A 56,878-nucleotide genomic window follows, 5' to 3' on the forward strand; every position below is an offset into this window, starting at 1 on the left:
TTTCCTGGGTTCGGTTGACCAGCATCTCCGAGATGTGTTCCGTCGCCGCGGCGCCGGGTGAGGTGTCACCCGGTATCCGCATCGGCAAGGTGTCGAACATAGGTTCGATAATACGCGCACAAACGCTGCAACACAACGGAATTCAGTGTCAAATCTGATGATCACGCCTACAATGCGAGCGCTCCGATAACACGCCCGATCGCATGGCGCTGACAAGGACTTTCAGCGAAATCACAGGCGCATCGTGATGGGATGCCTTGTTTGCTGAACAGGGGAGAACGTGTGAACATCGCTCAGGCAGTGATTTTGGGAATTGCGGAAGGGCTGACCGAGTTTCTCCCCGTTTCCAGTACCGGGCATTTGACCATCGCGGAGAAGCTGATGGGACTGTCGCTGGACGACGCATCTGTCACCGCATTCACCGCGATCATTCAGGTGGGTGCGATCGTGGCGGTGATCGTCTACTTCCGTCGCGATATCGTCGCGCTTGTACTGGCCTGGGTGCGCGGATTGGCATTGCCGACTGCACGATCCAACCCCGAGTACCGACTCGCGTGGGCCGTGATCGTCGGCTCGATCCCGATCGGCATCATCGGTTTCCTCGGCAAGGACCTGGTGTCCGGACCGCTTCGCAGCCTGTGGGTGGTTGCCGGTGCGCTCATCACGTGGAGCGCCGTGATGTTCTACGCGGAAAAGGTTGCGACGCAACGTCGTACCGAGCAAGAGGTGACGCTGCGAGACGCAATCGTGGTCGGGCTCTTGCAATGTGTGGCGTTGATACCAGGTGTGTCGAGGTCCGGCGCCACGATCAGCGCCGGGTTGTTCGTGGGGCTCGATCGTGTTGCGGCAACGCGGTTGTCGTTCTTCCTGTCGATTCCAGCGTTGGTCGCGGCAGGCGGATACGAGGCCGCGACCAACGCAACCGACATCGGGAACGGTGTGGGTTGGCTCGCAACGGGTGTTGCGACACTGGTCAGTCTGATCGTCGCGTACGCGTCCATTGCGTGGTTGCTGCGCTTCGTATCCGGCCACCCCATCACGTATTTCGTCGGCTACCGGGTCGCATTGGGCATTGGCCTGATTGCGCTTCTCAGCGCCGGTGTCCTGTCAGCCACGTGACCAAGGAAGTCTCACCCGATGCCGCACAAGCGCGGATCTTCATCGCCCTACTCGAAGCGGAATTGGCCATCGCGACGACGGCGATAGCCGCGACCGATGCCTGGCTCGCGAGGCTGCCCGAGGACGCGTTGGCCGACGTGGAGCATCGACTGTGGCTGCAGGCGCGGAAGTTACGACTGGACGTGGACGAGCTGCAGCGGCAGGTCGATTCGCTCGCCAAACGCTTCCTGAAAGCGCGCTGAAGGTGATTCGGCCGTTGTCGGATCAGGCGAAATACTCTCCAGCGTGACCACCGACAGAATCCGGATTGCCCCGAGCTCGGCTGCCGTACGGGTACCGACGATCACCGCGATGTTCTGGCTCGCGAAGGCAGCCACCACCGCGATGGGCGAATCCAGCTCCGACTTCTTGGTGCGCACGCTGCCGCCTCCGGTCGCGGTGCTCCTCGGCGCCGTTGCGCTGGCAATCGCTCTCGCCCTCCAGCTGACGGCCCGCCGCTACGTGCCGTGGCGATATTGGCTCGCTGTCGCGATGGTCGGTGTGTTCGGAACGATGGCGGCCGACGTGCTGCACGTGGGACTCGGCATTCCGTACATCGTGTCGACGGTGTTCTTCGCGTTGGCGCTCGCGGCCGTGTTCGTTGTCTGGTTCCGACTGGAAGGCACCTTGTCCATCCACAGCATCGACACTGCGCGTCGGGAATGGTGCTACTGGGCGGCCGTGATGACGACGTTCGCATTCGGAACTGCCGCAGGCGATCTCACTGCGGTGTCATTGCATCTCGGCTACCTCGCGTCCGGCGTGTTGTTCGCGTTGGTGATCGCAGTGCCAGCGGTCGGCTACTTCAAGTTCGCGCTGAATCCGATCGTCGCGTTCTGGTTCGCCTACATCGTGACCCGACCCCTCGGTGCATCGCTGGCGGACTGGGCTGGTGTTTCGCCCGATCGCGGTGGACTCGATCTGGGGCCGGGTACCGTCAGTCTTGCGCTCATCGGCGTGATCGTGGCGTTGGTCGTCGCAATGACAAGGCAGCGCCGTTTGTCGGTTGACCGGCTGTGACATGGGCATCGGAGACGACGTGCGAGTTCTGGTTGTCGAGGACGAGGTGCGCCTCGCCGAGGTGATCCGCCGCGGGCTGGTTGCCGAAGGTTTCGTGGTGGATGTGGAGCGCGACGGCGACCGCGGATTCGATACAGCGCTGAGCGAAGCTTTCGACGCGATAGTTCTCGACATCATGCTGCCGGGCAAGCACGGTTACGACATCGTTCGTGATCTTCGCGCGGCCCAGGTGTGGACGCCCATTTTGATGCTCTCGGCGAAGGACGGCGAATACGACCTTGCCGACGCCTTCGATCTCGGAGCAGACGACTACCTGGTCAAACCGTTCTCGTTCGTAGTCCTGATCGCGCGACTTCGGGCGTTGATTCGTCGAGGCGCACCCGAGCGCCCCGCCATTCTGCGAGCGGGGAGTCTGGAACTGGACCCGTCTCGGCATCGGGTCACTCGCGAGGGGCGTGAGCTCGCTCTGACACCTCGCGAGCACAGCGTGCTCGAATTTCTGATGCGGCACGCAGGCACTGTCGTCACGAAGGCCGAGATCGTCAAAGCCGTGTGGGACACCAACTACGAGGGCGACGAGAACATCGTCGAGGTCTACATCGGCTACCTGCGCCGCAAGGTGGACCAACCGTTCTCGACGCCGTGCATCGAGACCGTCCGCGGAATCGGCTACCGGTTGTCCGAATAAGCCGGATTGTCGTATAAGTTGCCTTCAGCTATGGCCGGGGAACGCGCCGTCGGCACCCATATCGACGCCCCTGCGCACAAATCGTGGGCGGTGCCACCGTCGACATGATTGCGGCTGGTGACCTGGTTGCGCCGCTCGTCGTGATCGATATCGCCGCGAAGGCGGAGCGCGATGCCCACATCGCGTGTCTCGGCGTAGGTCGCTACGGCGTCGAGGCGTTGGCCAACCTGTCGACGGTGCCCGCGGTGGGCGCAACCGTTGTCGTCGGGGCACCCACTCACGGCGGGTCGGGCGGGCCGTGTCGCGTGTTGGCGCTCTCCTGACGCTTGCTCAGGCCCGCTGATCGGCGAGCAGCTGGGCGAACGGAATCGGGTCGTCGAACGGATCGACCGGTCGCACAGCGGGACGACGATCGAGGATGTCGGCGAGTTCTGTTGCCGCACGGTCGATTCGGTCGACCAAGCCAGGCCCGCCTGCCCCGCTCGAACCCCAGTCCTCGGTGGCCGCGTACACCGACGTCGGGACGACGCTCGCGTGGAGGTATGCGAACATCGGGCGCAGTGCGTGCTCCAAAGCCAGTGAGTGCCTGGCACTTCCGCCGGTGGCGCCGATCAGCACAGGGATACCTGCGAGCGAGTCCTTCTCCAGCACATCGAAGAAGGTCTTGAACAGGCCGCTGTACGACGCGTTGAAGATCGGCGTCACCGCGATCAGCGCGTCGGCACCCGTGACCTTCTCGATGGCCGCACGCAGCGACCCTGCCGGAAATCCGGTGATCAGGTTGTTCGCCAAATCCTGTGCGTGTTCACGGAGATCGACGAATTCGAGTCGAGCGGTGGAGCCGTTCGCCTGCAGTGCCTTCTCGGTTGCGGTGGCGAGGCGCTCGCCAAGCAGTCGGGTCGACGACGGCTGGCTCAGGCCTGCGGTCACGACTGCGATACGCAAGGTCGTCATCGCGTCACCGCTGTCCTCGGGTGGATCGGGCCGTCGGGGACGTGCGCCGGTCGGAGGGTGTCGAACTCCTTGCGCAGCACCGGGATCACGTGCTCGCCGAGCAGATCCAGCTGTTCGAGAACGGTGGACAACGGCAGGCCCGCGTGATCGACAAGGAACAGCTGGCGTTGGTAGTCGCCGAAATGGTCGCGGAAGGTGAGCGTCTTGTCGATGACTTCCTGCGGACTGCCGACCGTCAGTGGCGTGTCGGCCGTGAACTCTTCGAGCGACGGTCCATGGCCATAGACCGGAGCGTTGTCGAAGTAGGGCCGGAACTTCCTGACTGCGTCCTGAGAGTTCTTGCTCATGAACACCTGGCCCCCGAGCCCGACGATCGCCTGGTCCGCGGAGCCGTGACCGTAGTGCTCGTAGCGCCGACGGTAGAGATCGATCAGACGCTGGAAGTGATCCTTCGGCCAGAAGATGTGGTTGGCGAAGAACCCGTCGCCGTAATACGCGGCCTGCTCGGCGATCTGAGGGCTGCGGATGGAGCCGTGCCAGACGAAGGGCGGAACGTCGTCGAGCGGTCGCGGCGTCGAGGTGAACGACTGCAGCGGCGTGCGGAACTTGCCTTCCCAGTCGACTACGTCCTCGCGCCAAAGCCGGTGCAGCAGATCGTAGTTCTCGATGGCGAGCGGGATGCCGTCGCGAATGTCCTTGCCGAACCACGGGTAGACGGGGCCGGTGTTGCCTCGGCCGAGCATCAGGTCGACGCGACCGTCGGCGAGGTGCTGCAGCATGGCGAAGTCTTCGGCGATCTTGACCGGGTCGTTGGTCGTGATCAGCGTGGTCGCCGTGGACAGCAGGATTCGATCGGTCCGTGCGGCGACGTAGCCGAGCATGGTGGTCGGGGAGGACGGGACGAACGGCGGGTTGTGGTGCTCGCCGGTTGCGAACACGTCGAGGCCGATCTCTTCGGCCTTCTGCGCGATCGCGACCATGGCCTTGATCCGCTCGGCCTCGGTGGGTGTGTGGCCCGTCGTCGGATCCGTCGTGACGTCGCCGACCGTGAAGATTCCGAACTGCATGCCGACCTCCTGATGATTGAAAGTTGAACTATCATCGAGAACGAGCCGGACGTCGGAGTTATTCCGCGAAGTCAGAACGGCGTCGACGCAGGGTTAGCCGCCACCGTCCGTGCCGGGACCACCGAGCATGGCAGCACCGAGCAACGATTCCGGAACGCCGAGGCCGTCGACCATGGTCAGCGCGTGCGGCCGCAGCACCCGGCAGCGGTCGTTGATGCCACGAAGCACCGCCTTGGCGCGCTCGACCGAGAGGTGCCGGTGCTCCATGAACCAGGCCTTGTCCTCGTCGATCACCGTCAGCGCGTACAGGTCGCAGAGATCGGAGAGCAGGTCCTTGGCCGCCTCGTCCTTGCACGCGTCGATGCCGGCGACAAAGGCCTCCAACACGATTCGATCGATGTGCGCCCGCGCCGCCCGCAGCACGTGATCCTGGACGAAGTTGAAGGCGTCGAACGGATCTTCTTCGCGCTTCTGCGCACCCTGGAGGCGGCGAGCCGCGGTGGAGAGCAGGTACTCCTCTCGGTCCTCGATCATCCGCAGCTGGGTGCCCCGGTTGAAGAGGCTGCCGTCCTCCTCGTTGTCCTGACGGGTATCGAGCAGCGTCTGGATGATCTGCTGTGCGGCCGTGCGCTTCTTGACCACGTCGCTGATGTTGACGGCGGCGAAGCGCATCCAATCGACCGGACTCATGCCACGCACCTCGTCGGCGTATGCGGTGAGCAGTTCCTTCGCGACCAGCTGCGTGAGCACGTGATTGTCGCCCTCGAAGGTGGTGAACACATCGGTGTCCGCCTTCAGCGCGACCAGCCGGTTCTCCATCAGGTAGCCGGCGCCGCCGCAAGCTTCCCGACACTCCTGCAACGCGCGAGTGGCGTGTGCGGTCTGAGCGGCCTTGAGTCCGGCCGCGCGACCTTCCAGTTCACGCTGCTCGTGCGGGTCGACGTCGTCGGAGGACTGGATGGTCTGCATCTTCAGGATCAGCTCGTTCTGCGCGAACGCCAACGCATACGACCGCGCGATCAACGGGAACAACCGTCGCTGATGCGTGAGGTAGTCCATGATCAGAACTTCTTGATCGCTCTTGGGTGCGCTGAACTGCCTGCGCTGCAACGCATATCGGGTCGCGATGGTGAGTCCGACCTTGGCGGCCGCAGCAGCCGAGCCGCCGACCGTGACACGACCGCGCACAAGAGTGCCGACCATCGTGAAGAAGCGACGGTTCGGGTTCTCGATGGGTGAGGAGTACTTTCCGTCCTCGCTCACGTCGGCGTATTTGTTCAGCAGATTTTCGCGGGGGACGCGGACGTGGTCGAAGACGAGCCTGCCGTTGTCGACGCCGGGCAGTCCGCCCTTGTAGCCGCAGTCCGACGTGGTGACACCGGGCAGATCGTTGCCTTGGTCGTCACGGATCGGAACGACGAAGCAGTGCACACCTTCGCTCGCGCCGTCGATCACGAGTTGCGCGAACACGGCGGCAACCTTGGCGTGCTGCGCTGCACCGCCGATGTAGTCCTTACGGGCACCGGGAGTGGGTGTGTCGATGACGAATTCACCGGTGGCGGCGTCGTAGGTCGCGGTGGTGCCCAGTTCCTGAACGTCGCTGCCATGCCCCGATTCGGTCATCGCGAAGCAGCCGAGCAGGTCCAGATCGATCAGCGGCTTGATGTACGCGTCGTGGTGGCGCTTGGTGCCGAGGTTCTCGATCGCGCCACCGAACAGCCCCCACTGGACGCCTGCCTTGACCATCAGCGACAGGTCCGACATCGCGAGCATCTCGATGCTGGCAACCGCTGCGCCCGCATGGCCGGTGCCGCCGTTCTCGACGCGGAATCCGTTGGCGGCGTAGCCCTCCTTGGCCAACAACTGCATCTGCTCGAGCGCGATCTGACGTGCCTTGGCGAGGTCGGGTGTGTAGTGGGGTGCGAACTCCGGTCGGTCGAGGTCGAGGCGTGTCTTCTCCCGTACGTCGCGCCAGGGACCGTCCAACGCATTGCGGATGTGATCAGCTGTCGTGGCCATACCTGACGGTAGCGCGGCGTGCGGTCGGGAGGGACGGTGTTGACCGCAATAGCCGGTCGTTGCACTTGCTTACGATGCTGGTGGAATTGCGGTCTCGCGCCGACTCGTTCGCCTGCCTAACCTGCGGGTACAGGCAATCTGATCGAGCTAGGCGGTACGTCATGAAGCGCGTGTGTGTGAATGTTGTTGCAGTGGTAGCGATCACGATGTCGGCGGGTTTGGTGGTAGCGCCGATGGCCTCGGCCGGTCAGGTTTCCGGCTCGTCGCAGCAGGAATTCGATATTTTCCAGGCCATCGTGAAGTTCTTCGTTCCGAGCATATGTTCGTTGGCGGGTAGCGATGGCTGCGCCCCCGGAACTGTGCGTTAGCGGCTAGCCCTCGAACGGCGGCGCGACGCCCCAGCCCCATCGCGGAACAGGGGCCTGCTCGACGACCTTCGCGCCGGGCTGGGAGTTGGCGAGCGCGATTCGTGTTCCCCACTCCACGTATGCCATGAACGCCGAACGGAATTCGGGATCCGCGGGCAGTCCGGCGTCGTCGGCGGCCAGGCTCATGGTCGACGCGAAGCGGTGGCGTTGCGCGTCGGTGATGCCGAGGTCGATGTGGTGATGCAACATCCGCTGATAGCCGCCGAACTCGTCGGTGTAGCGCGCGGGTCCGCCGAAAACCTCGCACCACCATAGCGTCACGTTGTGCCGATGCTCCTCGTGGACGCCGCCGGGAAACAGCGGCGAGATCAGGTCGTCCTTCTCGACGCGGTCGTAGAAGGCATCGATCAGCGATCGGAACGCCGTCTCGCCTCCAGCCCAGTCGAACAGTGTCGGGTCAGTGCTCATGGCGGAGTGCGTCCTTCCGAACGTCGAAATGACTCATCTCGTCGATCGACGAAAAGTACGGGCGCACAGCGGCAAAGAAGTCGGCGAAGCCTGCGCTCTGGCGAAAACCGTTCTCGTGCCCGTCGATCGAGTCCCATTCGATGCGGACGACGAAATGCGTCGGGTCTTCCACGCCTTGCGTGAATTCGTAACCGAGACAATGCGAATCGGCGTCGAGCACGTGTGATGCCCGTTCGTACGCATCGAGGAAGGCGGCGGCGGTGTCTTCGGAAATCGTGTAGCGGATGTATTCGACAATCATCTGAACTCCGATCTACGCTGGTCCCATCAACAATACAGATCTGTATTGAATTGGGAAGGAGTCGGCGATGGTCAATCGGTCCGGTCGGGCCCGCGACACGGCCATCGACGATCGCGTGCTGCACGCTGCGGGCCGCCATCTTGCGCAGGGCGGATACGACGCCATGTCGGTCGCGTCGATCGCCGCGGAAGCCGGCACCACCCGGCAGGCGCTCTATCGGCGTTGGCCCACCAAGGCCGATCTCGCGGCAGCCGTCGTCGAGCAGCTGGCCGACGACCGCGTAGGCGCCGGGTCCGCCGATCCGCTCGGCGACCTGATTCGCGAGCTCACCGATTTTCAGCGAGGCGTTTCTCGGCGCGGACGGCTGTCGTTGGTCGGCACGATGCTGCAGGACACCACGGACGCCGATGTCCGCGCGCGCTATCGCGAATCGGTTGTCGCGCCGCGCCGACGTCGTATCCGAGCGATTCTCGAGCGGGCCCGCGCGTTGGGGATGATCGACGACGACGCCGACTTCGACGTCGCCGTCACCATGGCCACCGGCTGTTGGTACGGCCGCGAGCTGGCGGGGGAGCAGGTGCCCCCGGACTGGCCGCGGCGGTCGGCGACGCTGGTCTGGCGGGCGGTGGGCGGCGTGATCGGCGGGTGATCTACTACACCCTGTCGGTGCGGATTTGCGTTCGGCTGAGACACTGGGTGTCGTGACTGTCACTGCGGGCGACGCCGCTGCCGCCAATTCCGCTCGGCTGTTCGAGCGCGCGAGTGCCGTCATCCCCGGCGGTGTGAACTCGCCCGTTCGCGCGTTTCATTCGGTGGGTGGGACGCCGCGATTCATCTCGAAGGCGTCCGGCTACACGTTGACCGACGCGGACGGCAAGGATTATGTCGACCTGATCTGTTCGTGGGGTCCGATGATCCTGGGCCACGCGCACCCGGCCGTCGTCGATGCCGTCCAGAAAGCCGCGGTCGACGGACTGTCGTTCGGAGCGCCGACCGAAGGCGAGATTCTGCTGGCCGAGGCGATCGTGGAGCGGGTAGAGCCGGTCGACCAGGTACGACTGGTCAACTCCGGCACCGAAGCAACCATGAGTGCCGTGCGGCTGGCACGTGGCTTCACCGGTCGTACCAAGATCGTCAAGTTCGCGGGCTGCTACCACGGCCACGTCGACGCACTGCTCGCCGATGCGGGCTCGGGTGTCGCCACGCTCGGCCTGCCGACGTCGCCCGGCGTCACCGGTGCCCAGGCCGCCGACACGATCGTGGTGCCCTACAACGACCTGACGGCCGTCGAAGCGGTGTTCGCCGCCAACCCCGGCCAGATCGCGTGCATCATCACCGAGGCTGCGGCGGGCAACATGGGCGCGATCGCGCCCGGTCCCGGCTTCAACGAGGGCTTGCAGCGCATCGCGCACGCCGACGGCGCGTTGCTGATCATGGATGAAGTGATGACCGGGTTCCGCGTCAGCGCGGCGGGCTGGTTCGGCCGTGACGGCGTCGCAGGCGACCTCTACACGTTCGGCAAGGTGATGAGCGGTGGTCTGCCTGCCGCCGCGTTCGGCGGTCGCGCCGAGATCATGGCCTGCCTCGCGCCCGCAGGTCCCGTCTATCAGGCGGGCACTCTGTCCGGAAACCCCGTTGCCGTCGCGGCCGGATTGGCGACGCTGCGCAATGCCGACAGCGCCGTCTACGACTCGCTCGAAGCCAACGCCACCCGCTTGGGAGGGCTGATCGGTGATGCGCTGACCGCCGCCGGCGTCACGCATCAGGTGCAGTTCGCAGGCACCATGGTGAGCGTGTTCTTCAGCGACAGCCCGGTCACCGACTACGCGGGCGCCAAGGCCAGCGAGACCTGGCGGTTCCCGGCGTTCTTCCATTCGCTGCTGGACCAGGGCGTTTACCCGCCGCCCAGCGCCTACGAAGCGTGGTTCGTCTCCGCCGCACTCGACGACGGCGCCTTCGGCATCATCGCCGACGCACTTCCCGCCGCCGCTCAGGCAGCGGCTGCCGCCACCGCACCTACCGACAGCACAGGAACGCCAACGTGACACAGCCCTCCACCGATACGGCCCCCCGGACCATCGTGCACGTGCTGCGCCACGGCGAGGTACACAATCCCAAAGGCATCCTCTACGGCAGACTGCCGGGATTCCGGCTGTCGGTGACCGGTCAGTCGCAGGCCGCTGCCGTGGCAGCCGCGCTCGCCGGACACGACATCATTCACGTGATCGCGTCGCCGCTGCAACGCGCACAGGAGACTGCTGCGCCCATCGCGGAAAGCCACGGATTGACCATCCAGACCGACGAGAATCTGATCGAGGCGGGCAACAGCTTCGAGGGTCTGCGCGTTGCCGTCGGCGACGGTGCGCTGCGCAGGCCGCGGCACTGGTGGAAGCTGCGCGACCCGTTCACGCCGTCCTGGGGCGAGCCGTACCTGCAGATCGCGCACCGGATGCTGGCTGCGGTGAACAAGGCGCGTGTCGAGGCGGTCGGGCACGAGGCCGTCTGTGTCTCGCATCAGCTGCCGGTATGGACGCTGCGCCGGTTCCTGCAAGGCGATCGACTGTGGCACGACCCGCGTAACCGTCAGTGCGGCCTGGCCTCGCTGACCTCGTTGATCTACGAAGGCGACACGCTCGTCGACATCGTCTATTCGGAGCCTGCGGGCAAGTCGGATCCGAGGGTGACGGGAGCGTGAGAGTGCGCTTCGCGCAGGTGAGCGTTTTGGGGGTCCACAGGCCAACAAAACGCTCACCTGCGGCGGCAGCGGCAGCAGTACTTGCGGTGCTGCTGTGCTTGACCGCCTGCGGCACCGGCAAGGACGCCGTCGCCGACAACGGCACCTTCGACTTCGTTTCCCCCGGCGGCAAAACCGACATCTTCTACGACCCGCCCGCCAGCCGCGGCAAGCTCGGCGAACTCTCCGGCCCCGACCTGATGACCGCGGGCAAGACCACCTCGCTCGACGATTTCGACGGCAAAGCCGTGGTGATCAACCTCTGGGGCCAGTGGTGCGGTCCGTGTCGCGGCGAAGCCGACGACCTCGAGCAGGTCTACGAGTCCACCAAAGACAAGGGCGTCGCGTTTCTGGGCATCAATGTCCGAGACCCGCAGCAGGACAAGGCCCAGGACTTCGTCACCGACAACAAGGTCGGCTATCCCTCCATCTACGACCCCGCAATGCGCACTCTGATCGCACTCGGCGGCAACTACCCGACCAGCGTCATCCCCAGCACGTTGGTCCTCGACAAGCAGCACCGCGTCGCCGCCGTCTTCCTCCGGGAACTGCTGGCCGACGATCTCCGTCCGGTCGTCGAACGGATCGCGGGGGAGCCGCAATGATTCTCGCCGGCATCGGCGACAGTTTTCAGACCACTGCCGCAACGGGACCGCTGCTGCTCGCACTCGGTGCGTGCGCGCTGGCCGGGCTGGTGTCGTTCGCTTCACCGTGCGTGGTTCCGCTGGTTCCCGGCTATCTGTCGTATCTGGCGGGCGTCGTCGGTGCCGAAGCACCACCGGTGACCGCGTCCGAAGCAGTGACTACGAAAGTCCGGACCGGACGCGGCCGCGTCGCAGGCGCGGCCGGATTGTTCGTGCTCGGCTTCACCGTGGTGTTCGTGCTGGCGACCGCATCCGTGTTCGGCGTCGTGCAGAGCCTGTCGATCAATCGTGAACTGCTGCAACGCATCGGCGGTGTGGTGACGATCGTGATGGGCCTCGTTTTCGTCGGGTTGGTGCCTGCTTTACAACGTGACGTTCGTTTCGAACCGCGCCGCGTGTCCAGCCTCGTGGGCGCCCCACTGCTGGGTGCGGTGTTCGCGCTCGGGTGGACGCCGTGTCTGGGCCCGACGCTGGCGGGCGTCATGTCCGTCGCAGCCGGAACCGAAGGTACGACGGCGGCGCGCGGCGTTGCACTGATCGTCGCCTATTGCCTCGGTTTGGGTCTGCCGTTCGTGATCCTCGCGTTCGGCTCGGCCAATGCGTTGCGCGGTGTGGGCTGGTTACGCCGCAACGCGCGCATCATTCAGGTTTTCGGCGGCGTGCTCCTGGTCGCAGTCGGTATCGCACTGGTCACCGGAGCGTGGGACCAGTTCGTCGGCTGGGTGCGCGACGCATTTGTCTCGGAGGTGACTCTGCCGATATGACGGCCACCGAAACCTGGCAGACGCCGGTGCCACCGCCACGTCAGTCCGCGATCGGACGGGCGTTCGCGGTCGTCCGCAACACCTGGCGCGCCCTCACCAGCATGCGCACGGCGCTGGTGCTGCTGTTCCTGCTCGCGCTCGCCGCGATCCCCGGTGCACTGCTGCCGCAGCGAAGTCTCAACGCGCAGAAGGTAGATCAGTACATCGCCAGCCGCGGCTCGCTCGGCCGGTTGATGGACAAGGTCGAACTGTTCGACGTCTTCAGCAGCTTCTGGTTCACGGCTGTCTATGTGCTGCTGTTCATTTCGCTGGTCGGCTGCATCATTCCGCGCTGCCTCGACCACGCTCGGGCACTGCGCACGCAGCCGGTGCCTGCGCCGCGCAATCTCGGTCGGTTACCGCACCACGTGACCCGGACAATCGACGGCGAGCCCGAAGCCATTGCCGCGCAGGTGCGTTCGGAGCTGCGCGGGTGGCGGGTGATCACCCGCGACGGCAACGGTCAGATCACCGTCTCCGCCGAAAAGGGCTATACCCGCGAACTGGGCAACCTGGTGTTCCACCTGTCGTTGGTGTGCCTGCTCGTCGCGATCGCCGTCGGCAAGCTGTTCGGCTACGAGGGCAGCGTCATCGTGATCGCCAACGACGGCCCCGGATTCTGCACCACGTCGCCCGCGGTCTTCGACTCGTTCCGTGCGGGCAACGTCCGCGACGGCACCGGGATGGCGCCGATCTGCTTGCGGGTCAAGGACTTCAACGCCGACTATCTCGATACCGGTGAGGCGACGATGTTCAAGTCGAACATCGAATACCAGGCAGGCGACGACCTGAAATCCAACACCTGGCGCCAGGACCAACTGCAGGTCAACCATCCGCTGCGGGTGTCCGGTGACCGCGTCTACCTGCAGGGTCACGGCTATGCGCCGACGTTCACCGTCACGTTCCCCAACGGCGAGAAGCGCACCGAGACACTGCAGTGGCGACCCGACGACGCGACCACCTTCCTCAGCAGTGGTGCCATGCGCATCGACCCACCGGGCGGCATGTACCCGAACGCCGACGACCGTCGCAAGAACCAGATCGCGATCGAAGGGCTGTTCGCGCCGACTGCGTTGCTGCACGGCACGTTGCTGTCCTCGAGCGCGCCGGGCCTCAACGATCCGGCCGTCGCCATCGACATCTACCGCGGCGACACAGGGCTCGACACCGGTCTGCCGCAGTCGTTGTTCTCGCTGAACACCGAGCTGATCAACCAGGGTCGACTGGTCAAGCAGACCCGGGTGAATCTGAAGCCGGGCGAGAGCTCCACGCTCAACGACGGCACCAAGGTCACGTTCGACGGCGCCGAGCAGTTCGTCAGCCTGCAGGTGTCGCACGATCCGACGCAGGGCTGGGTACTGGCGTCGGCGATCACGATGATGGCGGGGCTGCTGGTGTCGCTGGTGATCAGGCGGCGCAGAATTTGGGCGAGGGTTTATCCGTCCGACGTTGACCCGGACGGCAAACGACGTACGGTAGTAGAGCTGGGTGGCCTTGCCCGCACCGATCATGCCGGTTGGGGCGACGAGTTCGATCGGCTGAGTCAGCGATTGCTGCCCACAGGTGAGAACCAAAACGCAGGAGATGCCCGTGCCGATAGATGAGGACCTCGCTGGTTACAGCGACCTCGCATTCCAATCCGCATTCGCCATCTACGTGCTGGCCTTCGCGCTGCTGATCGGGCAGTACGCGTCGTTCCGGGCGAGCAAGGTGCATGCCGAGGAACTGGTGGCCGCCGGTTCTGTACCGAAATCCAATGTCCCCGGCCGGATCGCCGACACTCCCAAGAAGCCGTGGTCCGAACGACTCGGCAACATGGGTGCGTCCGTGCTGGTGGTGGGCATCGCGCTGCATATCGCCGCGATCGTGCTGCGTGGATTCGCGACCGATCGCTTCCCGCTCGGCAACATGTACGAGTTCGTGACGATGGCCTGCGCCGCTGCGATGGTCGTCGGCTCAGCTGTTCTGCGTGGCCAGAAGTACCGCTCGATGTGGGTCTTCCTGCTGGTGCCGGTGCTGATCCTGATGTTCCTCGCGGCGACTGTGCTCTACGCCGACGCCGCTCCGGTCGTACCCGCGCTGCGGTCCTACTGGCTGCCGATCCACGTCACCATCGTCAGCACCGGCAGCGGCGTGTTCATGGTCGCCGGGGTGGCCAGCCTGCTGTTCCTGCTGCGGATGCGCTACCCGGAGGGTGCTGAGGGCACGGGCTTCTTCGGCGCCATCGCGCAGCGGCTCCCGGATGCGCGAACGCTCGACCGGCTGGCATACAAGACCACGATCATCGGCTTCCCACTCTTCGGTGCCGGCGTCATCCTGGGTGCGATCTGGGCCGAAGCGGCCTGGGGTCGCTTCTGGGGTTGGGATCCGAAGGAGACGATGTCGTTCATCGCCTGGGTGGTCTACGCCGCATATCTGCACGCACGCGCGACCTCGGGTTGGCGTGACACGAAGGCAGCGTGGATCAATGTCGCTGGTTTTGTTGCGATGCTCTTCAACCTGTTCATCATCAACATGGTTGTCAGTGGTTTGCATTCGTATGCGGGACTGAACTAGTCCCTGCCGGAGCCGAAAGCCACGCTGCGGACCGATTCGCCCCACGCGGCCGCAATTGCGCCCGCAGCACCAGAATCCGCCAGCATCGTCGTTCGCATAGGCAACAGTCCTTCCGCGCGGTACCGTTCACCGATGACCAAACTTCGCAAATCGGTCGTGGTGGGCGGACTTGTCGTTGCCGGACTGTTCGGTGCCGCCTCACCCGCGGTTGCCGATCAGACGCAAGACAGATGGGTCAACCTTCACGACACTGTGACCGTCGCGGACGGCATTGCCTGCGGCGGGCGAATCGGCGGCGTCACCGTATCGACCGACAGCCTTCCTGGCTTGCTTTACATCCGACTGAATGCGACGTTCGTCGGCATCTCGTCGCAGCCGGGGGTGGTGTGTTCGGTGGCGGCAACGATCACCTGGCGAAACCTAGACAACGGGACGACGGGGTCGTGGTCGGCGGTGGCGGCGGGCAGCCCCATCGATTTCCCGGCCGAGCCGAGCACCCACCTCGCGACCGGATCCGGGCGGGTCGAACTGACCCTCACGACCGCCCTACCGCATGTCCCCAGCGTCACGACAGCCACCGTCTTCTGACCGGGCGTACCTCGTAATTCGCATCGGTTCGGCACTGATTCGGCCCACGATAATTGCAGGTCAGACGACCAAGATCCGTAAATTTCTTGTCGGTATCCCCGGCTAATCTTATTTTCAAGGAGACAGCGGCGATACCCGTGGGTAATATCTCGAGGGCATCGGCGGGGGCACTGCGATTGGGGGCTTTATCTGTGAGCGGCATGGGTTCGACAGGCAGTTCGGAGCCGAACCACAACGCCGAGGGCGCTCCTGCCACCGACTTCTCAGCTTTGTTCACCGCCCGCATCCCTGACATCGTCGCGCGGTACTACGAGCAACTCGACGAAATCAGCAGTCCGCTGATCTCCGGTGTGGCGTGGGAGCAGTGCGAGTTGCAAGCGCGACGCATCCTCGATGATTGTGCCCGCAGCCTCGCCGCCGGGCGAGCGATGGTCACGCACGTCACAGATGTTTTCGATCTGGGCACAGAGCGGGTTCGCCAAGGCGCCCACATCACCCACTCGATGCGGGCGGGCAGCATTCTGTCCGACCTGACGATGACCGCCTTGTCCGAGTGCGCGATACAGGTCGACGCGCGTCAGAGCGAGCTGCTGGCGGCCGTGCGCGCCTTGCATCAAGGCATCGGGTTGCGGTTGGAATCGGGCTCGATCGGCTACGACGCGTTTCTGTTGCAACGCGTGCAGGAGGCGCACGAGCAGGGACAGCACCGGCTTGCGCGCGAGATCCACGATCACATCGGCAACTCCGTGAGCTTGGCGCTGCGCCGGATCGAGCTGTTCGAGCTGGAACGCGAGAAGGCGGGCGACGATTCGGTGCCCCGACATGTTCAGCTCGCCAAAGATGCAATCCTCGAGACCCTCAGCCGCAGCCGCGAATTGGTCACCGAGCTGCGCCGATCCGGAGTGGGCGGATCGCTCGAAACCGCGCTGCGCGGCTTCGCGGCATCGCTGGGTGAATCCGGTGCTCCACTGCAGATATCGGTCCGCGGGAACGACGAGTGGGTGCCCAGCGCCGTGGTCGAAGAGCTGTTCATCATGGTGCGCGAGTGTCTGCGCAACGCTCACACACACGCCGGTGCCGCCAACATCGTGGTGCACATCGACATCACGCCGCGCGAGATTCAAGCTGAAGTCATCGACGACGGAAAGGGTTTCGACGTCGAGGCGTTGCGCGCCGGCGGACACGGAAACGGCCTGCTGATCATGCAGGAGCGCTCCGATCTGGTCGGCGGTCGCGTGCACATCGACTCCGCTCCTGACCGCGGCACACGGGTCACCTTTTCGATTCCGATCACTCAGGAGAGCCCCACCGCATGACTCAGAACCCGATTCGCATCCTGGTCGCCGACGATCACACGATGCTCCGTGAGGCATTGTGTGATCTGCTGCGCGGCGAGCCGGACTTCGAGATCGTCGCAGAGGCGGGTACCGGGACGACTGCTATTCGATTGGCAGGCGAGCATCGCCCAGACGTGTTGTTGCTGGATCTCGAGATGCCGGAGAGCAATCCGCCGGAGACGGTACGCAGGCTCCTCGCGCAGGATCCGACGTTGCGGATCATCATCCTGAGCATGCACGACGGACAGGAGCTCGTGCAGCAACTGGTCTCGCTCGGGGTGCGCGGCTACTTGAACAAGGGTGCTGGACGACACACACTGGTATCCGCGATTCGGCAATCGATGGACGCAGGACCGCAGGCGATAACACTGTCGGTGTCGCTCTCGAGCTTGCAGCAACGCGCTGACGAACCGGCGGATCCGAGCACGTTGTCGACCCGTGAACGCGAGGTGCTTGCACTGGTCGCGGAGGCGCTGAGCAATCGTCAGGTTGCCGGTCGACTCGGCGTCACCGAGGCGACGATCAAACGCCATCTTCGCAACATCTTCACCAAGCTGGAGGCGGTGTCACGCATCGACGCCGTCAACCGAGCGGTCGAGCGCGGATACATTCCCCGGCAAGGGGGATCATCGGAGGGTGTCCCTAGCTGGCGTTGACGTTCGCATCGGATGAGGAGATTCGATCATTTGCCCGGAAACACCGTCGACGGCGTCCGACACCAAGAACTCCACCTTCGACGCTGTGCGCTCTTCGGCGACGACGCAACAGTCGCGCGCGGATTCGCCTGTCCGCGTTGGACAATCGACCTCGGTGACGATCGTATTCACCACCACACCCTGCGGCCCGAGTTCCTTGGCGAGGGTTTCGGTCATGGCGCGCAGCGTCTCTCGAATGACCAGATCGTCCGGCCGATGCCGCCCCGTTCCACCGGTCTGCAACACGTTGACGATCCTGCCGTCGCCGGATGCCGCCAGGTGTCGTTCGGCCGCGCGACTGACCAGCAGCGGTGCGCGCAACCGAGCGTGGACAACCGACTCCCACTCTGGCAGCTCGGAAACGATGCCTGCGCGACCCGGAAACGGCGCGTTCACCACCACCGACGGCGGCCCCATCGCCTCGGCGACCCGCAGGACCATCGCTTCGGCCTCGTGCAGGTACCGCAGATCGGCGCCGAATGCTCGAATGCGCACCCGATCGGCGCTCGCATCGCCCAAGGACGTGTCACACCACGACGCGCGGAGATCGACCGCAGCGATGTCGAACCCGCGCCCGATCAACTTGCGCACGATCGCTGCGCCGAGTGGGCTCCCGACCCCGGTGACGATGGCGACGGGACGCTTGACTGTATTCATCGCGTCGGCCATCAGTCGGAAGAAGCGATGGCCCCGACCGTCGGCTGCGGATGCAGCCGCAAGGTGGAATGCCCCGATGCCGACGGATGCTCAGCTGCAATGACGAGCGTCATACGTTTGCCTCCCTCTCGCCCGGCAGCGTCACTTCGTCTTCCCGGCGTGTACACGAGAAGGTGCTGCGCGGGTTCTTTCACGCGTGTTTGCACACAGTTTGCCACCCTACGCGATAGCGACATGAGGTGATGCGATCGTCGAGCGGATGGTCCGAAAGTAGCATTCGAAGGGGCTTTTGCTACTCCCTTCGACACCTCGAATCCGTCTTTACGGTCCGATGGTGGTGCCGCATTCGTGGGATATCCGAGACCCGCGTCACACGCATAGCGTAATTCGGCATGCAGATGGATATTGCGCCAACAAAATTTCCCGCCGCCGGAACGTCATGGTCTGTATTCACAAGCTTTTGCAGGGACTTTCTACAAGAATCACGAGTTTCGGTTCAGGTCATTTTCCTGATCCGGTTCGGCACCGCTGCCGCGCTCGGAACGACGATTTTCGGTGGCCGAGAAATGGCCGCCGCGCTCGCCTGGGTACTCGCCACCCTCGCCGCGTACGTGTTCAACGGCGTCATGGATGTCACCGAAGATCGGGCGAACGGATCGACCCGTCCGATCAGCCGGGGTTCGCTGCCCGTCCCCGTTGCCGCGGGCGGTGTCGTCGTCTCGAGCGGTCTCGCTCTGACCATCGGTGGCATCGTCGATCCCGGTGGCTTGCTGCCGTTGCTCATCCTCGCCCACCTCGTGTGCGGTTACGCCTACTCCGGCGCGCCGTTCTACGGCAAGCGTCGGGGCTACAGCGCGGTCCTGCTCGTCCTGGCGATGGGGGTGCTGACCTATGCGGCAGGCTGGCAGGTCGCGGACCGGAAGGGTGGCATCGCGATCCTGCTGCTCGGCGCAGCGATGTCGCTGTGGATGGGCGGCGTCGGCGCACTTGCCAAGGATCTGCCGGATGCGGAGGGCGACGCGGCAGGAGGGCGCCGCACTCCGGTCATCGTCTGGGGCGATCGACGCGTCCGAATTCTGATCACCGTGAACGCCGTCGTGATCGCGTTCGGCTATCTCGCTGCCACCGTTGCCTTCGCGCCGGTCCTCGTTCCGTCCGCGATCGCTCTCGTCTTCGGCGCAGTGGCGGTGGGGTCGCTCGCCGCCACCACCCGCACCGCCACCACCCGATCAGGACGACGGCTGCCGTACCGCGCATTCATGGTCACCCAGTACGCCGTACACATCGTCGTTCTCGCCGCCCTGCTTTTCTGAACCGCGGTCTTCTGAGCTGGGCCTTCACGTGTTCCGGTAGGCAACCTCGTGAGCCATCTCGATCAGCTCGTCACGCCAACCGGGCTCGATATCGGTGTAGGCAATCGCCGCACCGCCTGCATCCACCAGCTCACCGATGTGTCGCTCCACCTCGTCCGCCATCCCGGACTCGACGAGAGTCTTCAGCAACAACTCCGCGGATGTGCCCGGCGTCTCGACCACAGAACGAACAGCCGAATCACGCTCGATCGCCAGCGACAGCAGAAGGGTCATCTTGTGGCGTTCGATGTCCAGTTGGGCAGGCTTTCCGAGCGTATCCGTGTCCCCGAACATATCCAGCAGGTCGTCGCGCAGCTGGAACGCTTCGCCGACCACCAGTCCGTACGACTCGAACGGCTCCGACAGATCGGGACGCCCCGCGACGAGCGCACCGATGAGCAGCGGTCGGTGAATCGTGTAGTTGCCGGACTTCAGCTGCGCGATCGTCCGCGAGAGCTGCGGGTCGCCCGCGAACCTGGCGGCGGCCATCACGTCGAGATGTTGGCCGACCATCAGCTCCGCACGTAGGTCGCTCCACGCGGTCGTGACGGCAGGCATCGCGTCGGCCATGAACAGATCGGCGTAAACCAGCGCGAGGTCACCGGCCAGGATCGCCATGCTCTCGCCGAATCGCCGCGGGTCACCACGCCAGTCGCCTGCGATGTGTCGGGCCGCGTAGTTCTCGTGCACGGTCGGAGCGCCGCGACGTAGCGCCGATTCGTCGAAGACGTCGTCGTGGATGAGGGCACTCGCGTGCAGGAACTCGAGTGCGACGGCGGCCGAAATGACCGATTTATCGCGTGGATTGCCGCCTCCTGCCAAAAACCCGCTGATGCAGAATTTCGGCCGAATTCTTTTACCGCCCGCACGCATGAAATCGGCAATTGCCTCGACGGTCGAGGCCGCTTCGCTGTCCAACTCGTACCAGCGTTTGTATTCTTTGTCCAAGAATTCGAATGCAGTTTTCTCGACGAGATCCATCATCTGGATTCTCGTGTCACGGACACTGTCGATAACCGTTGCTGCGCTCATGCCGCAGCACCACCTTTCACGCGATGTCGTCGATGAGATAACCGGGTGCGGCGTTCAGGGCAGGCTCGCCAATTGACCGCGCACGATCTTGCCGGAGCCGTTACGAGGAATCTCACCGACGACCACGATGTCGCGGGGGACCTTGTAGCGGGCCAGCTGGGATTTGACGTAGGTCCGGATCTCGTCCGGGTCGAGCTCCGCACCGGGGCGCGCGACGACGTAGGCACGCAGTCGCTGGCCGAAGTCCGGATCGTCCACGCCGATGGCGGCGGCGTCGGCGATGTCGCCACGGTCGACCAACAGGTTCTCCACCTCGCCCGGGTAGACGTTCTCGCCGCCGGACACGATCATGTCGTCGCTGCGACCGTCCAGGAACAGCAGGCCCGATCGGTCGAAGTGCCCGATGTCGCCGGTGGAGATCATCCCCGCGCGGCGGTCCTTGTCCTGGCCGTCGGTGTAGCCGCCGAAACTCAGCCCGTTGGCGACGTAGATGATTCCCGCCTCGTCCGGTTCGGTGATCTGCCGACCGTCGGTGTCGAACAACTCGACACGCACACCCACCGGTGGCCGCCCGACGGTTCCCGGTGCTCGGCGCAGTTCGGCCGGCGTTGCCACCGACACGGCAGCGACTTCGGTGGCGCCGTAGTTGTTGTAGAGCACGTCGCCGAAGGCGGCAGCCGTTCGCGCGACGAGACCCGGCGATATCGCCGAGCCGCCGCTCGCAACGATCCGCAGCGACGAAACATCATAGCGAGCAAGGACATCCGGGCCCAGATCGAGAATGCGACCCAGCATGGTCGGCACAACGATCAGCGTGTCGGCGCGGTGTTCGGCCACGCTCGCGAGCGTGGCCTGTGCATCGAACTTGCCATGCCCGAAGACCACGGTCTTTCCCAGCGCGAGGGCGAGGTTGAAGTTACCGAGACCGGTTGCGTGGAACAGTGGCGCCGCAATGACCATGGCACCGCCGCGCGCGAGCGGGACCCGGTCGAGCAGCTGCGCCGACTGTAGCGGCGAAATACGTTTCCGCACAGCGCCCTTCGGGGTGCCGGTGGTGCCGCTGGTGAGCAGGACCAATCCGCCGGCTTCGGCGGGCAGCGGCAGCGGATCGGTCGCGTTTTTCGCGATCAGATCGTCGACCGTCGCGGTGCGGCTGTCGGTACGTCGGCCGTCGTCCCAGGTTCGGAATCGCTTCACGTTCAGCGGGAGAGTGGTTGTCGCGGAGCTGAACTCGTCGTCGTGCAGCAACACCGTGACGCCTTCGCGCTCGGCGACGTCACGCAGTTGCGGTGCCGCGAAACCGGTGTTCATGATGACCAGTCGAACGCCGAGCTTGCCCGCGGCAATCATGGTCGTCACCGTGCCGCGATGATCGCGCCCCAGCACTGCGGCGATGTCGCCTGGGCCGACGCCTGCGGCGTCGAGTCCACGGGCCAGCGCATTCGACGCTCGCTCGAGCTCGCCGTAGGAAATGCTGCCGCGAGCGTCGACGATCGCCGGCCGGTCGGAATCGAACCGCGCGGTGTAACTGATCACGGCCGGGAACGGCCCGCATCGAGCGGCGATCTTGGCCGAACGCACGTCCGCGTCGAGGTGACGAGGGTGAATGAAACCCCGCTTGCCGAGCACGGCAAGAGATCGGAGCACCTGGACGGTGCTGCCCAACGTCATGACAGCACCAGCGCGAGTGCGAGTCCGAGGCCGACCGCATCGGTGCTGCGGAAACCGAGAACTACCGCGCGCTGAATCTGGTCTCGGAACAGGCCCGCGCGGATCTGCATGCCGCGCAACACGAGTGCGGGTACCACGCACACGATCAGCCACGGATTCAGTGAGCCGATGACGAACGGAGCGACCAGCAGCAGGAGGCTCAGTCCCGACAGCACGGCGATCATGGCCCGGTAGATCGTCGGCGAGATGACGGCGGCCAGTGTGCGCCTGCCCGATTCCGCATCCCCGACTCGATCACCGAAGTTCGCGTAGGACACCACCAGCAGCATGCAGACACCGATCAGGAGGCCGATCACCACGGCATCGGTGGACCAATGTCGGGCGATGAGCCAGTACGTTCCGAGCACCTCGGCGGTGTTGACGAGGAAGATCACGAACTCGAGACCGCCTGGGTGATAACTGAATTGGAACAACCACGAGTACTGCACGGCGATCGCGACGACGAGCGCGTAGCCGACAAGGAACACGACCGGCACGTCGCCCTGGAGCGGAATCAGCAGAGCGGCGCCCGCGCCGTAGGCGATCAGCCCGGCGATGATGCCGTAGTTGATGGCCTCGCGTTCCGAGACCATGCCCGAGAGCAGCGGCTTGTTGGACTTCGGAAGGTGCCCACCGGTGGCGTAGTTCTTGGCGTCGCTACCGTCGCGATAGCCGACGACGTCGTCGGCTGCGCAGGTCGCGATCTTCATCGCGAACATCCCGACGAGTATCAGCCCGAGCGCAACGGCCATGCCGGGCCTGCTGACCCCTTCGTGCGCAAGCAGCAGCACCGCCAACAACCAGGCATAGACGTGGTGGTAGACCCGGAGTTTGCCGAGCCGGAAGTAGGCGGCGGCTTTCTCGCCGAACGTGATTCGGGTGGGTTGTAACATTTCTGTAGTCATGTCGAGTCCCTGTTTCGGAGCCGGTCAGTGGCTCGGTAGCGAGATCAGCTTCGCAAGCGCGGAGCGTCGAATTTTTCCGGTCGCGGTCCGGGGGAAATCCCCGAAGTCGACGACGACGGGCGCGTCCAACTGCGGGAGATCGGACACCGCCGCCCGCCAGGCGGCGTCGTCGAAAACCCCTTCGCGAACTGCGACGACGGGTATCACCCGGTTGTCGTGTTCCAGCGCAATTGCTTCCAGCAGCCACGGCATGCGCGTCAGCAGCACGTCCTCCATCGCGATGGCGCTGGGGATGGTCGTCATCCGTTCGACCTGACGATCGATCAGCAGCAACCGACCGAAGCGGGTCTTTCTGCCGTAATCGCCTGTGTCCCACCAGCCGTCATGGCTCAGATTGGCCTCGGCGGCCTCCCGGCGGTTGATGTAGGTCTGGAACTGTCCAGCCGAGCGCACCTGGATCCGACCCGCGGTGCCCGTGGGAACGGGATCACCCTCGGGTCCGACGATGCGGGCCTCCGAGTAGCCGGGCGCCGTCCAACCGGTGGAATGCGCGGCTGGCGGCGCGTTGAACTTGGACAGGTGCCGACGGCCGGTGAAGCCCTTGAAATGCACCTTGGCGGAGATGCCACCCAGTTCGGACTGGCCGTAGGCCTCGAAGAAGGTGGCGAGCCGATACTTGCTGCCCGCCAACAACCGCCGGACCGTGCCAGGGTGGATGACGTCGAACGTGGAAACGTAGTGACGCACCGACGCCAGAGTTCCGTTGTCCGCCAAATACTCCCACTGCATCAGTGTGTTCGGATGCGCCTCGAGGTAGATCGGCTGCCAGCGTCGGATGAACGGGGCCACCGCTTCCGCGGAATGGTCCGACAGCACCATGAGCGGCACGTTACGACGCAACGCGCAGAGCAGGCCGGTCACCGTTCGGTAGTGGACAGGTGACACGGCGACGGCCGCGTAACCACGAAGCCGGCCCATGATGGCCGGGATCTCCTGGGCATAGCCCTGGTGATCGGTGCCGCGTCGGGTGTACTGCACGAGCTTCGGCACGCCGGTGGTGCCGGAGGTGTGCGTGACGATGTACGGCGCGGTGCCGGGCATGGCAACGGCGGACGTCTGCCGTGGCGGCGTCGCCTCGAGCAGGGCGGCGAGTCGGGACCAGTCGTCGATCTTCGTGAGCGCGCCGATCTGCTCGCACTTGGCGAGGCGGTCGCTGGTCGTGACAATGCGTTCGATCGCGACGGGCTCGAGCATGCGGGCCAGGGTCTCGGTGTCGATCGCGGGGCTGATCAGCACGGGCACGCCGCCGACGGCGGTGAGCGCGGCGATGGCGATCATGATGTCGAGCGGAGCGTCCATCCAGACGGCGCAGTAGTCGCCGGGCACCACTCCGGTGCTCTCGAACAGCGTCGCAGCGCGTGCCGCGGCATCCGCGACGTCTGTCAGCGCCACCTGGTTGTCGACCACCCGTACGGCGGCCGACTGATGGTCGCTGATCCAGGGGCGAGAATCCGGGGCAATCTCGATCAGTTGGTCGTAGATGAGCTTGTGATTTCGAGTCATAAGGTCACTCAATTTTCGTCTCGGCCGGTGGTTCCCGGCTGTGCGGGAGTTACGGAAACCTCGATTTCCGAGGATAAGATCGACCGCCCGATCTTCTCGATGACAATGTTCGATCCAGCCGTTGGCAAAACACTGCTATACCGAGGCCATCGGCGACCGAGATAAATTCGATCTCGCTGGCAGTGCCGCCTGTATATCAATTGTCTTTCTTCGGGCTCATGACGAAAAGTGTGGTGAATATCTGTGAACGGACCGCGGCAGAACTCGACATCGGGGCGGATCGCGCTGGTCACCGGTGCGGCCGGCGGTATCGGACGACGGATAGTCCACCGGCTCGCCGCCGAGGGGATGACGGTCGTCGCAGTCGACCGGGCAGCGGATGCGCTGGAAGGCCTTCACTCGATTCCGGGCCACATACTGACAAAGCAGGGCGACGTGACCGATGCAGGGCAGGTCGAGGCGATCGTCTCGGATGTCGAACGAGACATCGGTCCGCTCGACTACCTGGTCAACGCGGTGGGGATACTGCGGGTCGGTGAACTGGTCGAGCTGTCCGACAAGGACTGGGACGACATGTTCGCCGTCAATACGAACAGCGTTTTTCTGGTGACCCGGACGGTCGCGGCCCGCATGATTCCCCGCCGCCGCGGTGCCATCGTCACCGTTTCGTCCAATGCCGCGCACACCCCCCGCGCATCCATGTCCGCGTACTCGGCGTCCAAGGCGGCAGCGACGATGCTCGCCAGGTGCGCCGCGCTGGAGTTCGCGAAGTACGGAATTCGGTGCAACGTCGTCTCGCCGGGTTCGACCGATACAGAGATGCTGCAAGTCAGCTGGGAATACGAAGATCGGTCGGCAGCGACGATTGCCGGAGTGCCCGAACAATTCCGCCTCGGAATTCCGTTGGGTCGAATTGCCGACGCCGACGACATCGTCGACGCGGTCGAATTTCTTTTGTCCGACAAGGCCAAGCACATCACGATGCAGCAGCTCACCGTGGACGGTGGCGCAACGCTCGGCGTCTGAATCAATTCACGTTTCGAAATCAGAGGAGACTTCATGTTCGGTGGAATTCCGTCCGCCATTTCCTATCAGATGCCGACGCCGAACGAGCTGCCGCACAACGTTGCCGACTGGACGCTGGAACCCAGTCGGGCGGTGCTGCTCATCCACGACATGCAGAACTACTTTCTGCGGCCGTTGCTCGCGGGCGGTTCACCGTACGCGGAGCTGGTTGCGAACATCGCCCACCTGCGCGCCGAGTGCCTGCGCGCGGGAGTCGCCGTTGCCTACACAGCGCAGCCGGGTGGCATGACGCCCACCGAGCGAGGATTGCTACGCGATCTCTGGGGTGCGGGTATGACCACCGACGAGACCGATCGTGCCGTCGTGTCCGAGCTGACCCCTGGCCCCGACGATCTGGTGTTCACGAAATGGCGCTACAGCGCATTTCACGAGTCAGCTCTGCTCCAGGAACTGCGCGAGCGTGGCCGGGATCAATTGATCATCACCGGTGTGTACGCACACGTCGGCGTGTTGGTGACGGCATGCGAATCGTATTCGCGCGACATCGAGACCTTCCTTGCCGCTGATGCCGTTGCCGACTTCTCTCGAAGCGACCACAGCATGACCCTCGACTACGCGGCTGCCCGATGCGCCATGGTGCGGACGACGGCGGATCTTGTTGCGGCAGTGAAGATGTCCAATTCTCGGACCGGGCAGATTGCCGATTCTCGGGCCGGCGTCTGAGATGGCCGCGACAGGCGAGGATCGCCGCTCGACTCTGCTCGATCGGATCGTCGCGGACCCGAGTCGACCTTTCGCGATGGTGCAGCGCCAGGGTGGCGACGGCATCGACCTGATGGTCGGCGAGTTCGCCGAGTTGGGGGAGCTGGCGGAGGTGTCGACCGCTGCCGAGCACTCAGACCTGCTGGTGCTCGTTCCGTATCGGCAGACCGTCGAGCGTGGCTTTCCCTGCAACGACGACGGTGTCCCGCTGCTCGCGATGTCGGTCGTCGAGCACGAGGTGGTCGATCTGGCTCAGGTGCTCGATGCGATCGGCCCAGGGTTGATCGGTCCGAATTCGATTGCTGCCGCCGACTTTCGATTCGACGTCTCCGACGACGAGTACTGCGACATCGTTCGGTCGGTCATCGCGAACGAGATCGGTACGGGCGAGGGCTCCAACTTCGTGATCAGCCGATCACTCACCGGATCCTTCGGCGCCGACTACCTGCGCGTTCTGCTCGGCCTGTTTCGCAGGTTGCTGAGCGGCGAGCGCGGCGCGTATTGGACGTATCTGGTGCACACCGGAAATCGAACCTTCGTCGGCGCGAGCCCCGAGGCGCACGCCCACCTCGACGACAGCATCGTGTCGATGAACCCGATCAGCGGCACCTACCGCTACCCGCCGGACGGTGCGACGGAGTCCGGCCTGCTGGCCTTCCTGGCCGATCAGAAGGAGAACGACGAGCTGTTCATGGTCGTCGACGAGGAACTCAAGATGATGTCGGCGCTGTGCTCCGCGGGCGCTACCGTCACGGGCCCGTATCTGAAAGAGATGGCGCACCTGGCCCACACGGAGTATCTCCTGCGGGGACAGACCGAGTTCGGTGTCGCGGAGGTGTTGCGCGAGACCATGTTTGCTCCCACGGTGGTCGGCAGCCCGTTGGAGAGTGCTGCCCAGGTGGTTGCGCGGTACGAAACGGTGGGGCGCGGGTATTACAGCGGCGCGATCGCATTCATCGACAGGGGCCGCGGCGGTTCGGTCCGGATGGACTCGGCAATCCTTATCCGAACAGCGGTCGTCGATGCCGACGGCAACGCTCGTATCACCGTCGGCTCGACCCTCGTACGCGATTCCGATCCGGTTCGTGAAATGCACGAAACCCACGCCAAGGCAGCGGGATTGCTCAACGGTGCGATCCGCGCCGACGGTGCGGTCCACGCCGGAGCGCCCGCGATAGCGGCTGCATTGCGGGGTCGCAACGCCATCGCGTCCCAGTTCTGGTTCGCGGATTCGGCCAGCAGGTCGATCGGCGCCGCGCCGATGGCACAGGCATCGGTGCTGCTGATCGACGCGGCCGACAATTTCACCGCGATGCTGGCGAGCATGTTGCGATCTCTCGGGTTCGCTCTGACGATCGTCGGCTTCGACGAGGCGGCCGACTTCGACGACTACGACCTGGTGGTCCTCGGACCCGGTCCCGGCGACCCCGGCGCCCGACACGATCGGCGCATCGCCGCGATGCGACAGCGCGCGGAAGACATCGTCGCTGCCGATCGCCCGTTTCTGGCGGTGTGCTTGAGCCACCAGATCGTCAGCGCCGCACTGGGTCTCGGCATCGATCGACTGCCGCGACCGAATCAGGGTGTGAGCAGGCTGATTTCGCTGTTCGGTGCGCCGGTTCGCGCGGGCTTCTACAACACCTATGTCGCTCGCAGTTCGGTCGACACCTTCGACTCTGTGCTCGGACGGGTCGAGGTGAGTCGCGATCCGGCGACGGGGGAGGTGTACGCGCTGCGCGGCGATCGGTTCGCGTCGATGCAGTTCCACGCCGAATCCGTGCTGTCACAGGATGGTCCTGCCGTGCTCACCGCCACGATCGGCTCGCTCATCGGCAAGACCGCCCAGGCGGATCGGGTTCGGGCCCTCGCCGGAAGCCCGGTCGGTGTCCGTGGCTAGCCGCGGCCGCCACCTCCGCGCGGCGGGACGGGTCGCGGATGTCCTCAATCGGCCCGTCCCGGTGCGAGGGACCAAGAACGAAGAGTCCATCGCAGGCAAACGAATACTGATCACCGGAGCGTCGGCGGGAATCGGACGGGCCACAGCCGTTGCGGCTGCCGCCGCGGGTGCCGAGATGGTGTTGGTCGCGCGTCGCGAATCGGAACTGGCAACCGTGCGAGACGAGATCCGTGCGACCGGTGGCGAAGCGAGTTTTCGCGCCTGCGATCTCACCGACGACAACGATCTCGATGCATTGGTGAGCTGGGTCGGTGCCGAGTTCGGTGGTGTCGATGTGCTGGTGAACAACGCAGGCCGGTCCATCCGGCGGCCGATCACGGAATCGTTCGATCGAATGCACGATTTTCGCAGAACGATGGGGATCAACTACTTCGGTCCCGTGCAGCTGACCCTCGGCCTGTTGCCGGCGATGCTGGAATCCGGTGGCGGGCACATAGTCAACGTCGGCACCTGGACCGTTCCGGCGGGCACATCTCCCCGATTCTCGGCCTATCACAGTTCCAAGATGGCGCTCAGTGGCTTCGGTCAGTGCTTGGATGCCGAATTGTCGGGCCGCGGAGTCGCGGTGACGACAATCCATTATCCGCTCGTGCACACGGCGATGAGTTCGCCGACTCCGGAATATCGACGTTTGCCGGGTCTGACCCCCGAAGAAGCCGCGGAATGGATATTGACCGCCATTCGCCATCGGCCGGTGCAAGTAATTCCTCGGTACGTGCCATTACTGCGCGCATTGCGGCTCGGCGGGCCACGCGTGGTCGGCCGACTGCTGGTGCGGTGGGGTTGAGGCATGAAGTGCCAGGTCAGAGCCGTTGTAGCAAATAGCTGCTATGGGATCGTGATCGGCGATCCATTTATTCTTCTCGTACGCGGTTGAATTTCGCCGACACGCTCGAAAAATTTATCGAGCGACGGCCGATTTGCTGCCATTTCGAGTAATTCACATCATCAGGAAGGTAGCGCGATGCGACGCACTGGGCGACTCATTGTCGCGACGATGGCCTGCACGGCAGTGCTTTGGTCCGGATTCGCCGCAACGGCGACGGCCGAGCCCGCGACAAGCCCGGTGGCCTGCAATACGCCACTCGCCGCAGGTGATATCGCGACGATCACCACACTCTCCGACAACGCCACGTTGCGATCGAGCGATCCACTGTAGCGGATCGACGAGCTGGCCGATCGTAACCATCGGATCTCGGAGATTCTTGTTGCACACGGTGATCGACGCGGTCTCTTCGCGCTGATGGATGACACCGCGGACCGGATCATCGTGTCGCCGCTGCTGCATTCCGGCGCTGGGCTGACCAATCCGGCTCGACAGGCGCAGTTCTACGTCGAGAACTACGAGAGCTGGTTGAATTCGCTGCATGCCAACGTCACCGGGGCACCGGTAGCGCCGCAGTGGAGCAAGTACTTTGCGCTGGCGAGCAATTGCGCCGAGTCCGGCGCCCACACGGCGATGGTCGGGTACAACGCGCACTTGAGCGTCGACATTCCGCATTCGATCGCAGCGGTCGGCATGGGGACCCAGGACTCGTCGGACTACTTCCGGCTGCTGGACGCCATCGGCATCGACAGCCAGCTGATCGTCGATCGCACCAAGGCCGCCTACAACGCCGACGTCGGTCCGCTGTGGCGCTTCTACTTCCTCGGTGAAGGACTCGACCTGGTCACCGGCCCGGGCGTCGGCTCGAACATGTTGCTACGCAACGCTCTCGGTGCCGTCAACGCAGCCAACCTGGCCAACGGGCTCGGCCTGGAGAACCCGGCGACACGCGACGTCACCAACACCGGAATCAATGCCATGTGGGGCGCTGTCGACAGTGCGCTCGCGATCCTCACCCAGGTGCACGGGCTCTAGCTCTCCGCACCTTTCCGAGTCGGACTGACAAGTCCCCTGAAGAAAAGATTCGAAACATGAAGAGTTCACGAACCATCCGAGTCCTCGCCGCCGCAGCGTCGTTGGCATGCGCCGCCTTCATGAGCACGGCAGCGCCGGCATCGGCCGACGACGCACCCGCCGGAAAGTCCCTGGTGACTATCGGTGACTCCTACTCGACCAACGGCAACATCATCTACTCCCTCGGCTTCGGCTACGGCGGCGACACCTCCTGCCAACGTTCGGAGACCTCGTGGCCGAAGCAGTTGCAGCACAAGATGAATCTGGCCGACAACGACGTCGAGGACGTCGCGTGCCTCGGTGCATCGCTGGCGACCCCGCCGCACTACACCGCGGAGTTCATGGCCAAGCAGGCGGCGACCGCGGGCGCCTTCGGTCCCCGCACCAAGCTGGTCACCATTCAGTTGGGGCAGAACGACATCTGGAACAGTCCCTTCCCGCAGCGGGCTCTCGACGCCGAGGTCACCTGCCTGACCAACTTCATCCAGGGCTGCGGACCGGACGCGGGCGTGACCGGTCGCGCACCCGATGCGCGCGGTGTCAGCGGCAGCCAGTACGTGAACTGGATCAAGCCGGTGGTCGACTACGTCAAGTACTACGCACCGCAGGCCAAGATAGCGATCGTCGGCTACCCGACGATCGCCGAGCGTGGAAATCCGCAGTGGTGCTGGGATTCTCCGGTCGGGCGGATCACGCAGCCCGCAGCAGGTGCGATGACCGAGTTCCTCGACAAGGTCGACGACGCGCAGCGTGCGGCGGCCTCGACCCTGGGCGTGAACTTTTTCGACACCAGGGCAGCAACGACGGGCCACGGCACCTGCTCGCCGGACTCGTGGATCAACGGCTACTTCGTTCCGACGGGTGAGTTCCTCGGAATCCCGTTCCACCCGACGATCCACGGCGACGACGTGGTATCCGGTGGCATCAAGGCGCAGTTCGGGTTGTGATGATGGACAACACAATTGCGTTTGCGTCGGTACCGATGCGCTGGATCGGCCCGATCAACGTCTCCGGGAACGTCGCCGAGGGCTCCGTAGAGGTACCCCTGGCCACCTACGAATCACCGCTGTGGCCGTCGGTCGGTCGCGGTGCCAAGATCTCCACTCTGTGTGATCGCGGCATCGTGGCCACCCTGGTGGACGAACGGATGACCAGGTCGGTGCTGCTGGAGGCCGACGACGCCGGGACCGCCTTGGCGGCTGCTCGGCAGCTCACCGACGACCTGCCCGTGCTGCGCGCCATCGTTGCCGAGCGCAGCAACTACGCCGAACTGATTGCGCTGCATCATCAAATCGTCGGAAACCTGTTGTTCGTGCGATTCGAGTTCACCACCGGTGACGCGTCTGGGCACAACATGGCCACCTTGGCCTCCGACGCGCTCCTCGCACACATCGTCGACGTGGTTCCCGGCGTGCGCTACGGCTCTGTGTCCGGCAACTTCTGCACCGACAAGAAGGCGTCCGCCGTCAACGGGATCCTGGGTCGTGGCAAGAACGTGGTCACTGAAATCCTGATTCCGGAATCGGTTGTGCAGCAACGCCTGCACACGACCGCCCGGCAGGTAGCCGATCTCAACGTTCGCAAGAACCTGATCGGCACCACGCTCGCGGGTGGAATTCGCACTGCTAATGCGCATTACGCGAACATGCTGTTGGGCGTCTACCTCGCCACCGGTCAGGATGCGGCGAACATCGTCGAAGGCTCCCAAGGGATCACGCACGCAGAAGACCGTGACGGTGACCTCTACTTCTCCTGCGCGCTGCCGAACATCATCGTGGGCACCGTCGGCAACGGGAAGTCACTGGACTTCGTCGAGGAAAACCTGGCGCGCATGGGATGCCGGGAAAACCGGGAAGCCGGAGGAAATGCGCGGCGACTTGCGGTGATCACCGCCGCCGCCGTGCTCTGCGGCGAATTGTCTCTGCTTGCGGCACAGACAAATCCGGGAGAGTTGATGCGGACACACCTCCGCTTCGAAAGGTCGGAAACTCCAAAAGGACAGAGCCAATGACAGTGCCTATCGGAATTCATGACATCTCCATGGCCACCGGCCAGTACGCGATGGATCTCGCCGAACTCGCCAGACGCAACGATGTCGACGTCAACAAGTACTACATCGGCCTCGGGCAGACCACCCAGACCGTGCCTGCGGCGGACGAGGACATCGTGACCATGGCTGCCGCGGCCGCCAAGCAGATCGTCGCCAAGCACGGCGTCGACGGCATCAGGACCGTGCTCTTCGCCACCGAATCCGGAATCGATCAATCGAAGTCCGCGGCGATCTACGTCCAAGACCTGATCGGTCTGTCGTCGGCCACCCGCGCTGTGGAGTTGAAGCAGGCGTGCTACGGCGGCACGTCCGCGCTGCAACTTGCAGCGGGCATCGTCGCACGCGATCCGGAACAGCGAGTTCTGGTGATTGCCAGCGATATCGCGAAATACGATGTCGACTCCAGCGGTGAGAGCACGCAGGGCGCCGCTGCGGTCGCGATGCTGATCTCGGCGAATCCGAACCTTGCGGTGATCGACGAGACCGTCGGCCTCTACACCGCGCACGTTCAAGACTTCTGGCGCCCGAACTACCGGTCCACTCCGTTGGTCGACGGTGGGCTGTCGGTCCGTGCCTACCTCGAGGCTGTCGAGCAGGCATGGAAGGACTACGAATCGCGCGGCGGTCGGAGCGTCACCGAATTCGCCGGCTTCTGCTACCACCAGCCGTTCACGAAGATGGCGTACAAAGCGCACACGCGGCTGTTAGAGCTCAAGGGAATCGACGCCACCGAGGCTCGGTTGTACGCGGATCTGTCACCGACCACGATTTACAACAGGGCCATCGGCAACAGCTACACGGCGTCTCTGTTCGTCGGGTTGATGTCGCTGCTCGACCACGCCGAGGATCTCGACGGTCGATCGGTCGCACTGTTCAGCTACGGATCGGGATGTGTTGCCGAGTTGTTCTCGTTGACCATGGTCGACGGCTACCGCGAGCACCTACGGACCGTGGAGAACCGAGCGGCAATTGCCCACCGCGAGCCCATCACCTACGAGAAGTACCGTGCCCTACGCGAATTCGCACTTCCGGAAGACGGGTCGGATGTGACTCTCGACGCGACCAGTCGCAGTCCGTTCCGGCTGACGTCGATCTCCGGACACTCGAGAATCTACGAGGCGTCGCACGCGCGGTGACACGGTGGAAGGACCGAACGGACCGAGAGCGATACGCGTTGATGGAGAATGGGATGCAGAGCCAACCTGGTGACGTGCTGGCAACGCACAGCAGCACGCGAGACTTCACCGACGAAGAAGCCGGACGTGGCAGCGCGAGCGCAAAACTGATTCTGTTCGGCGAGCATGTGGTGTTGCACGGCAGACCCGCCATATCGCTGCCGGTGCCGTCGCTGCCGGTGACCGCGACGGCTCGTAGGCAGCCCGGACCGGTGGTGATCGAGTCGTCTGCTTTCGACACCGAATGGCGGGCCCTTGCGGCGACGTCGCACCTGAACGCCTCCGCGGTGCCGAGGCTTGCGGTATCCGCGGTGTGCGAATATCTGGGCCTGCCGGACGAGGGTCTGCTGGTCACCGTGGACAGCAGCATTCCCGCCGGCCGTGGATTCGGTTCCAGTGCAGCGTCTTCCGCCGCGATCATCGCGGCGGTGGCCAAGCTCGCCAAGCGGGAATTGGACAGCGACACCATGTTTGCGCTGATCCAGCAATCGGAGGCGTTTGCGCACGGCAAGGCCAGTGGTGTGGACGCGCGCACCGTGATCGGTGCGGGCGGACCGATGTGGTTCCAGGACGGTAAGACCACCCCGCTGCGCGTTGCCGACGGGAGAGCGGTGCTGGTGGTGGCGGACACCGGCGTGAGCGGCAGTACTCGCGACGCCGTCGCCGCGGTGCGCCGACGCCTGGTGGCGCTCGGGGCCGACGGTGCAGACCTGCTGAATCGGGCAGGTGCGATCACGGCCGCGGCCGCAGCAGACCTGGTAGCAGGACGATTCGCCGAAGTCGGTTCGAAAATGACTGCGACGCAGGAGATTCTGGCACTACTTGGGGTCAGCTGCTTCGAGATCGACAACCTTGTCGGCGCGGCACTCGAAGCGGGAGCGCTGGGTGCCAAACTTTCCGGTGGCGGTTTGGGTGGCTGCGTGATCGCGCTGGCCGCCGACGATTCGGCAGCAGCACGCTTGCGCGCCGCACTGTCGGACGCCGGTGCGGAGCGTTGCTACACGGTCGGTCTGGGCGCGGCGTCGTGAGCGTGTCCGAGACCACGGCGACGGCATACCCGAACATCGCGCTGATCAAATATTGGGGCAAGCGCGACGAGGCGCTGCACCTACCCGTGACCAGCAGCCTGTCCCTGACACTGGACATCTTTGCCACGGTGACGGATGTGCGGGTCGCCGACGACCTGCCTGCCGACGTCGTCACCACAGCCGACGGATCGCCGTCGCGGGCCTTCACCGCAAAGGTCGTCGCATTCCTCGACGTGATCAGGGGCATGGCCTCCGATGACCGCCGGGCCCGGGTACACACGGTCAATACCGGGCCGACGGGCGCGGGTCTGGCGTCGTCCGCGTCGGGCTTCGCGGCGCTGGCCGTTGCGGCCGCAGGCGCCTATGGGCTGGACCTGGACAGGCGCGCGCTCTCCCGCCTTGCCAGGCGGGGTTCGGGAAGCGCGTCCCGTTCGATCTACGGTGGGTTTGTGCAGTGGCATCGGGGGGACGGGCTCGACACGGCCGGGGACGTCAGCAGCTATGCGGAACCGGTCGATGCGCCGCAGCTGGACCCGGCATTGGTCGTCGCCCTCGTCGATGCCGGGGAAAAGGCGGTGACCAGCCGCGAAGCAATGCGGCGCACCGTCGAGACGTCCCCGTTCTTTCAGCCATGGGTGGACGCGAGCAAGACCGACCTGCATGACATGCACAGCGCGCTCGCGGCAGGCGATCTACCCGCGGTAGGCGAGATCGCCGAACGCAACGCTCTCGGAATGCACGCGACGATGCTCGGCGCGCGTCCCGCGGTTCGCTACTTCGCGCCAGGATCGATGCGGGTGTTGGATCGGGTGGTCGAACTCCGCGCGGCGGGCGTCGCCGCCTACGCGACCATGGACGCCGGGCCCAACGTCAAGGTGCTGTGCGATCGGCGCGACAGCGCGAAGGTTGCCGCCGCGGTGGCCGAGACCGACGAGACTATGCAGGTAATGGTTGCCACTCCCGGACCGGGCGCGGTCGTCGGCGGAACGAGTGATCGATGATCAGCGTCGACGTGCCGGGCAAGCTGTACATCGCAGGTGAATACGCGGTGCTGGAGCCGGGCGGTGCCGCGGTACTCGTCGCGGTGGACCGCTACCTGACCGTACGGCTGCGGCCCGGCACCGCGTCGACGCGAACCGTCACGACAGCCCGTACCGGTGCCCGCCCTGTCGAGATGATCCGCCGCGGCACCGAAACGGTTCCGGCGGTTGACGATCCAGCGATCGTAGCTGCACTGCGACACGTGTCGACGGCCGTCGAGCTGATCGAGCGGTATGCGATCGAGCGCGGCGACGACCTGCTCGGCTTCGACCTCGAGATCGTGTCGGACCTCGACCACCAGAGCTCCGGTCGCAAGTTCGGGCTCGGCTCGTCGGGTGCGGTGACCGTCGGCGTGATTCGGACTCTCGCGCAGGCCTATCGGTTTCCGCTCGACGACGACGCCTTGTTGCGACTGGCGTTGCTGACCGCGTTCGCGGTCGATCCGCGTTGCTCCGGCGGTGACGTCGCGGCGTCGCTGCTCGGTGGGTGGATTTCCTATCGGTCGCCGGATCGGACGGCCGTCGCGGCGATGTTCGCCGGCACGGGCGTGCGGATCACGGATCTGATCGAGGCACCGTGGCCGCTACTTTCCGCTCATCGCATTCCCGCGCCGCGTGCCGTTTGCCTCGAGGTGGGTTGGTCGGGGCGGCCCGCCGTGTCGAGTGGGCTGGTCGAGCGGCTGCAACGCGCCGTCGACGACGATTCCACGGGCTACAGTTCCACGGGATATGGCCACTTCGTGGGCGCAAGCAATGCCTGTGTGGCAACGCTGGTTTCGGCCCTCGAATCTGGTGACGACGCATCGGCGGTTGCCGCGGTCGCCGCTGCCGGGGCGCTGCTGCGCGCGGTGAGTTCGCTCGCCGGGGTGGTCGTCGAGACCGCCGAACTGGCGACGCTGCGCCGTGTCGCGGAATCGCTCGGTGCGGTAGCGAAGAGCTCCGGCGCGGGCGGTGGCGACTGTGGAATAGCACTGATCGACGCCGCCGATGCCGAGCAATTGCAGGAGGAGTGGCGAGCAGTCGGCATCGTGCCGCTCGAACTGCAGGTGCACCAATCTGAAGGACTACAAGTGAAAGGGCACAGTCATGACGACCGTTTCGCAGGTTTACGGTAGCCGCAAGGACGATCACGTACGACTCGCTGTGGAGCAACACCATCAGCGCGGCGCCGGCGTCGAGGTGAATCAGTTCGACGACGTCCGTTTCGTTCACGACGCGCTTGCGGGCATCGCCGAGTCGGCGGTGTCACTGACGACCGAGGTTGCCGGAACCGACTGGGCCGCACCGCTGTACATCAATGCGATGACCGGCGGCAGTACCCGTACCGGTGAGGTGAATCGCGGTCTCGCGATCGCCGCACGGCAGACCGGTGTGCCGATCGCGTCCGGTTCGATGAGCGCTTTCCTCGCCGACCCCGATCTCGCTCCGACCTATCGGGTGCTGCGCGACGAGAACCCAGACGGCTTCGTCGTCGCGAACGTCAACGCCAACGCGACGGTGGACATGGCGAAGCGGGCGGTGGATCTGATTGCGGCCGACGCCCTGCAGATCCACATCAACACGATCCAGGAGATCGTGATGCCCGAGGGCGATAGGGACTTCTCGCACTGGCCGAGTCAGATCGGCAAGCTCGCGGAGGCTCTCGACGTACCGGTGATCGTGAAGGAGGTCGGGTTCGGGATGACCAGGTCGGCAGTTCGTCGCCTTGCCGATCTCGGCGTGACCATCGCCGACGTATCCGGTAGAGGTGGAACGAATTTCGCGACGATCGAGAATGCCCGGCGCCCGCATCAGGATTTCGCATATCTGCGCGACTGGGGGCAGTCCGCGCCTGCGTGCTTGATCGACGACCAGGCGATCGCTGGGCAACGTGGGGTCACACTGCTGGCGTCCGGCGGGGTTCGGCAGCCGTTGGACGTGGTGCGCGCCCTCGCGCTGGGTGCTCGTGCGGTCGGGGTGTCGGGTTACTTTCTCTCCGTTCTCGAGGGCGAGGGTGTCGACGCGTTGGTGTCGACGATTGCCGACTGGATCGTGCAGATCAGGCAGTTGATGGTGGTGCTCGGCGCACCGACCGTGCCCGATCTGGTGAAGACGGATGTATTGGTGAGTGGACAGGTTGCCGAGTTCGCGCGGCTCCGCGGTATCGACCCGGGTGATTATGCGCGGCGCGCCACGCCATAACGCCGAATAGGTGTTTCGAGGGAAATTCAGGAATTAGAACAACGGCCATCGAGATTTTCTCGATGGCCGTTGTCGTGTCGACAGAGTATGCCGCTGAACAGGCATTTTGTCGAAGTCTGGCCGAATCGCCATCGACTCGCTATCGTCGGAAAATAGTGAAAAGACAGCGCCCGCATATCGCGCCGATCGTGCTGCAATAAATTCGGCACAATTATACAAAAGTGATCGGCATCACACTTGACGCCGGCTTCTGCGAAGTGTCACGCTATTCCTGCGGCACCGTTGTGTCGACATTCGAAAGTCAGCTCGCTCGCGAAACATTCTGCGCGCTATTCATTTCCCGATGTTCGCCAATTCTCCTGCTATGCCCACGTGCGGATGTCTTTTGCAGGCCGAAGGATTACTGGAATGAACTCTGATATCGCGATCGCGTCGAAGAACTTCGGCTTGGACGACCGGCGCACACTGAGCATCAGCCCGCTGCTCTCGCCCGCCGATGTTCGGCGCACGCATGCAATCGACTACGACCTCGCACGCACCGTACGCGGCGGCCGCGACGGCGCCGTCGATGTGTTGACCGGTGCGGACGACCGACTGATGGTGATTGTCGGGCCGTGCTCCGTGCACGATCCCGATGCGGCGTTGGAGTACGCACGCCGACTGGCCACCAAGGCTGCCGAGCTCGCCGACCACTTGCACGTGGTGATGCGGGTGTACTTCGAGAAGCCACGCACTACTCTCGGCTGGAAGGGTCTGATCAACGACCCGTATCTGGACGGCACCTTCGACATCAACACCGGCTTGCGGGTGGGCCGAAAACTGTTGGTCGACATCACAGCTCGCGGCTTGCCGGTTGCGTGCGAGTTCCTCGATCCCATCACTCCGCAGTACATCGCCGACCTCGTCTCCTACGGGGCGATCGGCGCGCGCACCGCGGCCAGCCAGGTGCACCGACAGTTGTCCAGCGCGCTCTCGATGCCGGTCGGCATCAAGAACGGCACCGATGGCGATGTCCAGGTGGCTGTCGACGGCGTGCGGGCCGGTGCGGCCAGCCACGTCTTTCCGGGCACCGATCTCGACGGGCGGTCCGCACTGATTCGCACCACTGGGAACCCGGACTGCCACGTGATCTTGCGCGGCGGGAGCACCGGCCCCAACTACGACGAGGCGTCGGTGACCGAGGCCTGCCTGCGGCTCGAGAAGGCGTCGCTGCCGCAACGGCTCGTCGTCGACGCCAGCCACGGCAACAGCAACAAGGACCACAACCGCCAGGTCGATGTCGTCACCGATATCGCAGGCCGCATCGCGACCGGCGACCGCCGCGTCGTCGGGCTCATGATGGAAAGCTTCTTGGTCGCAGGCCGGCAAGATCTCACACTCGGCGACGCCGCCGACCTCGCGTATGGGCAGTCGATCACCGATGCCTGCCTGGGTTGGCACAGCACCGCCACCCAACTCGACCGCCTCGCGAACGCGGTCGCCACCCGTCGCACGTTGCCCCGGCGTTCCTGGATTCCGGCGTAACCCGTTCTGTCGCCAGTTGATTCGCTGCCGGCCGCGTGCGGCCTGGCCACCGACAAGGAGGACAACGTGTCGATCAGTACACGCTTACAGTGGCGGAGCACCGGCGTCGGCCTCATCGATGCCGACGACGTCGATATCGACAGCTTTCGCCTTCCGACGCTGATCGGGCGCGACAGAGAAGTCGGCGAGATCCGGAACCTGATCGACGATCCCCGAGTCAGCCTGCTGACGTTGACCGGACCCGCCGGCGTCGGCAAAAGCCGAATCGTCCAGGAGGCGTTGACGATCGGCGAATTCCAGACCGGTCACGTCACCACGATCGACGTCGCCGAGGCGAACACTCGCGCCGATGTGTGGAATGCGGTGTCGGCTGCGGTTTCGTGCGAGATCGATTGTGCAGCCGAGGTTGTGGATGTTCTCGCAGTCGCAATCGGTGCAGCCCGGACGATCCTCGTCATGGACAACTGCGATCGTGTCTCCGCGGCGATCGCGCACGACGTCTCGCGATTGCTCGGCCGATGCCCCAACCTCCTGATCGTCGGAACCAGCCGAGTGGTGTTCAACCTGCACAGGGAGTACGTCGTGAACGTGCGCCCGTTGCAGACACGGTCGGAGTCCGGCCCCAGCCGTCCGGCGTCGTCGCCTGCCGCTCAGGTGCTGCTCGCGGGCATCGACAGCCGCTATCGGAACTCGGCGCCGAATCGGTTGATACTGGACGAGATTGCGCACGAGGTCGACGGTGTGCCACTGGCATTGGAGTTGGCCGCGAACACCATCAACCGGATCGGGTCGGCGCGAACGTTGCAGCTGATCCGGTCGGGCGAAGGCCTGGCACCCCTGCCATTTCTCGATGTGCCGGCTCGGCACCGCTGCCTCGACGACGCGATCGATTGGGGCATGCACCTGGACTCCGACACGATCGATGTGCTGCTGCATCTGTCGCTGTGCGAGTCCGCGGTCGAGCCGGATACGGTGTCGAACCTGGTCGACATGGACGAGTCGCTCGTCAGCGGAACCCTGGCAACGTTGATCGACCACAGCCTCGTGCAACGAGGCGTCACGGACGCCGGCCAGCCGAGTTATCGACTGCTTGCTCCGACGCGAACCTACTGCCATCATCTGCTGAACTCCGATCGTTCGCGCGGCGATCGGATCCGGCGCGAGCACGTCGATCGCAGCTGCGAGTCTGCGCTCGCAACTGTTCGCGACCTTCGCGCGCCGGACCGGAGGTCGGCAGCCCTCGACGACGCGGAGCAGCGGGTCGGCGACTTCGCGGCCACCGTCGATCGACTGATCGAGATGGGCCATGCGCAACGTGCGGTCGAACTCGCGGAATCGCTGGAAGACGTCTGGATCCGATTCGGATATCTGTCCCGAATCGAACGGATGCTCAGCGCGGTCGTCGACAATCCGCCCGCGCCCACCGAGTCGCTCGATCCGGCATTGCCGCACGCGGGCGAGTTGCTGGGGAAGTGGGCGTTGCAGTCGGGCCGATCGCGCCGGACTATCGAAGTCCTCACGAACGCTGCCGCCGGGTACGACCGCATCGGCGACGCCGTCGGCGCGTGCCGCGTTGCGGCCGGACTGGGTATCGCGTCGCTCGAAGTCGGCAGGCACGATCTGGCCCGCGAACATCTGAAGCGAGCGCTGCGGCGCTCCGACCGCGGTTCCGAGCCGCGGAGCGAGGTCGTCGACCTGTACCTCGCCGCACTGGCAATTTCGGGCAGCGCCGATCGGAACGATTCGACGCTGTCGGACATCGACGAGCGGATGCTGCGACTCGATGCGGATGCCGATCGATTGCGCGCGCACAACACCGTTGCCCGTACGCACCTGGGTGCGGGGGACGCGTGCCGCGCGCTGGAGCAGTATCGGCGCGCGCTGCGGATTCCGTCGACCGGCAGTCATGTCCTCGAGACCCTGACTGCCGTTGCCGGCTGCGCGGCGGCGTACGCGGAGGCGGGGCCGGACTTCGGCGAATCGGCGTCCATCCTGTTCGGCGCTGTCCACTACATCGGGACCGCGCGTGCACTTCCGCAGCCGGAACGTAACTGCACCGATGACGGTAAACCCGCACATCTCATCCGGCCGGAAACAGCATGGGAACTTCGTGACGTCGTGGCCTACGCGTTGTCCGGCCCGGCGATTCCCGCTCCTGCCGTTTCGGCGCTAGATGCCTTGACCACCAGGCAACGAGAAATTGCGCTTTTGGTTGCTGACGGTCTGACGAATCGCATGATCGCGAGCAAGCTCGGTATCGCCGAATGGACGGTGATAAATCACCTGCGACAAGTGATGTCCCGGCTCGACTGCCCCTCCAGATTGCACGTCGCATTGGTGGTGAAAGGCGAAACAGAATCCGGTGAATAGCCGCACCCCCATGACAATGGCTTGCTATTGAATAGCTCGATGCCGCCGCTAGCCTGAAAAAGGCAGCACATTCGATAAGAAATCAAAGGAATTCTTGTGACTGAACTTCGACTCGGATACAAGGCGTCGGCGGAGCAATTCGCTCCCCGCGAACTTGTGGAGCTCACTGTGTCGGCCGAAGAAAACGGTTTCGACAGCGCAATGATCAGTGACCATTTCCAACCGTGGCGATACAACGGCGGGCATGCGCCTTTCTCGCTCGCGTGGCTGGCCGCGGTAGGGGAGCGCACCCAGCGAATTCAGATCGGTACTTCGGTGCTCACCCCGACGTTCCGCTACAACCCGGCGGTCGTCGCGCAGGCCTTCGCGACCATGGCGTGCCTGTACCCGAATCGCGTGATGCTCGGGGTCGGATCCGGCGAGGCCCTGAACGAGATCGCCACCGGCTACACCGGTGAATGGCCCGAGTTCAAGGAGCGATTCGCGCGGCTGCGTGAGTCGGTCGAACTGATGCGGGCGCTGTGGACCGGTGAGCGCATCGACTTCGAGGGGCAGTACTACCGCACCGTCGGTGCCTCGATCTACGACGTCCCCAAGGACGGCGTTCCCGTTTATGTCGCCGCGGGCGGGCCGCTGGTGGCGCGGTATGCGGGCCGGGTGGGCGACGGCTTCATCTGCACATCGGGCAAGGGCATGGACCTCTACACCGAGAAGCTGATGCCTGCGGTCAACGAAGGCGCGGCCAAGGCGGAGCGCTCGATCGAGGCCATCGACACCATGATCGAAATCAAGCTCTCCTACGACACCGATCCGGAACTGGCACTGGAGAACACCCGGTTCTGGGCGCCGCTGTCACTGACGCCCGAGCAGAAGCACAGCATCTCGGATCCGATCGAGATGGAGGCAGCTGCGGACGCGTTGCCGATCGACCAGATCGCCAAGCGCTGGATCGTCGGTACCGATCCCGACGAGGTGGTGTCGAAAATCGCGCCCTACATCGACGCCGGAATGCGCCACCTCGTCTTCCACGCGCCCGGCCACGACCAGGCCCGATTCCTCGAACTGTTCGCCAGGGATCTGGCTCCCCGGCTACGCAAGCTCGGCTAGACAGCCCCATCGAATCGACAGGCCCAACCAGACGGAGAAGGAAGAACAATGCAAACACTCACGGTGGAACGCACCATCGCGGCACCGGTCGACAAGGTTTTCGATTGGTTCGCCGATTCAGGCAACTACGCGGCCGCCAAGTCGGTCCTGCAGAACCGGCTGGTGACCCCGGCGGTCGGCACGCCCTACGGCGTCGGCGCAGTCCGCAATGTCACGTGGTTCTTCGGTAAGTACACCGAGCGGATCACTGCCCACGACGCTCCGCACAAGCTCGGCTGGGTGATCGAGAGCGGCTTCCCGGCCATCAAGCATCAGGGTGCCGAGCTGAACCTGACCGAGGTGCCGGGTGGTACCCGAGTAGTCCTGACCACCACCGCCGAAGCCGTCGTCCCGATCGGCGCGGATTTTCTCACCCGCACCTTCGGCTTCCCCGTGCTGGCAGCGGGGTATCGCGACGTTCTGCGAACCGCAGAGGTTGCGATCACGTCGCCGCGCAAGGCGAAGCAGCGGAGCCGTCAGGGCTGGATTGCCAAACCGCGCAACATCGTTTTCGACGAGGTGTTGAAGCTCATCCGCAACATCCACCACGTCATCCTGAAGGTCAGCGGTGGGCGTTGGGGCAACAAGCAGTTCGGCATGGCCGCGATCGAACTGCATGTTCTCGGACGCAAGTCGAAGGCACGTCGCACCGTTGTGCTGTGGGTTCCGGTGATGGACGAGAACCAGGTGATCCTGGTGGCGTCCAAGGAAGGCGACGACCGCGATCCCGAGTGGTACAAGAACTTGAAGGTCACGCCCGAGGTCGAGTTGACCATCGAGGGCGAGACGTCACCGTGGCTGGCGCGCACCGCGAACGCTGCCGAGAAGGCGGTCCTGTGGCCGCAGATCGTCAAGGCCTACCACGGCTTTTCGGTCTACCAGACACGCACCGACCGAGATATCCCCGTCGTCATCTGCGAACCGCGCGCGACGAGCGAGGACCTGGCGGACGTGGCAATCGAACAGGGTTCAGCCGTCTGATTCAGGCGCCCGAGCCGACCATTTTTCTATCCACGATCGAGGAGTTGTTGTGAAGAAGAACGTCTTGCCAATCCGTATTGCGCTCGCTGTCGTCGGTAGCGCGGCCATCGTGTCCGCCGCGACCGCGTGCAACAGCGACACCGATTCGACTCCGCCGCCCGCCCCGAGCACGTCGCACCAGTCGACGTCGGTAGCGGTCACCCCTGCGCCTGCGGTGTCACAGGCGCCCGCGGCTCCGGCACCAGAGCAGGCGCCCGCGGCCGAGCAGGCCCCGGCCCAGGAGCAGGCACCGGTTCAGGAACAAGCCCCAGCGCAGGAGCAGGCACCGGTTCAGGAACAAGCCCCAGCGCAGGAGCAGGCACCGGTTCAGGAGCAGGCGCCGGTTCAGGAGCAGGCACCGGTTCAGGAGCAGGCACCGGCGCAGGAACAAGCACCGGCTCAGCAGCAGCAGGCGCCGGAACCGAAGCAGGCCCCGCCGACGCTGTCGGACCCCGGCTTCGCGCCCAAGGCCGGTTACTGATCTCGCGGTAGATCGAGTCAGGGACATGGCCCACACGCGTACGGCACCGCGGGATCACCCCGCGGTGCCGGCCGATATCACGCGCAGCCGCCCGGCCCTTCCGTCGCTTACGGGGGCCAGGTGGTGGGCGGCATTCGCCGTCTTTCTTCTGCATGCTCTGGTATTTCTGCCGGTCTACCCGTTTCAGAAATCCGAGCTGTTCCGAAAAATCCACTTCTTCGTACCCATGCAAATGGGCGCGGCCGGCGTCACATTCTTTTTCGTGCTGTCGGGATTCATCATCTACTGGTCTTTCAAGCCCGGCTCGTCGGTGCCGCGCTTCTACTGGCGCCGAGTCCTGAAGATCTACCCGACCCACCTCGTTGCCGCGGCGGTGTACATCGTTGTCGCCAGCGTGCCGCTGCATCGTCTAGTGGTCTGGGTGCCCAACCTGCTGCTCGTGCACACCTGGTTTCCCAAGACCACCACCGTCGGCGGCCTCAACGTGCCGTCGTGGTCACTGGCCTCGGAGATGTTGTTCTACTTCAGCTTTCCGATCCTGCTGCCGTTGATCAAGCGGATCCGTACCGAGCATCTGGTCCGGGCGATGGTAATCGTCTTCCTCTTCGTCCTTGCGCTCCACACCGCGTACTTCCTGTTCGTCGACGGTCCGAAGGGCATCGAGAACGCCTTCGCCCCGCGACTGGTTCCGGGAAACGTCTCGCCGGTGTTCGAGCTCCACTCGTCGCCTGCGTGGTTTGCCCAGGCCGACATCCCGGTAGCTCCCTCGTACTGGCTGAGCTACAACTTTCCGCCCTCGCGGCTGCCCGAGTTCTTCCTGGGAGTCCTCGCGGCGCGGATGGTGCTCGAAGGGCGCTGGCGCTACACGAAGATGGGTCCGCCGCTGACCTTGCTGGCCATCGCCTTCGCAGCGACCTGGGTGGTTCCGGTCAACTACAAGATGTCGGCCTTGCTGCTGGCGCCGATGACCGCGGTGGTCGCCACCCTCGCTGCCCGCGATCTGCAGGGCATTCCGGGGCTCAATTCGTCGCGGCGAATGGTGTGGCTGGGTAACGTGTCATTCGCGTTCTACCTCATTCAGTTCCCGGTGATGGTGCTGGTCACGCGGCTCTTCATCGGAGGCCACCAGTTCGGGTTCCTCGGCTGGCTGGGCTGGGCGAGCCTGAGTCTTGTCCTCTCGACGGTGGCTGGCGGGTTGCTCTACCACTTCGTCGACCTGCCGTTGATGACGCGATTCTCTGGCCGTCGTGGTCGCCGCAAGGCCGACGACGAGCCCGGAAATGGCCCGAAAGACGCATCGACAAGTCCGAAAGATCCGAACACAGTGGTTTCCGCAGCTCGCTGACTGGCTACGTTTGAATCAAGACAGTCTCGATCGAAGAATCGAAAGGGGATAAGTCATTATGAACGCCATTCTGGTGTGTGTATCCGTCTCGCACGGCAACACGAAAAAGGTTGCCGACGTGATCGGCGAAGTTCTGGGCGCTCGCGTCGTCGAGCCCGAGGAGGTCGATGCGGCCGAGCTCGCGAAGTACGACCTGGTGGGATTCGGTGCAGGCATCTACTTCCAACAGTTCCAACCGCGGCTGCGCAAGTTCGTCAAATCGCTCCCGGAAGAGCAGCGTGGCAAGGCATTCGTCTACACCACCAGCGGCTTCACACCGCGCATCAACTCCCTGGTCAAGCCGCTCGAGAAGAAGGGATTCGACGTCGTCGGAACCTTTGCCTCACGCGGCTGGGACACCTCGTTCCCGTTCAGCCTCTTCGGCGGCGCCAAGAAAGGCCGGCCGAACGATGTGGACCTGGCAGAGGCGTACAAGTTCGCCGAGGGACTGCGTACCAGCGTCGACCGAACGGCCTGATCGGTTCTCGGTAAGAACCGCGTCGTAGGGCCTGGCGGGGCGATGTAGCGCTCCAGGCAGCGGAGATTTGCTCCGAAACAATTGCTGCTTATCACGATTTTCGCAGCCTGGATCGCTACATCGGGAACCGCTATGGCTTATCGCTATGCAACAACCAGCCGGCAAGACACCATTTCTTCGCAGGCAGAAAACAATTCCGGCAGTCTCGGTTTCGCCGATGGGCGCGCCGTGTGCCATTGCGGATGTGCGGCCGCCGGTTATTCCGCATGCATAGGCGAAATTCACGTTGCCGTGCAGGGATCGGTTATTCGTGGGATTTGATGTCGATCTCAACAATCCCGGCAAGTTTGTCGGGATTGTTGATCGTGTAGATCTCGTGGATCTTTTCGGTCACCGGATCGATATCGAGAACGACGACGGCATACGGTGCCGCCCCGGAATACACCACGGCAGACGGATCACCGTTGACGAGTCGGTACTCGATGCGGAGTTCGGGTACACCACTGAGCGCGGTCGGCCCGGCAAGCAGGCGGGACACTCTGTCGCTGCCATGGATCGGCCGCAGAGCGGCGTGCCGCTTGCCGCCGCCGTCGGACCACATGGTCACATCGGGCGCCAACATCGCGAGGAGTCCCTCGATATTGCCGCCGTGCGTAGATGCGACGAGAAATTTCTCGGTCACCTTTCGCTGCATGCGGGCATCCGCCCGCTGCCGCGTACGACGCGCGTCGACGTGCTCGCGAGCGCGGTGCGACAACTGCCTGATCGCGGCGGGAGTGCGGTCCAGCATTGCTGCGACATCGGAGTGCGGGTAGCCGAATACCTCGTGGAGAACGAACACCGCCCGCTCGAGCGGTGTCAGGGTCTCCAGCACCACCAGCAACGCCATCGAGACCGACTCGGCTCGCAGGGTCGCTTCAGCCGCATCGGCGGCATCCGCCGTGTGCGCACGATTGTCGACCAACGGCTCGGGGAGCCAGGGGCCGACGTAGGTTTCGCGCCGCTTGCGGATGGCGATGCGCCGCGCGATGGCCTGGTTGATCGCGATCCGCACCAGGTACGCGCGCGGATGTTCGATCTCGCTGCCGCCCGAGGTGTTTCGCCCCGACCAGGCAAGCCAGGTGTCCTGCAACACGTCCTCGGTGTCGTCGACGCTGCCGAGCATGTTGTAGACCATCGAGAACAGCAGCTCCCGGTGATCGGCGAACACTTCGGACGCGCCTTCGGCGATCGTGTCGGCCATCGTTCTCCCAACCGAAAAGTGATCTATCTCTCGAAAGAGCGTGGGGATGTCACATTCGACGGCCTCCAGCTCTCTCGGGTTGTCAGCGGATGATGTTCATCCGAGAAAGAGAGACAGCGCAGTGAGTACTCCTACCGATTCATCGTCGTTTCTGGCGACCGGACGCGGCAAGCTAACGCTGGTGCTGCTGTGCACGGCCGCATTCCTCGATTTCGTCGACAGCTCGATCGTAAATCTTGCGCTGCCGTCGATCCAACGTGAGATGGGTCTATCTGTCTCCACCCTGCAGTGGATCACCACTGCGTACCTGTTGACGTACGGCGGCCTGATGCTGCTCGGCGGTCGTCTTGCGGACCTGTTCGGCCGGCGACGGGTGCTGATCACCGGTACCGCGATCATCGGAATATCCTCTGCGACAGCGGGTCTGGCCCAGCACAGTGACTTGCTGATCGGTGCCCGCTTCGCGCAGGGCGTCGGAGCCGCACTCATGCTGCCTGCCGCGCTGTCCATTCTGACCACCAGCTTCCACCACGGCTCCGATCGCAGTACCGCCCTTGGCGTCTGGGGTGGCGTCGCAGGTCTCGGAGCGGCGTCGGGTTTGGTTCTCGGTGGCGTCATCACCCAGGGTCCCGGTTGGCGGTGGGTGTTCTACGTCAACGTTCCGGTCTGCATCCTGCTGCTGATCGCGGTTCCGGCATTGATCGCCAACGATCGGCGCAACGCAGTTCGTGGCACCAGTTTCGACATTCTCGGCACTGCTTTGGCGACCGGCGGGTTGATGCTCCTGGTCTACGGGTTGACGCAGGCTCCCGAGCATGGGTGGACGAGCGCTCGTACGATCGTCGAGCTCGTGATTGCCGCGGCGCTGCTGGTCGGCTTCGTGATCAACGAGCACAAGATCGCCAATCCTCTTGTCCCGCTGTCGATCTTCCGCATCCGCGGTATCGCTGCGGCGGATCTGACGCAAATGCTTGTCGCCGCGGGCATGATGTCGTTGTTCTTCTTCATCACGCTGTACACGCAAGAAGTGCTCGGCTGGGGTGAGATCAAGGCGGGCTGCGCGTACCTGCCGTTCAGCGCAACCATCATCATCGTCTCCGGCATCACGACGAAGGTGATTCCGCGCATCGGAACGCGACCCGTCATCGTCGTCGGTGCAATCCTCACCGGCCTCGGCATCCTGTGGCTGTCCTTCATCCCGACCGACGGTGCGTACGTCCAGGATCTGCTGCCCGGCCTCATCGTCACGGCGGCAGGATCGGCCGCGGTGTTCGTCGCCAACACCACCGCCGCAACGGCGGGAGTGCCGGCGGACAAGTCAGGCCTCGCTGCCGCACTGCTCAGCACCGCCCAGCAGATCGGTGTCGCTGTCGGTATCGCGGTGTTGACGGCGATCGCCACCTCGCGCGGCAACAGTCAACTGGCCCAAGGCCATCCGCCGCTCGATGCCATGACGGCAGGGTTCAGGATCGCCTTGCTGGTCGCCGCGATCATCGCGCTGCTCGGCACGGTGACAGCACTGCGCACCGTCAACGCGCGTGGCGACGACGAAGAAGCCGACGTGCCTTCGCGCGTCGAACCAGCCGCCGTCTGACTGCTGTCCACTCACGCCCGGGTGCCGTTTTTCGCACCCGGGCGTACAGCCGTGTCCGAACGAACCGGAGGAAGGTGACACCGTGGCTGGAGACAAGCAGGCGACCGACGGCGATCGGTCGGCCAAAATCTTCGATTTCGAGAAAGGCGTTCGTCGACATGCCCGTCGGGCCGCAGAAAATCCGGTACGCATCGCCGTGGTCGGAGTCGGACCGCGCGGACTGAGCTTCTTCGAGCGAATCTGCGCCAATTCAGCACAGTCGGGTTCGAGCGACGGCATCGGCATCGAGGTCTACCTCGTCGACTCGACCGAGGTCGGCACCGGTTCGGTCTGGCGCACCGGTCAATCCCGCCACCTGCTGATGAATACCGTTGCGGCACAGGTAACCATCTTCACCGATGGCAGCGTGGCGATGGCCGGCCCTGTCGTGCCCGGGCCCAGCCTGTTCGAATGGACGAGCTTTCTGCTGAAGATCGGCAACTTCGCGGATCTGCCCGACGAGATGTACGACGAAGCGTGCCGTACCGACGCCAACACCTATCCCACTCGCGCGCTCTACGGCTACTACCTGAGGTGGGCGTACGAGCACATCCGCGACCGCTACGCGCCGTGGGTTCGCGTGCACGAGCACACGGCGACAGCCACCCGGCTTCGTGACGATCCGGAAGGCTTGCAAGAGCTGACGCTGAGCACGGGCGAATGCATTGGTGGACTCGATGCCGTCGTGCTCGCCCAGGGTCACACGGCGCAGCGACAGTCGGTGGATCCTGGTTGGCCTGCCGAGACGGTGCACAGGCTCGGACTCGAGCACATCGCCCCGGTCAATGCAGCCGACGTGGACCTCGACCACATACCGGCCGGCGAAACGGTCATCGTCCGCGGTCTCGGTCTCACCTTCTTCGACTACATGGCGCTGCTCACGGTCGGACGAGGCGGGCGCTTCGAGCAGCGCGATCGCGACGGTGCGCTGGAGTACGTCGCGTCGGGGCGGGAGCCGCGGCTGGTGGCCGGATGTCGACGTGGCGTGCCCCACCACGCGCGCGGCGAGAATCAGAAGGGTATCGACGAACGGCATCTTCCGGTACTGCTCGATCCGGCGCGGATCGCCGAACTATGCAGGCGGGCCGAGCGTTTCGGTGACATTTCGTTCCGGCGCGATGTCTGGCCGCTGGTCGCGCGTGAGGTCGAAGCCGTCTACTACTCGCTGATGATCGACGACCGGGTGAGTCCGCGCGAGCTGCGTTCCTTCCGTTCCCGCTACCTCGCCGCACCGACCGAAGGTGCCGCCGCAGCGATCCTCACGGAGCACGGTATCGGGGCTCGGCAGCGTTGGGACTGGGCCGTTCTCGGCGATCCCACCGCAGGACGCCGATTCGGTGCTGTAGAACAGTTTCACGATTGGCTGCTCGACTACCTCGATGCCGACGTGATCAACGCACGCATGGGCAACGTTCGCGGTCCGGTGAAGGCGACCTTGGACGTGTTGCGCGACCTTCGCAACGAGGTGCGGTTGATCGTCGATCACGGCGGTATCACCGGCGAGTCGTACCGCGACGACCTCGACGGTTGGTACACACCGCTCAATGCCTTCTTGTCGATCGGACCGCCTGCCGGCCGGATCGCGGAACTGTCCGCCTTGATCAGAGCCGGTGTGATCCGAATCGTCGGGCCGGGAATGCGGGTGCGGCTCGATGCCGACGCCGGCCGTTTCGTTGCCGAGTCGCCGATGGTCGACGGTTCGACAATCACCGGGACTGTACTCGTCGACGCACGACTGCCCGAGCCCGACCTCCGCGCTACTGGCGACGAGCTGCTGCGCAACCTGTTGCAGAGCAACGAAATTCGCGGGTTCTCCCTGACCAATCCGGACGGCAGCCACTACCGGACCGGCGGGCTGGAGGTGGCGCGGTACTCGCATGCCGTTCTCGACGCCTACGGGCGGCCCCATCCACGCCGCTATGCGGTCGGCGTCCCGACCGAGGCGGTGCACTGGGTCACGGCAGCGGGGCCACGCCCCGGGGTCAACTCGGTGACGTTGTCCGACAGCGACAGTGTCGCTCGTTCCATCCTCGCCGCGAACGGCAACGTCGACGGCAGATCGCAGGGAAAGGACTATGCCGATGGTCGTGGATAGAGGGTTGCTCGCACCGGTGCATGCAGGTGTACCGATGGAAAGCCTCGTGTCCGACGACGCCTGGGTGGAAGCCATGCTCGAGGTCGAGCTTGCGCTCGCGCGTGCGCAGGCACGGCTGGGCATCATTCCGGTGGATGCGGTCGGCCAGATCACGGTCGCGGTGCGCGAGCACACGTTCGATACCCGTGCGATCGCCGTAGCTGCACGCGGTGCGGCGAATCCGGTCGTGGCGTTCGTCCAAGAGTTGCAGCGAGTGGTGGCCGCGGTCGATCCGATCAGCGCAGGCTACGTGCATTGGGGATCGACCAGCCAGGACGTCCTCGACACGGCGACCATGCTGATCGCCCAGCGCGCGCTCTCCGCGATCATCGCCGACGTGGAGTCGACCATCGACTCGCTGACACGGCTGGGGGAGCTGCATCGCCGCACACCCATCGCTGCCCGCACCCTGGGAATGCACGCTGTGCCGACCACCTTCGGCGCCAGAGTCGCCAGCTGGATCCAGGGACTCCTCGACGCCCGCGACCGGCTGCGTGTGGTTCGCGATTCCGGTCTTCCGGTTCAACTCGGTGGTGCCGCAGGCACTTTCGCGTCCTACATAGAATGCGCCCACCGCAGCGGCGGACCGCTCGCCGACGCCAGCCCGGTCGAGATCCAGGCTAGGTTGACCGCGGATTTCGCGGCGGAACTGCTACTCCCGACAAGCCCGGCATCCTGGCACAGCGTGCGGACACCGCTGGCCGATCTTGCCGCCGCACTGGCGATCACCTCGGGCGCGCTCGGCAAGTTCGCTGTCGACGTGATCTCGCAGTCACGCACGGAGGTCATGGAAGTCTTGGAGCCAGCCGCCACCGGACGCGGCGAGTCCTCCGCCATGCCACAGAAGCGAAATCCGGTGCTGGCAACCATGATTCGCTCGGCTTCACTCCAGGTTCCTGCGCTGGCGTCCACCATCTTCGGCGCCATGCTCGCCGAGGACGAGCGATCGCCCGGTGCATGGCACGCAGAATGGCAGCCCCTTCGAGACTGCCTGCTGTTGCTGGGCGGAAGCGCCCACACCGCAGCCGAGCTCGCCGACGGGCTCACCGCGGACACCGAACGGATGAGTCGGACGCTGGCGAGCAGCGGCGGACAGTTGGTGTCCGAGCGTCTCTCGATTCTGCTGACACCCCTGCTCGGGCGGACCGAAGCGAAGAAGGCGCTGCAGACGGCGGCGTTCGAGGCGGCCGAGACGGGCTCGTCGCTTGCGGACGTGCTGGCGGGAAATGCCATGGTGCGCAACCATCTCGGCATCGACGAGATCCACGACCTGTTACGACCGGAGAACTACCTCGGCGTGGCGCCGGATCTGATCGACATGGTTCGCAACCGCGCGTGATGCTCAGGCGCAATCGAAGAAGGGACACGATGTCGAACGACAGTCCGGCGGCAGAGGAACAGGAGCGAACCGTCTTGGTCGAGCAGCACGGCGTGACGTGCTGGAAGGAGCGTGTCCCGTCGAGCAGTAGCGGTGTGCTGCATCGGGATCCGCTGTCGTCGATCACCGTCGTACTGTCCGGCGGACCGGTCGAGATACTCGACGAGCACGATCGGCTGGTCAGCAGAACGAGGCTGATGACCGGGCAGGTGATTCGCGGCGGTGAACTTCCGACGCCGTACCGCCTGCACAACCTTGCCGATCGCGACCTCGTCCTCGTGGTCATCCACCTCACCGATTGAGCCGCTGGAGTCCGCCTACCCCGCGCGCTGCACCGGTTCGAAGAGTGCGAGGCGGGGCACGCTGGCGTCGCCCTCGAGGATCGCGTGCTCCAGGTTACGGAGCTCTTCGGACGGCTCGAGCCCCACCTGTCGTACGAACGTGGAACGCGCCCGCCGATAGACGTCGAGCGCTTCGGCCGATCGTCCGCACCGATGCAGCGCAAGCATCAGGTAGCCGTAGGCGTCTTCCCAGAGCGGGTGCGCGTCGACGTGCGCCTGGAGGTCGGCGACGATCTCCCATGCCCGGCCGAGGGCCAATTCGATTCGGAAGCGCGACAATTCGGCGGCCAGCCGGCACTCGGTCAGCGGGTAGGCGATGCGCTGGACGTGACTGTTGGGCACATCCGCAAGCACCTGGCCGTGCCACAGTCCCAGCGCGGTACGCAGTGCAACGAGTGCGGCGGGGAGGTTGCCCTCGTCCTCGCGCAGTCGGGCTTGCGCGACCAATGCGTCGAACTGCTCGCTGTCCAGGTCGGCACTGTCGATGGCCAACCGATATCCGGGGGCGCGCGTCTCGATGGATGCCGGGCAACCGCTGTCGGTGAGTACGCGCCGCAGTCCTGAGATGCAGATCTGAATCTGCGATCGAGCGGTCGCGGGCGGGTTTCCGTCCCATACACCCTCGATCAAGCTCTCGATCGACGTGACGCGGTTCGTGTTCAACGCGAGCAGACCCAGGACGGCGCGCTGCCTGGAGGAGTCGAGCTTCGGCACTCCCGCGGCGCCTTCGATCTCCAACGGACCGAGAATTCTGATCCCAACCATGGACGTCTTCCCCTTCAACCGGATTCGCGGAGCGACCCGTCAGTCGTTGCTACCCACTGACGATCAAAGTCGATTTCGGCCCGCGCGCCAATCCGTCCTATGGGGGGACGCTGCACCGAAAGTTGTAGTGCACGTCACGCAAAGTCGCATCGCAGCAGCTAGTGGGTCGGGAGGGCCCCGCCGGTGAGGGTGAAGATTTCGAACAGGTCGTACTGCGCGTGGCTGGGTTTGCCGTACCGGGTCAATTTCCCGCGGCTCGCCCATTTTCGGATGGTCGCCTGCTCCACCCCGGCCGCGAGGGCGGCAAGGTCGGTCGGCACCAGGCGGCGGTCGGCTGTCTTCGGACTCATCCGACCGGCACCATGCGCTGCTGCAATGCGAGCCACTGATGGGGCTGCCAGGTGTGTCCCGCCTCGCAGCGCACCAGCCGGCCGCCGGGCGCGGTCGCTTGCGGGCTGGGCGTACACGATCCGACCGCACGAAGGCCGATCGCAGCGGCCGAGCTCTATCCCCTTCGCCACGGGATCGATGGCGCGTTCGGCAAGGCTGCGCACCTCGGCGAACTCGACGATGGCGTCCGCTATCGCGGGATGCGCTGCGAGAAAGTCCCGATAGTGGAGCATGAAGTCGACGAGCGTCGTCACGTCGCGTCGAGGCCGACGCGGTGGATGTGCTTCGTCGACAACGAGACTCGCCCACGACGCGGTCATCGCGATGATCTCCGTGCGCGCCTCGACCAGCGAGTCCTTCAACACGATGCCTTGACCGTGTCCACTACGACCACGCGACGGGCGTCGGGTGCGCTCGCCTTGGAGGAGTTCGCCGCACCGCGCGTACAGAACCGGAAGGTGCCGCAGGGTCTCGGTCAACCGAGAGCGACATTCGTTGCACACCCTAGCGCCGTTGTCGACGCGAGCACTGCAGATCGGGTTCTCGCACAAAGCCTCGGACATCTTCTGCTCCCTCTGGCGTTGTCGTGTGGACTTCGCCAACAGTCGCAGACTGCCGTATTCGCGCGGTATCTCTCGCCTATCGCGAGGCGATAGCGGCTCGCCGACCAGCCCTACTCGGGCTTGTCGGTGCCGTCGCTGCCACGACTGCGACGGGCATCTCGACCCATGCGCCAAAGGAATTCAGGGTCGTCGTCAGGGCCGACGACAGAGCTGTTGGTAGCGGCCGGGCGCTGCGGTCCGAAGCCCTTCCAGAGCAGGACGGCCAGCGTCACCAACCCGATCAACGCCAATAGGTAGATCACGACGCACCTCCTACTAGCAGGGTAACCCCGTGTGGCGCGGCGGTGTACAAAGAGTGCTCAGGATGGGTGCTCGACACTGCGAGATATGCACGCCAGCGTGTACTCAGCTGTTGTATCCGGTCGCGGGCAGGGCCAATGTGGCGAGTACCCGCTCGTAGAGGCCACGCTTGATCTCGGCCAACACCGGTCCACGAGTGCCTGCCAATGATTGTGCATAGTCGACAGCGGAGGAGAGCAATTCGCCTTCGGTCGTCGTGTCGTCGACCAAGCCTGCGGCGAGCGCCTCACTCCCGCCGTAGCGACGGCCGGTGACCAACAATTCGTGGGCGGCGACCGGGTCGAGCCGAGCCGACACCAGAGCCAGCGGTCCGGGGGTGTACCTGGCGCCGATCGTGATGCCCGGCAAACAGAAGTAGCCTCGGTCGGACCGCATCACTCGGCGGTCGTGGGCGATGGCCAGGAAGGCTCCCGCCCCGAAGGTGTGCCCCTGCATCGCCGCCACCGTGGGCACTTCCAGCGTGAGGATCCGCGCGAGGATGCGATGGATCTCGTCGAGACAGAGGTTGATCTTGTCCGGGTTGGCTGCGGCCCATTCGAGGTCGGCCCCGGTCGAGTAGAACTTGCCCTCGGCCGTGGTGACCAACGCTGTGGGACCGTCGTGCGCAACAACCTCGTCGAGGAGGGTGTGCACCTGAGCGAGCCAATCCGGGTTGAACCGATTCTCGGTGCCCGGTCTACCTTCTTCGCCGAACTGCAGGATGAATACGTCTTTTTCTCGCTGCAGATACGGCATGCGGGCGACTCTAGCGGCGGCTGGCCTCGGTGGTAAGTGATTGCAGCAGCTGCATCACTTCGGTTTCCCGGAACCGGCGGTGTCCACCGGGGGTGCGCAGCGAGCCCAATCGTCCAGCGTGCGCCCAACGGGTAACCGTCTTGGGATCGACGTGGAACAGGGCTGCTACCTGGCCGGGTGTCAACAGTGGGTCTTGTCCTACGCGGATGGCGGGTGCAGTCATCGTCGTTCCTCCAGTTGTCGCTATTGCCCGAACAATCGCCATCGTGTCACCGCACCCCCCAGGTACTCGAACGATCTACTTCTGGTAAAGGGGAGGTAATGGACAAATCGGATAAGTCCGGCGGCTTTTTCGGGGCTCGCGAGTGGGTACCCTGATCCCGTGACCGACGCATCTGACAAGCACGCCGAGACAGCCGATCCCGCTTCCTCCAGCATGGGCAAACTGGCCCGTGACCTGGGGTTGTACACGCTGGCGCGCTTCGGAATGGTCGCCGTCCTCGCCGTCGTCATCATCTTCGGCGCGAAGATCTTCGGGGTCGCCGTCCCGGTGTTGATCGCCTTGATCTTTGCCGTCGTGCTGTCTCTCCCGCTGTCGATGCTGTTCTTCAAGAGGCTACGAATTCGGGTGAACGAAGACATCGCGGCGGTCGACGAACGTCGTAGACGAGACAAAGCGGACCTGCGCGCGAAGTTGCGCGGTGAGGACGTCGCGGAGTGACGATCTGTGATCACAGCGGACCCCGCGAGTGGGTCGAGAACGCGGTCCGGCTGATCGACGCCGACGCGCAGCGGAGCGCCGACACCCACCTGCTGCGCTATCCGCTGCCGATCACCTGGAGCGTGCAGCTCTACCTCAAAGACGAGTCCACCCACATCACCGGCAGCCTCAAACATCGCCTTGCGAGGTCGCTGTTTCTGTACGCGATATGCAACGGCTGGGTCACCGAGGGCACCACGGTCGTCGAGGCGTCGTCGGGGTCGACGGCCGTCAGCGAGGCGTACTTCGCGAAGCTGTTGGGCCTCGACTTCGTCGCCGTCATGCCCGCGACCACAAGCCCCCAGAAGATCGCGCTGATCGAAGCGCAGGGCGGCCGCTGTCACTTCGCGCAGCGCCCACCCGAGATCTACAGCGAGGCAGCAGCTCTCGCCGCCGAGCTCGGTGGTCACTACATGGATCAGTTCACCCACGCCG

Annotated in this window: 58 protein-coding genes and 1 pseudogene (1 of these 59 cut by a window edge); 43 read left to right on the forward strand and 16 right to left on the reverse strand. The window is 64.6% G+C overall.

What is annotated here, in order from left to right; translation table 11 throughout:
- The first annotated feature begins 282 nt into the window (after window positions 1–282).
- The 5 genes and pseudogenes from FOY51_RS21130 to FOY51_RS27405 all read left to right on the forward strand — a co-directional run.
- Window positions 283–1,119: an undecaprenyl-diphosphate phosphatase gene (locus FOY51_RS21130; protein ID WP_149432256.1), complete on the forward strand. Its 837-nt coding sequence runs from the start codon at window positions 283–285 to the stop codon at window positions 1,117–1,119.
- Window positions 1,116–1,361, forward strand: a complete 246-nt coding sequence (locus FOY51_RS21135; protein ID WP_149432257.1) for a hypothetical protein — start codon at window positions 1,116–1,118, stop codon at window positions 1,359–1,361. Before FOY51_RS21130 ends, FOY51_RS21135 begins: the two co-directional genes overlap by 4 nt.
- 43 nt (window positions 1,362–1,404) lie before the next feature.
- Window positions 1,405–2,178 carry a COG4705 family protein gene (locus tag FOY51_RS21140; protein ID WP_235916594.1) on the forward strand — a complete coding sequence of 258 codons (774 nt, stop codon included), beginning with the start codon at window positions 1,405–1,407 and terminating at the stop codon, window positions 2,176–2,178.
- A gap of 19 nt (window positions 2,179–2,197) precedes the next feature.
- On the forward strand, window positions 2,198–2,866 hold the full coding sequence (locus tag FOY51_RS21145) for a response regulator transcription factor (protein WP_149432258.1): 669 nt from the start codon (window positions 2,198–2,200) through the stop codon (window positions 2,864–2,866).
- Window positions 2,867–2,914: 48 nt separating this feature from the next.
- Window positions 2,915–3,189, forward strand: a pseudogene (locus FOY51_RS27405) (cyclase family protein); the annotation flags it as partial.
- Window positions 3,190–3,196: 7 nt separating this feature from the next.
- Here the strand turns inward: FOY51_RS27405 and FOY51_RS21155 are convergent.
- From FOY51_RS21155 to FOY51_RS21165, 3 genes are all read right to left on the reverse strand, one after another.
- Window positions 3,197–3,820, reverse strand: coding sequence for an FMN reductase (locus FOY51_RS21155; RefSeq protein WP_149432259.1), 624 nt, complete (start codon window positions 3,818–3,820; stop codon window positions 3,197–3,199).
- The gene (locus tag FOY51_RS21160; protein ID WP_149432260.1) at window positions 3,817–4,887 is read right to left on the reverse strand and encodes an LLM class flavin-dependent oxidoreductase; all 1,071 of its coding nucleotides are present in this window, start codon (window positions 4,885–4,887) and stop codon (window positions 3,817–3,819) included. The genes FOY51_RS21155 and FOY51_RS21160 overlap by 4 nt, the downstream gene beginning before the upstream one ends.
- A 93-nt stretch (window positions 4,888–4,980) precedes the next feature.
- Window positions 4,981–6,906, reverse strand: a complete 1,926-nt coding sequence (locus FOY51_RS21165) for an acyl-CoA dehydrogenase family protein (protein ID WP_149432261.1) — start codon at window positions 6,904–6,906, stop codon at window positions 4,981–4,983.
- A 176-nt stretch (window positions 6,907–7,082) separates the two neighbouring features.
- Between FOY51_RS21165 and FOY51_RS21170 the strand changes: the two genes are divergently transcribed.
- Window positions 7,083–7,274 carry a hypothetical protein gene (locus FOY51_RS21170; RefSeq protein WP_149432262.1) on the forward strand — a complete coding sequence of 64 codons (192 nt, stop codon included), beginning with the start codon at window positions 7,083–7,085 and terminating at the stop codon, window positions 7,272–7,274.
- 3 nt (window positions 7,275–7,277) lie between these two features.
- Here FOY51_RS21170 and FOY51_RS21175 read toward each other — a convergent pair whose 3' ends face one another.
- A complete protein-coding gene (locus FOY51_RS21175) occupies window positions 7,278–7,742 on the reverse strand; it encodes a group II truncated hemoglobin (RefSeq protein ID WP_149432263.1) in 465 nt (154 codons plus the stop codon).
- A complete protein-coding gene (locus tag FOY51_RS21180) occupies window positions 7,732–8,043 on the reverse strand; it encodes a putative quinol monooxygenase (protein WP_149432264.1) in 312 nt (103 codons plus the stop codon). The genes FOY51_RS21175 and FOY51_RS21180 overlap by 11 nt, the downstream gene beginning before the upstream one ends.
- A 67-nt stretch (window positions 8,044–8,110) precedes the next feature.
- On the opposite strand from FOY51_RS21180, the gene FOY51_RS21185 reads away from it, so the two are divergent.
- From FOY51_RS21185 to FOY51_RS21230, 10 genes are all read left to right on the forward strand, one after another.
- Complete coding sequence (locus FOY51_RS21185; RefSeq protein WP_149432265.1) at window positions 8,111–8,692, forward strand: TetR/AcrR family transcriptional regulator; 582 nt, start codon at window positions 8,111–8,113, stop codon at window positions 8,690–8,692.
- Between the two features lie 52 nt (window positions 8,693–8,744).
- The gene (gene hemL / locus FOY51_RS21190; protein WP_149432266.1) at window positions 8,745–10,088 is read left to right on the forward strand and encodes a glutamate-1-semialdehyde 2,1-aminomutase; all 1,344 of its coding nucleotides are present in this window, start codon (window positions 8,745–8,747) and stop codon (window positions 10,086–10,088) included.
- A complete protein-coding gene (locus tag FOY51_RS21195; RefSeq protein ID WP_149432267.1) occupies window positions 10,085–10,738 on the forward strand; it encodes a histidine phosphatase family protein in 654 nt (217 codons plus the stop codon). The genes hemL and FOY51_RS21195 overlap by 4 nt, the downstream gene beginning before the upstream one ends.
- An 86-nt stretch (window positions 10,739–10,824) precedes the next feature.
- Entirely contained in the window at window positions 10,825–11,382 is a 558-nt protein-coding gene (locus tag FOY51_RS21200; protein ID WP_235916620.1) for a TlpA disulfide reductase family protein, read from the forward strand.
- Window positions 11,379–12,185 (forward strand): cytochrome c biogenesis CcdA family protein, encoded by an 807-nt coding sequence (locus FOY51_RS21205; protein WP_149432268.1) that lies wholly within the window; start codon window positions 11,379–11,381, stop codon window positions 12,183–12,185. Before FOY51_RS21200 ends, FOY51_RS21205 begins: the two co-directional genes overlap by 4 nt.
- Window positions 12,182–13,828, forward strand: coding sequence for a cytochrome c biogenesis protein ResB (gene resB, locus FOY51_RS21210; protein WP_149432269.1), 1,647 nt, complete (start codon window positions 12,182–12,184; stop codon window positions 13,826–13,828). The genes FOY51_RS21205 and resB overlap by 4 nt, the downstream gene beginning before the upstream one ends.
- The gene (gene ccsB, locus FOY51_RS21215) at window positions 13,809–14,780 is read left to right on the forward strand and encodes a c-type cytochrome biogenesis protein CcsB (protein ID WP_371830477.1); all 972 of its coding nucleotides are present in this window, start codon (window positions 13,809–13,811) and stop codon (window positions 14,778–14,780) included. The genes resB and ccsB overlap by 20 nt, the downstream gene beginning before the upstream one ends.
- A gap of 132 nt (window positions 14,781–14,912) precedes the next feature.
- Complete coding sequence (locus FOY51_RS21220) at window positions 14,913–15,368, forward strand: hypothetical protein (protein ID WP_149432271.1); 456 nt, start codon at window positions 14,913–14,915, stop codon at window positions 15,366–15,368.
- A 200-nt stretch (window positions 15,369–15,568) separates the two neighbouring features.
- A complete protein-coding gene (locus FOY51_RS21225; protein WP_149432272.1) occupies window positions 15,569–16,684 on the forward strand; it encodes a sensor histidine kinase in 1,116 nt (371 codons plus the stop codon).
- Entirely contained in the window at window positions 16,681–17,361 is a 681-nt protein-coding gene (locus tag FOY51_RS21230) for a response regulator (RefSeq protein ID WP_149432273.1), read from the forward strand. The genes FOY51_RS21225 and FOY51_RS21230 overlap by 4 nt, the downstream gene beginning before the upstream one ends.
- Here the strand turns inward: FOY51_RS21230 and FOY51_RS21235 are convergent.
- Window positions 17,332–18,057: an SDR family NAD(P)-dependent oxidoreductase gene (locus FOY51_RS21235; RefSeq protein ID WP_187776411.1), complete on the reverse strand. Its 726-nt coding sequence runs from the start codon at window positions 18,055–18,057 to the stop codon at window positions 17,332–17,334. The two genes, FOY51_RS21230 and FOY51_RS21235, sit on opposite strands and share 30 nt — an antisense overlap.
- 398 nt (window positions 18,058–18,455) lie before the next feature.
- Here FOY51_RS21235 and FOY51_RS21240 point away from each other — a divergent pair, with 398 nt between their 5' ends.
- Complete coding sequence (locus FOY51_RS21240) at window positions 18,456–19,370, forward strand: UbiA family prenyltransferase (RefSeq protein WP_353961383.1); 915 nt, start codon at window positions 18,456–18,458, stop codon at window positions 19,368–19,370.
- A gap of 24 nt (window positions 19,371–19,394) precedes the next feature.
- Here the strand turns inward: FOY51_RS21240 and FOY51_RS21245 are convergent, their stop codons facing one another.
- The 4 genes from FOY51_RS21245 to FOY51_RS21260 are packed head-to-tail and all read right to left on the reverse strand — an operon-like array spanning window position 19,395 to window position 24,619.
- Window positions 19,395–20,441, reverse strand: a complete 1,047-nt coding sequence (locus FOY51_RS21245; protein ID WP_235916595.1) for a polyprenyl synthetase family protein — start codon at window positions 20,439–20,441, stop codon at window positions 19,395–19,397.
- 54 nt (window positions 20,442–20,495) lie between these two features.
- Complete coding sequence (locus FOY51_RS21250) at window positions 20,496–22,112, reverse strand: AMP-binding protein (RefSeq protein WP_149432276.1); 1,617 nt, start codon at window positions 22,110–22,112, stop codon at window positions 20,496–20,498.
- Entirely contained in the window at window positions 22,109–23,056 is a 948-nt protein-coding gene (locus FOY51_RS21255) for a UbiA family prenyltransferase (RefSeq protein WP_149432277.1), read from the reverse strand. Before FOY51_RS21255 ends, FOY51_RS21250 begins: the two co-directional genes overlap by 4 nt.
- 24 nt (window positions 23,057–23,080) lie before the next feature.
- On the reverse strand, window positions 23,081–24,619 hold the full coding sequence (locus FOY51_RS21260) for an AMP-binding protein (RefSeq protein ID WP_149432278.1): 1,539 nt from the start codon (window positions 24,617–24,619) through the stop codon (window positions 23,081–23,083).
- A 243-nt stretch (window positions 24,620–24,862) separates the two neighbouring features.
- Here FOY51_RS21260 and FOY51_RS21265 point away from each other — a divergent pair, with 243 nt between their 5' ends.
- From FOY51_RS21265 to FOY51_RS21365, 20 genes are all read left to right on the forward strand, one after another.
- Complete coding sequence (locus tag FOY51_RS21265; RefSeq protein WP_149432279.1) at window positions 24,863–25,645, forward strand: 2,3-dihydro-2,3-dihydroxybenzoate dehydrogenase; 783 nt, start codon at window positions 24,863–24,865, stop codon at window positions 25,643–25,645.
- Between the two features lie 33 nt (window positions 25,646–25,678).
- Window positions 25,679–26,368, forward strand: coding sequence for an isochorismatase family protein (locus FOY51_RS21270; RefSeq protein WP_149432280.1), 690 nt, complete (start codon window positions 25,679–25,681; stop codon window positions 26,366–26,368).
- Between the two features lies 1 nt (window position 26,369).
- On the forward strand, window positions 26,370–28,304 hold the full coding sequence (locus tag FOY51_RS21275; RefSeq protein WP_149432281.1) for an anthranilate synthase family protein: 1,935 nt from the start codon (window positions 26,370–26,372) through the stop codon (window positions 28,302–28,304).
- Window positions 28,291–29,151 (forward strand): SDR family NAD(P)-dependent oxidoreductase, encoded by an 861-nt coding sequence (locus FOY51_RS21280; protein ID WP_235916597.1) that lies wholly within the window; start codon window positions 28,291–28,293, stop codon window positions 29,149–29,151. Before FOY51_RS21275 ends, FOY51_RS21280 begins: the two co-directional genes overlap by 14 nt.
- Before the next feature lie 177 nt (window positions 29,152–29,328).
- Window positions 29,329–29,523, forward strand: coding sequence for a hypothetical protein (locus tag FOY51_RS21285; protein ID WP_149432283.1), 195 nt, complete (start codon window positions 29,329–29,331; stop codon window positions 29,521–29,523).
- A gap of 12 nt (window positions 29,524–29,535) precedes the next feature.
- On the forward strand, window positions 29,536–30,225 hold the full coding sequence (locus FOY51_RS21290; protein WP_290367913.1) for a DUF5995 family protein: 690 nt from the start codon (window positions 29,536–29,538) through the stop codon (window positions 30,223–30,225).
- Between the two features lie 56 nt (window positions 30,226–30,281).
- On the forward strand, window positions 30,282–31,211 hold the full coding sequence (locus tag FOY51_RS21295) for an SGNH/GDSL hydrolase family protein (protein WP_149432285.1): 930 nt from the start codon (window positions 30,282–30,284) through the stop codon (window positions 31,209–31,211).
- Complete coding sequence (locus tag FOY51_RS21300; protein ID WP_149432286.1) at window positions 31,211–32,275, forward strand: hydroxymethylglutaryl-coenzyme A reductase family protein; 1,065 nt, start codon at window positions 31,211–31,213, stop codon at window positions 32,273–32,275. Before FOY51_RS21295 ends, FOY51_RS21300 begins: the two co-directional genes overlap by 1 nt.
- Window positions 32,272–33,450 (forward strand): hydroxymethylglutaryl-CoA synthase, encoded by a 1,179-nt coding sequence (locus FOY51_RS21305; RefSeq protein ID WP_149432287.1) that lies wholly within the window; start codon window positions 32,272–32,274, stop codon window positions 33,448–33,450. The genes FOY51_RS21300 and FOY51_RS21305 overlap by 4 nt, the downstream gene beginning before the upstream one ends.
- Before the next feature lie 53 nt (window positions 33,451–33,503).
- Complete coding sequence (mvk, locus tag FOY51_RS21310; protein WP_187776413.1) at window positions 33,504–34,517, forward strand: mevalonate kinase; 1,014 nt, start codon at window positions 33,504–33,506, stop codon at window positions 34,515–34,517.
- Window positions 34,514–35,518, forward strand: coding sequence for a diphosphomevalonate decarboxylase (gene mvaD, locus FOY51_RS21315; protein WP_214633132.1), 1,005 nt, complete (start codon window positions 34,514–34,516; stop codon window positions 35,516–35,518). The genes mvk and mvaD overlap by 4 nt, the downstream gene beginning before the upstream one ends.
- Window positions 35,515–36,672: a phosphomevalonate kinase gene (locus tag FOY51_RS21320; RefSeq protein WP_149432290.1), complete on the forward strand. Its 1,158-nt coding sequence runs from the start codon at window positions 35,515–35,517 to the stop codon at window positions 36,670–36,672. Before mvaD ends, FOY51_RS21320 begins: the two co-directional genes overlap by 4 nt.
- A complete protein-coding gene (gene fni, locus FOY51_RS21325) occupies window positions 36,644–37,738 on the forward strand; it encodes a type 2 isopentenyl-diphosphate Delta-isomerase (RefSeq protein WP_149432291.1) in 1,095 nt (364 codons plus the stop codon). The genes FOY51_RS21320 and fni overlap by 29 nt, the downstream gene beginning before the upstream one ends.
- A gap of 408 nt (window positions 37,739–38,146) precedes the next feature.
- The gene (locus tag FOY51_RS21330) at window positions 38,147–39,262 is read left to right on the forward strand and encodes a 3-deoxy-7-phosphoheptulonate synthase (RefSeq protein WP_149432292.1); all 1,116 of its coding nucleotides are present in this window, start codon (window positions 38,147–38,149) and stop codon (window positions 39,260–39,262) included.
- 66 nt (window positions 39,263–39,328) lie between these two features.
- Window positions 39,329–41,632: a helix-turn-helix transcriptional regulator gene (locus FOY51_RS21335; RefSeq protein ID WP_149432293.1), complete on the forward strand. Its 2,304-nt coding sequence runs from the start codon at window positions 39,329–39,331 to the stop codon at window positions 41,630–41,632.
- A gap of 96 nt (window positions 41,633–41,728) precedes the next feature.
- Window positions 41,729–42,739 carry a glucose-6-phosphate dehydrogenase (coenzyme-F420) gene (gene fgd, locus FOY51_RS21340; RefSeq protein ID WP_149432294.1) on the forward strand — a complete coding sequence of 337 codons (1,011 nt, stop codon included), beginning with the start codon at window positions 41,729–41,731 and terminating at the stop codon, window positions 42,737–42,739.
- Window positions 42,740–42,787: 48 nt separating this feature from the next.
- The gene (locus tag FOY51_RS28000; RefSeq protein ID WP_149432295.1) at window positions 42,788–43,759 is read left to right on the forward strand and encodes a nitroreductase/quinone reductase family protein; all 972 of its coding nucleotides are present in this window, start codon (window positions 42,788–42,790) and stop codon (window positions 43,757–43,759) included.
- A 49-nt stretch (window positions 43,760–43,808) separates the two neighbouring features.
- Complete coding sequence (locus tag FOY51_RS27295) at window positions 43,809–44,279, forward strand: hypothetical protein (RefSeq protein WP_187776414.1); 471 nt, start codon at window positions 43,809–43,811, stop codon at window positions 44,277–44,279.
- 25 nt (window positions 44,280–44,304) lie between these two features.
- Complete coding sequence (locus FOY51_RS21360) at window positions 44,305–45,624, forward strand: acyltransferase family protein (RefSeq protein ID WP_149432298.1); 1,320 nt, start codon at window positions 44,305–44,307, stop codon at window positions 45,622–45,624.
- Between the two features lie 58 nt (window positions 45,625–45,682).
- Complete coding sequence (locus FOY51_RS21365) at window positions 45,683–46,141, forward strand: flavodoxin family protein (RefSeq protein ID WP_149432299.1); 459 nt, start codon at window positions 45,683–45,685, stop codon at window positions 46,139–46,141.
- A 304-nt stretch (window positions 46,142–46,445) separates the two neighbouring features.
- On the opposite strand, the gene sigJ is transcribed toward FOY51_RS21365, so the two are convergent.
- Window positions 46,446–47,384 carry an RNA polymerase sigma factor SigJ gene (sigJ, locus tag FOY51_RS21370; RefSeq protein ID WP_149432300.1) on the reverse strand — a complete coding sequence of 313 codons (939 nt, stop codon included), beginning with the start codon at window positions 47,382–47,384 and terminating at the stop codon, window positions 46,446–46,448.
- Window positions 47,385–47,505: 121 nt separating this feature from the next.
- Here sigJ and FOY51_RS21375 point away from each other — a divergent pair, with 121 nt between their 5' ends.
- The 4 genes from FOY51_RS21375 to FOY51_RS21390 all read left to right on the forward strand — a co-directional run bounded on the left by FOY51_RS21375 (window position 47,506) and on the right by FOY51_RS21390 (window position 52,831).
- Complete coding sequence (locus tag FOY51_RS21375; protein WP_235916599.1) at window positions 47,506–48,978, forward strand: MFS transporter; 1,473 nt, start codon at window positions 47,506–47,508, stop codon at window positions 48,976–48,978.
- An 82-nt stretch (window positions 48,979–49,060) separates the two neighbouring features.
- Window positions 49,061–51,112 (forward strand): FAD/NAD(P)-binding protein, encoded by a 2,052-nt coding sequence (locus FOY51_RS21380; protein WP_187776415.1) that lies wholly within the window; start codon window positions 49,061–49,063, stop codon window positions 51,110–51,112.
- Window positions 51,113–51,146: 34 nt separating this feature from the next.
- The gene (locus FOY51_RS21385) at window positions 51,147–52,490 is read left to right on the forward strand and encodes a class-II fumarase/aspartase family protein (protein ID WP_235916601.1); all 1,344 of its coding nucleotides are present in this window, start codon (window positions 51,147–51,149) and stop codon (window positions 52,488–52,490) included.
- A gap of 29 nt (window positions 52,491–52,519) precedes the next feature.
- Entirely contained in the window at window positions 52,520–52,831 is a 312-nt protein-coding gene (locus FOY51_RS21390; protein ID WP_149432302.1) for a hypothetical protein, read from the forward strand.
- 15 nt (window positions 52,832–52,846) lie between these two features.
- Here FOY51_RS21390 and FOY51_RS21395 read toward each other — a convergent pair whose 3' ends face one another.
- The 5 genes from FOY51_RS21395 to FOY51_RS21415 form a co-directional block, all read right to left on the reverse strand.
- Window positions 52,847–53,635, reverse strand: coding sequence for an AfsR/SARP family transcriptional regulator (locus tag FOY51_RS21395; protein ID WP_149432303.1), 789 nt, complete (start codon window positions 53,633–53,635; stop codon window positions 52,847–52,849).
- A 158-nt stretch (window positions 53,636–53,793) separates the two neighbouring features.
- Window positions 53,794–54,588 (reverse strand): hypothetical protein, encoded by a 795-nt coding sequence (locus tag FOY51_RS27700; RefSeq protein ID WP_235916603.1) that lies wholly within the window; start codon window positions 54,586–54,588, stop codon window positions 53,794–53,796.
- A 110-nt stretch (window positions 54,589–54,698) separates the two neighbouring features.
- Window positions 54,699–54,890 (reverse strand): hypothetical protein, encoded by a 192-nt coding sequence (locus FOY51_RS21405; RefSeq protein WP_149432304.1) that lies wholly within the window; start codon window positions 54,888–54,890, stop codon window positions 54,699–54,701.
- Window positions 54,891–54,993: 103 nt separating this feature from the next.
- Window positions 54,994–55,683: an enoyl-CoA hydratase/isomerase family protein gene (locus FOY51_RS21410; protein ID WP_149432305.1), complete on the reverse strand. Its 690-nt coding sequence runs from the start codon at window positions 55,681–55,683 to the stop codon at window positions 54,994–54,996.
- A 10-nt stretch (window positions 55,684–55,693) separates the two neighbouring features.
- Complete coding sequence (locus FOY51_RS21415) at window positions 55,694–55,906, reverse strand: BldC family transcriptional regulator (RefSeq protein ID WP_149432306.1); 213 nt, start codon at window positions 55,904–55,906, stop codon at window positions 55,694–55,696.
- A 159-nt stretch (window positions 55,907–56,065) separates the two neighbouring features.
- On the opposite strand from FOY51_RS21415, the gene FOY51_RS21420 reads away from it, so the two are divergent.
- Together FOY51_RS21420 and cds1 are read left to right on the forward strand one after the other, a co-directional pair.
- Entirely contained in the window at window positions 56,066–56,404 is a 339-nt protein-coding gene (locus FOY51_RS21420; protein WP_353961380.1) for a DUF4229 domain-containing protein, read from the forward strand.
- Window positions 56,401–56,878, forward strand: partial view of an L-cysteine desulfhydrase Cds1 gene (cds1, locus tag FOY51_RS21425; RefSeq protein WP_149432307.1) — the 5' end (the start) only. It continues 608 nt past the right edge of the window; only the first 478 of its 1,086 coding nucleotides appear in the window; its start codon is at window positions 56,401–56,403; its stop codon lies beyond the right edge, outside the window. The genes FOY51_RS21420 and cds1 overlap by 4 nt, the downstream gene beginning before the upstream one ends.

Source organism: Antrihabitans cavernicola (assembly GCF_008297975.1).
Classification (GTDB): domain Bacteria; phylum Actinomycetota; class Actinomycetes; order Mycobacteriales; family Mycobacteriaceae; genus Antrihabitans; species Antrihabitans cavernicola.

Bases quoted from the DNA above. Each gene is read 5' to 3' on its own strand.
- FOY51_RS21330 (WP_149432292.1), top strand. From the start codon at position 38,147: ATGAACTCTGATATCGCGATCGCGTCGAAGAACTTCGGCTTGGACGAC.
- FOY51_RS21175 (WP_149432263.1), bottom strand. From the start codon at position 7,742: ATGAGCACTGACCCGACACTGTTCGACTGGGCTGGAGGCGAGACGGCG.
- FOY51_RS21260 (WP_149432278.1), bottom strand. From the start codon at position 24,619: ATGACTCGAAATCACAAGCTCATCTACGACCAACTGATCGAGATTGCC.
- FOY51_RS21295 (WP_149432285.1), top strand. From the start codon at position 30,282: ATGAAGAGTTCACGAACCATCCGAGTCCTCGCCGCCGCAGCGTCGTTG.
- FOY51_RS21250 (WP_149432276.1), bottom strand. From the start codon at position 22,112: ATGACGTTGGGCAGCACCGTCCAGGTGCTCCGATCTCTTGCCGTGCTC.
- FOY51_RS21360 (WP_149432298.1), top strand. From the start codon at position 44,305: ATGGCCCACACGCGTACGGCACCGCGGGATCACCCCGCGGTGCCGGCC.
- FOY51_RS21180 (WP_149432264.1), bottom strand. From the start codon at position 8,043: ATGATTGTCGAATACATCCGCTACACGATTTCCGAAGACACCGCCGCC.
- FOY51_RS21155 (WP_149432259.1), bottom strand. From the start codon at position 3,820: ATGACGACCTTGCGTATCGCAGTCGTGACCGCAGGCCTGAGCCAGCCG.
- FOY51_RS21245 (WP_235916595.1), bottom strand. From the start codon at position 20,441: ATGAGCGCAGCAACGGTTATCGACAGTGTCCGTGACACGAGAATCCAG.
- ccsB (WP_371830477.1), top strand. From the start codon at position 13,809: ATGCCCGTGCCGATAGATGAGGACCTCGCTGGTTACAGCGACCTCGCA.
- FOY51_RS21305 (WP_149432287.1), top strand. From the start codon at position 32,272: ATGACAGTGCCTATCGGAATTCATGACATCTCCATGGCCACCGGCCAG.
- FOY51_RS21285 (WP_149432283.1), top strand. From the start codon at position 29,329: ATGCGACGCACTGGGCGACTCATTGTCGCGACGATGGCCTGCACGGCA.
- FOY51_RS21320 (WP_149432290.1), top strand. From the start codon at position 35,515: ATGATCAGCGTCGACGTGCCGGGCAAGCTGTACATCGCAGGTGAATAC.
- sigJ (WP_149432300.1), bottom strand. From the start codon at position 47,384: ATGGCCGACACGATCGCCGAAGGCGCGTCCGAAGTGTTCGCCGATCAC.
- resB (WP_149432269.1), top strand. From the start codon at position 12,182: ATGACGGCCACCGAAACCTGGCAGACGCCGGTGCCACCGCCACGTCAG.
- FOY51_RS27700 (WP_235916603.1), bottom strand. From the start codon at position 54,588: ATGTCCGAGGCTTTGTGCGAGAACCCGATCTGCAGTGCTCGCGTCGAC.
- FOY51_RS21240 (WP_353961383.1), top strand. From the start codon at position 18,456: ATGGATATTGCGCCAACAAAATTTCCCGCCGCCGGAACGTCATGGTCT.
- FOY51_RS21270 (WP_149432280.1), top strand. From the start codon at position 25,679: ATGTTCGGTGGAATTCCGTCCGCCATTTCCTATCAGATGCCGACGCCG.
- FOY51_RS21230 (WP_149432273.1), top strand. From the start codon at position 16,681: ATGACTCAGAACCCGATTCGCATCCTGGTCGCCGACGATCACACGATG.
- fni (WP_149432291.1), top strand. From the start codon at position 36,644: ATGACGACCGTTTCGCAGGTTTACGGTAGCCGCAAGGACGATCACGTA.
- FOY51_RS21220 (WP_149432271.1), top strand. From the start codon at position 14,913: ATGACCAAACTTCGCAAATCGGTCGTGGTGGGCGGACTTGTCGTTGCC.
- FOY51_RS21415 (WP_149432306.1), bottom strand. From the start codon at position 55,906: ATGACTGCACCCGCCATCCGCGTAGGACAAGACCCACTGTTGACACCC.
- FOY51_RS21385 (WP_235916601.1), top strand. From the start codon at position 51,147: ATGGAAAGCCTCGTGTCCGACGACGCCTGGGTGGAAGCCATGCTCGAG.
- FOY51_RS21185 (WP_149432265.1), top strand. From the start codon at position 8,111: ATGGTCAATCGGTCCGGTCGGGCCCGCGACACGGCCATCGACGATCGC.
- FOY51_RS21390 (WP_149432302.1), top strand. From the start codon at position 52,520: ATGTCGAACGACAGTCCGGCGGCAGAGGAACAGGAGCGAACCGTCTTG.
- FOY51_RS21300 (WP_149432286.1), top strand. From the start codon at position 31,211: ATGATGGACAACACAATTGCGTTTGCGTCGGTACCGATGCGCTGGATC.
- FOY51_RS21395 (WP_149432303.1), bottom strand. From the start codon at position 53,635: ATGGTTGGGATCAGAATTCTCGGTCCGTTGGAGATCGAAGGCGCCGCG.
- FOY51_RS21205 (WP_149432268.1), top strand. From the start codon at position 11,379: ATGATTCTCGCCGGCATCGGCGACAGTTTTCAGACCACTGCCGCAACG.
- FOY51_RS21165 (WP_149432261.1), bottom strand. From the start codon at position 6,906: ATGGCCACGACAGCTGATCACATCCGCAATGCGTTGGACGGTCCCTGG.
- FOY51_RS21235 (WP_187776411.1), bottom strand. From the start codon at position 18,057: ATGAATACAGTCAAGCGTCCCGTCGCCATCGTCACCGGGGTCGGGAGC.
- FOY51_RS28000 (WP_149432295.1), top strand. From the start codon at position 42,788: ATGCAAACACTCACGGTGGAACGCACCATCGCGGCACCGGTCGACAAG.
- FOY51_RS21225 (WP_149432272.1), top strand. From the start codon at position 15,569: ATGGGTTCGACAGGCAGTTCGGAGCCGAACCACAACGCCGAGGGCGCT.
- FOY51_RS21410 (WP_149432305.1), bottom strand. From the start codon at position 55,683: ATGCCGTATCTGCAGCGAGAAAAAGACGTATTCATCCTGCAGTTCGGC.
- FOY51_RS21275 (WP_149432281.1), top strand. From the start codon at position 26,370: ATGGCCGCGACAGGCGAGGATCGCCGCTCGACTCTGCTCGATCGGATC.
- FOY51_RS21160 (WP_149432260.1), bottom strand. From the start codon at position 4,887: ATGCAGTTCGGAATCTTCACGGTCGGCGACGTCACGACGGATCCGACG.
- FOY51_RS21255 (WP_149432277.1), bottom strand. From the start codon at position 23,056: ATGACTACAGAAATGTTACAACCCACCCGAATCACGTTCGGCGAGAAA.
- FOY51_RS21365 (WP_149432299.1), top strand. From the start codon at position 45,683: ATGAACGCCATTCTGGTGTGTGTATCCGTCTCGCACGGCAACACGAAA.
- mvk (WP_187776413.1), top strand. From the start codon at position 33,504: ATGCAGAGCCAACCTGGTGACGTGCTGGCAACGCACAGCAGCACGCGA.